This is a genomic window from Rhizobium sp. NRK18, from assembly GCF_024385575.1.
Classification (GTDB): Bacteria; Pseudomonadota; Alphaproteobacteria; order Rhizobiales; family Rhizobiaceae; genus JANFMV01.
Genome location: NZ_JANFMV010000004.1, coordinates 170,375 through 228,045, shown reverse-complemented (window position 1 = coordinate 228,045; position 57,671 = coordinate 170,375). Strand labels below are relative to the sequence as shown.

The 57,671-nt window shown below is 61.7% G+C and carries 52 protein-coding genes (2 of these 52 running past the window's edge); 28 read left to right on the top strand and 24 right to left on the bottom strand.

Annotated elements, in window-relative coordinates:
* The 5 genes from NN662_RS20305 to NN662_RS20285 form a co-directional block, all read left to right on the top strand.
* On the top strand, positions 1–816 hold the end of the coding sequence (locus NN662_RS20305; protein ID WP_261932237.1) for a SulP family inorganic anion transporter. 948 nt of this gene lie to the left of the window's left edge; the window shows 816 of its 1,764 coding nt (coding positions 949–1,764); the start codon falls outside the window, past its left edge; it ends in the stop codon at positions 814–816.
* An 80-nt stretch (positions 817–896) separates the two neighbouring features.
* Positions 897–2,009: a Gfo/Idh/MocA family protein gene (locus NN662_RS20300; RefSeq protein WP_261932236.1), complete on the top strand. Its 1,113-nt coding sequence runs from the start codon at positions 897–899 to the stop codon at positions 2,007–2,009.
* 129 nt (positions 2,010–2,138) lie between these two features.
* Positions 2,139–3,242, top strand: coding sequence for a glycosyltransferase family 8 protein (locus NN662_RS20295; protein ID WP_261932235.1), 1,104 nt, complete (start codon positions 2,139–2,141; stop codon positions 3,240–3,242).
* Positions 3,239–4,051, top strand: a complete 813-nt coding sequence (locus NN662_RS20290; RefSeq protein WP_261932234.1) for a hypothetical protein — start codon at positions 3,239–3,241, stop codon at positions 4,049–4,051. The genes NN662_RS20295 and NN662_RS20290 overlap by 4 nt, the downstream gene beginning before the upstream one ends.
* A 7-nt stretch (positions 4,052–4,058) precedes the next feature.
* The gene (locus NN662_RS20285; protein WP_261932233.1) at positions 4,059–4,916 is read left to right on the top strand and encodes a glycosyltransferase family A protein; all 858 of its coding nucleotides are present in this window, start codon (positions 4,059–4,061) and stop codon (positions 4,914–4,916) included.
* A 77-nt stretch (positions 4,917–4,993) separates the two neighbouring features.
* Here the strand turns inward: NN662_RS20285 and NN662_RS20280 are convergent, their stop codons facing one another.
* From NN662_RS20280 to NN662_RS20265, 4 genes are all read right to left on the bottom strand, one after another.
* Entirely contained in the window at positions 4,994–5,899 is a 906-nt protein-coding gene (locus tag NN662_RS20280) for an amidohydrolase family protein (protein ID WP_261932232.1), read from the bottom strand.
* Positions 5,896–6,891, bottom strand: a complete 996-nt coding sequence (locus NN662_RS20275) for an ABC transporter permease (RefSeq protein WP_261932231.1) — start codon at positions 6,889–6,891, stop codon at positions 5,896–5,898. Before NN662_RS20275 ends, NN662_RS20280 begins: the two co-directional genes overlap by 4 nt.
* Positions 6,878–8,437, bottom strand: a complete 1,560-nt coding sequence (locus NN662_RS20270; RefSeq protein ID WP_261932230.1) for a sugar ABC transporter ATP-binding protein — start codon at positions 8,435–8,437, stop codon at positions 6,878–6,880. The genes NN662_RS20275 and NN662_RS20270 overlap by 14 nt, the downstream gene beginning before the upstream one ends.
* 63 nt (positions 8,438–8,500) lie before the next feature.
* Positions 8,501–9,532: a substrate-binding domain-containing protein gene (locus NN662_RS20265; protein ID WP_261932229.1), complete on the bottom strand. Its 1,032-nt coding sequence runs from the start codon at positions 9,530–9,532 to the stop codon at positions 8,501–8,503.
* A gap of 253 nt (positions 9,533–9,785) precedes the next feature.
* Between NN662_RS20265 and NN662_RS20260 the strand changes: the two genes are divergently transcribed.
* The 9 genes from NN662_RS20260 (at position 9,786) to NN662_RS20220 (ending at position 17,993) form a co-directional block, all read left to right on the top strand.
* Entirely contained in the window at positions 9,786–10,709 is a 924-nt protein-coding gene (locus NN662_RS20260; RefSeq protein WP_261932228.1) for a LysR substrate-binding domain-containing protein, read from the top strand.
* Between the two features lie 126 nt (positions 10,710–10,835).
* A complete protein-coding gene (locus tag NN662_RS20255) occupies positions 10,836–11,738 on the top strand; it encodes a LysR substrate-binding domain-containing protein (RefSeq protein WP_261932227.1) in 903 nt (300 codons plus the stop codon).
* A 215-nt stretch (positions 11,739–11,953) separates the two neighbouring features.
* The gene (locus NN662_RS20250) at positions 11,954–13,312 is read left to right on the top strand and encodes an NAD(P)H-dependent oxidoreductase (RefSeq protein WP_261932226.1); all 1,359 of its coding nucleotides are present in this window, start codon (positions 11,954–11,956) and stop codon (positions 13,310–13,312) included.
* On the top strand, positions 13,309–13,602 hold the full coding sequence (locus tag NN662_RS20245; protein ID WP_261932225.1) for a putative quinol monooxygenase: 294 nt from the start codon (positions 13,309–13,311) through the stop codon (positions 13,600–13,602). The genes NN662_RS20250 and NN662_RS20245 overlap by 4 nt, the downstream gene beginning before the upstream one ends.
* Before the next feature lie 10 nt (positions 13,603–13,612).
* Complete coding sequence (locus NN662_RS20240) at positions 13,613–14,518, top strand: NAD(P)-dependent oxidoreductase (RefSeq protein ID WP_261932224.1); 906 nt, start codon at positions 13,613–13,615, stop codon at positions 14,516–14,518.
* Between the two features lie 35 nt (positions 14,519–14,553).
* Complete coding sequence (locus tag NN662_RS20235; RefSeq protein ID WP_261932223.1) at positions 14,554–15,582, top strand: DctP family TRAP transporter solute-binding subunit; 1,029 nt, start codon at positions 14,554–14,556, stop codon at positions 15,580–15,582.
* A gap of 55 nt (positions 15,583–15,637) precedes the next feature.
* Positions 15,638–16,150 carry a TRAP transporter small permease gene (locus tag NN662_RS20230; protein ID WP_261932222.1) on the top strand — a complete coding sequence of 171 codons (513 nt, stop codon included), beginning with the start codon at positions 15,638–15,640 and terminating at the stop codon, positions 16,148–16,150.
* Positions 16,147–17,418, top strand: coding sequence for a TRAP transporter large permease (locus tag NN662_RS20225; RefSeq protein ID WP_261932221.1), 1,272 nt, complete (start codon positions 16,147–16,149; stop codon positions 17,416–17,418). The genes NN662_RS20230 and NN662_RS20225 overlap by 4 nt, the downstream gene beginning before the upstream one ends.
* A complete protein-coding gene (locus tag NN662_RS20220) occupies positions 17,406–17,993 on the top strand; it encodes a gluconokinase (protein WP_261932220.1) in 588 nt (195 codons plus the stop codon). The genes NN662_RS20225 and NN662_RS20220 overlap by 13 nt, the downstream gene beginning before the upstream one ends.
* Here the strand turns inward: NN662_RS20220 and NN662_RS20215 are convergent.
* The 8 genes from NN662_RS20215 to NN662_RS20180 form a co-directional block, all read right to left on the bottom strand.
* Positions 17,990–18,778 (bottom strand): putative hydro-lyase, encoded by a 789-nt coding sequence (locus NN662_RS20215; protein ID WP_261932219.1) that lies wholly within the window; start codon positions 18,776–18,778, stop codon positions 17,990–17,992. The two genes, NN662_RS20220 and NN662_RS20215, sit on opposite strands and share 4 nt — an antisense overlap.
* 12 nt (positions 18,779–18,790) lie before the next feature.
* Positions 18,791–20,152: an amidase gene (locus NN662_RS20210; protein ID WP_315972618.1), complete on the bottom strand. Its 1,362-nt coding sequence runs from the start codon at positions 20,150–20,152 to the stop codon at positions 18,791–18,793.
* Positions 20,149–20,835, bottom strand: a complete 687-nt coding sequence (locus NN662_RS20205; RefSeq protein WP_261932218.1) for a DUF2848 domain-containing protein — start codon at positions 20,833–20,835, stop codon at positions 20,149–20,151. Before NN662_RS20205 ends, NN662_RS20210 begins: the two co-directional genes overlap by 4 nt.
* 34 nt (positions 20,836–20,869) lie before the next feature.
* Entirely contained in the window at positions 20,870–22,153 is a 1,284-nt protein-coding gene (locus tag NN662_RS20200) for a TRAP transporter large permease (protein WP_261932217.1), read from the bottom strand.
* Positions 22,150–22,767, bottom strand: coding sequence for a TRAP transporter small permease subunit (locus tag NN662_RS20195; RefSeq protein ID WP_261932216.1), 618 nt, complete (start codon positions 22,765–22,767; stop codon positions 22,150–22,152). The genes NN662_RS20200 and NN662_RS20195 overlap by 4 nt, the downstream gene beginning before the upstream one ends.
* Before the next feature lie 64 nt (positions 22,768–22,831).
* Positions 22,832–23,881, bottom strand: a complete 1,050-nt coding sequence (locus tag NN662_RS20190) for a TRAP transporter substrate-binding protein (protein ID WP_261932215.1) — start codon at positions 23,879–23,881, stop codon at positions 22,832–22,834.
* A 267-nt stretch (positions 23,882–24,148) separates the two neighbouring features.
* Entirely contained in the window at positions 24,149–25,051 is a 903-nt protein-coding gene (locus NN662_RS20185) for a LysR family transcriptional regulator (RefSeq protein WP_261932214.1), read from the bottom strand.
* Positions 25,052–25,652: 601 nt separating this feature from the next.
* Positions 25,653–29,312 (bottom strand): hydantoinase B/oxoprolinase family protein, encoded by a 3,660-nt coding sequence (locus tag NN662_RS20180; RefSeq protein ID WP_261932213.1) that lies wholly within the window; start codon positions 29,310–29,312, stop codon positions 25,653–25,655.
* Positions 29,313–29,451: 139 nt separating this feature from the next.
* Between NN662_RS20180 and NN662_RS20175 the strand changes: the two genes are divergently transcribed.
* The 4 genes from NN662_RS20175 (at position 29,452) to NN662_RS20160 (ending at position 32,877) form a co-directional block, all read left to right on the top strand.
* Complete coding sequence (locus tag NN662_RS20175; protein WP_261932212.1) at positions 29,452–30,417, top strand: TRAP transporter substrate-binding protein; 966 nt, start codon at positions 29,452–29,454, stop codon at positions 30,415–30,417.
* 73 nt (positions 30,418–30,490) lie between these two features.
* Complete coding sequence (locus tag NN662_RS20170) at positions 30,491–31,021, top strand: TRAP transporter small permease (RefSeq protein ID WP_261932211.1); 531 nt, start codon at positions 30,491–30,493, stop codon at positions 31,019–31,021.
* Positions 31,022–31,030: 9 nt separating this feature from the next.
* Positions 31,031–32,338 (top strand): TRAP transporter large permease, encoded by a 1,308-nt coding sequence (locus NN662_RS20165; protein ID WP_261932210.1) that lies wholly within the window; start codon positions 31,031–31,033, stop codon positions 32,336–32,338.
* Positions 32,338–32,877 carry a winged helix DNA-binding protein gene (locus tag NN662_RS20160; RefSeq protein WP_261932209.1) on the top strand — a complete coding sequence of 180 codons (540 nt, stop codon included), beginning with the start codon at positions 32,338–32,340 and terminating at the stop codon, positions 32,875–32,877. Before NN662_RS20165 ends, NN662_RS20160 begins: the two co-directional genes overlap by 1 nt.
* Before the next feature lie 199 nt (positions 32,878–33,076).
* Here the strand turns inward: NN662_RS20160 and NN662_RS20155 are convergent, their stop codons facing one another.
* Positions 33,077–34,453, bottom strand: a complete 1,377-nt coding sequence (locus tag NN662_RS20155; protein WP_261932208.1) for an MFS transporter — start codon at positions 34,451–34,453, stop codon at positions 33,077–33,079.
* Between the two features lie 90 nt (positions 34,454–34,543).
* On the opposite strand from NN662_RS20155, the gene NN662_RS20150 reads away from it, so the two are divergent.
* Together NN662_RS20150 and NN662_RS20145 are read left to right on the top strand one after the other, a co-directional pair.
* Entirely contained in the window at positions 34,544–35,440 is an 897-nt protein-coding gene (locus tag NN662_RS20150; protein WP_261932347.1) for a LysR family transcriptional regulator, read from the top strand.
* Positions 35,441–35,494: 54 nt separating this feature from the next.
* A complete protein-coding gene (locus tag NN662_RS20145) occupies positions 35,495–35,920 on the top strand; it encodes a hypothetical protein (protein WP_261932207.1) in 426 nt (141 codons plus the stop codon).
* Positions 35,921–36,058: 138 nt separating this feature from the next.
* Here NN662_RS20145 and NN662_RS20140 read toward each other — a convergent pair whose 3' ends face one another.
* From NN662_RS20140 to NN662_RS20130, 3 genes are all read right to left on the bottom strand, one after another.
* Positions 36,059–39,259 carry an efflux RND transporter permease subunit gene (locus NN662_RS20140; RefSeq protein WP_261932206.1) on the bottom strand — a complete coding sequence of 1,067 codons (3,201 nt, stop codon included), beginning with the start codon at positions 39,257–39,259 and terminating at the stop codon, positions 36,059–36,061.
* A 125-nt stretch (positions 39,260–39,384) separates the two neighbouring features.
* The gene (locus tag NN662_RS20135; RefSeq protein ID WP_261932205.1) at positions 39,385–40,575 is read right to left on the bottom strand and encodes an efflux RND transporter periplasmic adaptor subunit; all 1,191 of its coding nucleotides are present in this window, start codon (positions 40,573–40,575) and stop codon (positions 39,385–39,387) included.
* Positions 40,576–40,619: 44 nt separating this feature from the next.
* Positions 40,620–41,429 (bottom strand): alpha/beta hydrolase fold domain-containing protein, encoded by an 810-nt coding sequence (locus NN662_RS20130; protein ID WP_261932204.1) that lies wholly within the window; start codon positions 41,427–41,429, stop codon positions 40,620–40,622.
* Between the two features lie 167 nt (positions 41,430–41,596).
* Here NN662_RS20130 and NN662_RS20125 point away from each other — a divergent pair, with 167 nt between their 5' ends.
* Complete coding sequence (locus NN662_RS20125; protein ID WP_261932203.1) at positions 41,597–42,514, top strand: LysR family transcriptional regulator; 918 nt, start codon at positions 41,597–41,599, stop codon at positions 42,512–42,514.
* Between the two features lie 97 nt (positions 42,515–42,611).
* A complete protein-coding gene (locus tag NN662_RS20120; RefSeq protein WP_261932202.1) occupies positions 42,612–42,860 on the top strand; it encodes a DUF6074 family protein in 249 nt (82 codons plus the stop codon).
* Between the two features lie 103 nt (positions 42,861–42,963).
* Here NN662_RS20120 and NN662_RS20115 read toward each other — a convergent pair whose 3' ends face one another.
* The 3 genes from NN662_RS20115 to NN662_RS20105 form a co-directional block, all read right to left on the bottom strand.
* Positions 42,964–44,172 (bottom strand): MFS transporter, encoded by a 1,209-nt coding sequence (locus tag NN662_RS20115; RefSeq protein ID WP_261932201.1) that lies wholly within the window; start codon positions 44,170–44,172, stop codon positions 42,964–42,966.
* Positions 44,173–44,232: 60 nt separating this feature from the next.
* Positions 44,233–45,222, bottom strand: coding sequence for an AraC family transcriptional regulator (locus NN662_RS20110; RefSeq protein WP_261932200.1), 990 nt, complete (start codon positions 45,220–45,222; stop codon positions 44,233–44,235).
* Positions 45,223–45,290: 68 nt separating this feature from the next.
* Positions 45,291–46,307 carry a LacI family DNA-binding transcriptional regulator gene (locus NN662_RS20105; protein ID WP_261932199.1) on the bottom strand — a complete coding sequence of 339 codons (1,017 nt, stop codon included), beginning with the start codon at positions 46,305–46,307 and terminating at the stop codon, positions 45,291–45,293.
* Between the two features lie 135 nt (positions 46,308–46,442).
* Here NN662_RS20105 and NN662_RS20100 point away from each other — a divergent pair, with 135 nt between their 5' ends.
* From NN662_RS20100 to NN662_RS20075, 6 genes are all read left to right on the top strand, one after another.
* The gene (locus NN662_RS20100) at positions 46,443–47,492 is read left to right on the top strand and encodes a Gfo/Idh/MocA family protein (RefSeq protein ID WP_261932198.1); all 1,050 of its coding nucleotides are present in this window, start codon (positions 46,443–46,445) and stop codon (positions 47,490–47,492) included.
* Entirely contained in the window at positions 47,489–48,424 is a 936-nt protein-coding gene (locus tag NN662_RS20095) for a sugar phosphate isomerase/epimerase family protein (RefSeq protein WP_261932197.1), read from the top strand. The genes NN662_RS20100 and NN662_RS20095 overlap by 4 nt, the downstream gene beginning before the upstream one ends.
* Positions 48,425–48,563: 139 nt before the next feature.
* Entirely contained in the window at positions 48,564–49,793 is a 1,230-nt protein-coding gene (locus NN662_RS20090) for an ABC transporter substrate-binding protein (RefSeq protein WP_261932196.1), read from the top strand.
* 64 nt (positions 49,794–49,857) lie between these two features.
* Complete coding sequence (locus NN662_RS20085) at positions 49,858–50,757, top strand: carbohydrate ABC transporter permease (RefSeq protein ID WP_261932195.1); 900 nt, start codon at positions 49,858–49,860, stop codon at positions 50,755–50,757.
* Entirely contained in the window at positions 50,754–51,578 is an 825-nt protein-coding gene (locus NN662_RS20080) for a carbohydrate ABC transporter permease (RefSeq protein WP_261932194.1), read from the top strand. Before NN662_RS20085 ends, NN662_RS20080 begins: the two co-directional genes overlap by 4 nt.
* On the top strand, positions 51,575–52,642 hold the full coding sequence (locus NN662_RS20075) for an ABC transporter ATP-binding protein (protein WP_261932193.1): 1,068 nt from the start codon (positions 51,575–51,577) through the stop codon (positions 52,640–52,642). The genes NN662_RS20080 and NN662_RS20075 overlap by 4 nt, the downstream gene beginning before the upstream one ends.
* Before the next feature lie 39 nt (positions 52,643–52,681).
* Here the strand turns inward: NN662_RS20075 and NN662_RS20070 are convergent, their stop codons facing one another.
* The 5 genes from NN662_RS20070 to NN662_RS20050 all read right to left on the bottom strand — a co-directional run.
* Positions 52,682–53,749 carry an ABC transporter ATP-binding protein gene (locus NN662_RS20070; RefSeq protein WP_261932192.1) on the bottom strand — a complete coding sequence of 356 codons (1,068 nt, stop codon included), beginning with the start codon at positions 53,747–53,749 and terminating at the stop codon, positions 52,682–52,684.
* Between the two features lie 11 nt (positions 53,750–53,760).
* Positions 53,761–54,594, bottom strand: a complete 834-nt coding sequence (locus tag NN662_RS20065) for a carbohydrate ABC transporter permease (protein ID WP_261932191.1) — start codon at positions 54,592–54,594, stop codon at positions 53,761–53,763.
* A gap of 4 nt (positions 54,595–54,598) precedes the next feature.
* Positions 54,599–55,522, bottom strand: coding sequence for a carbohydrate ABC transporter permease (locus NN662_RS20060; RefSeq protein WP_261932190.1), 924 nt, complete (start codon positions 55,520–55,522; stop codon positions 54,599–54,601).
* A gap of 74 nt (positions 55,523–55,596) precedes the next feature.
* Positions 55,597–56,859, bottom strand: coding sequence for an ABC transporter substrate-binding protein (locus tag NN662_RS20055; RefSeq protein ID WP_261932189.1), 1,263 nt, complete (start codon positions 56,857–56,859; stop codon positions 55,597–55,599).
* A 41-nt stretch (positions 56,860–56,900) separates the two neighbouring features.
* On the bottom strand, positions 56,901–57,671 hold the 3' portion of the coding sequence (locus NN662_RS20050) for a PLP-dependent transferase (protein WP_261932188.1). Its footprint extends 399 nt past the window's final position; 771 of the gene's 1,170 nt are visible here — the last part of the coding sequence; its start codon lies beyond the right edge, outside the window; its stop codon occupies positions 56,901–56,903.

The following is a 57,671-nucleotide window of genomic DNA, read 5'->3' as shown; positions in this document are numbered from 1 at the left end:
GAGGCAGGTGCCCGTACGCCACTGGCCGCGGTCTTTGCCTCTTGCGCGTTGATCGCGATCCTGTTTCTCGTCGCGCCATTGTTCAGCGCATTACCGATTCCGGCGATGGCGGCGGTCATCATCCTGGTTGCCTGGCGCCAGATCGGCTTCGTCGACTTCTACCGGCTGGCGAAGCAATCCCGGCGTGATGCGTTCACGTTCCTCGTCACCTTCATCGCGGCGCTCACCGTCGGATTGGAATTCTCCGTCTTTGCCGGGGTCTTGCTGAGCCTCGCTCTGTTTCTCAACGAATCCATCAATGCCGAGCTCGAGCTGACCGTCCCGGACCAGAACCGCCCCAACCATTCCTTCCACAATGTGCGCCACGGCGGCCCGGAATGCCCGCAATTGCTGTTCGGCAGGCTCAATGGCCCGCTTTATTTCGGTGTCGTCGAGAAGCTGCGTCAGACGCTGAGGCGGATCGAACGCGAACGGCCCGGTCAAAAGGATCTTGTACTCAAGTTGACCGGGATCGGGCAGCTGGACCTTGCCGGAGCGGAATTGCTGATCGAGGAAGGCCGCCGTCGTCGAGCGCGGGGAGGGCGGTTATACTTGACCTCTCGCTATGTGCCCTTGCTGGAAAAGATGAGGCGGTATGGTGTGGTCGATGCCTTGAAGGACGAGAATATCTTCAGCCACCGACACGATGCGATTGCGGCGATCGTGCCCGACCAACTCGATCGCAACGTGTGCGCCAGCTGTACGGCGCGCATCTTTTTCGAATGCCCAACGTTTTCTGAAGCCATTGGCAGTCATACCGTGAAAAGGACGTCATGATGATCCAGGTACCCCAAGCGCACGGACAGCATGCACGTCCGCCGAAGCAGGCACAGGCAAGTGCTGCAAAGTCCTTCTCCATGCCGGACGCCCCGCTGGGCGTGGCGCTGATTGGCACGGGCTTCATGGGCAAGTGCCATGCGATGGCATGGCGGAATGTGGCGGCGGTGTTCGGCGGCGCCCATCACCGGCTCGAAATCCTGTGCGACACGCCGGTCGACAAGGCTGAAGCCTTCGCCGCGCAGTTCGGCTTTGCGCGCGCGAGTTCGGATTGGCAGGCGGCCGTCAGCGATCCATGTGTCGATGTCGTTTCCATCACCGCACCCAACGGCTTGCATCGTCCCATGGCTGAAGCGGCGCTTGCAGCCGGAAAGCATGTGTGGCTCGAAAAGCCGATGGCGCTGACGCTGGACGATGCGCGTGCGATGGCAGCACTGGCCGCCGAACATCCGAGGCAGGTCACGATCCTCGGTTACAATTATCTGCGATCGCCGGCATTTCAGTCGGCGCGCGGCCTGATTGCCGCGGGGGAGATCGGAATTCCGCACGCGTTTCGCGGCGTTTACGACGAAGACTATTGCGCGGACCCAGACCTTCCCTGGACATGGAGGATGACCCACGCGGCTGGCGGCCTGGGCGCCTTGGGCGATCTCGGCTGCCACCTGGTCAGCCACATGGTCGCGCTGATGGGGCCGGTCGCCGAACTGACGGCCATGACTCACATTGCCATTCCCGAACGCCCAAGCCCCGAAGGCCCCCGCAAGGTTGAAAACGAGGACAGCGCGATGGCGCTCCTGCGTTTTGCAAGCGGCGCGCACGGGTCCTTCGCCACCTCGCGTGTGGCGCGGGGGCGCAAATGCCGCCTGCAGTGGGAAGTTCACGGGGCGGAAGGGAGCATTGTCTTCGATCAAGAAAACATGAACGAACTATGGGTTCACCGCAGGGGCGAGGCCGGCTTCAAACGTCATCTGACCGGGCCCGATCAGCCGGATTTCGCGCCGTTTTGCCCCGCGCCAGGACACAATTTCGGTTTCAACGAGCAAAAGGTCATCGAAGCCCGCGACCTGCTGGTTGCCATTGCGGGCGGGATGAATGCCGGACCGGATTTTGCCGCCGGACTGGAGATCGAGCGGATCATTCATGCCATGGCCTCCTCTCAAGGAGCGGCTGTCACGCTGGGTGGCGACTTTTGAACAAGGAGCACGCCATCAACTTCCATATGACCGATGCGAAAGGGGGGGCAACAAAACCTATATGAATCAAAGGTATTTCAGGCGAAGCAACCCTGCGACGTCCAGCCCTCCGGTGGAAGCGTCCGGGACTTGGAAGATAGAACGGCAAAAGTTTTGAAATATGCGATATATCTGATCACCAACCTTCGGTTCGTGAAGGTCACGGGTGCGCTCGGCCGAAGGCTTTCAAGGCAATGGGGCTGTGACGTCCATGTGTTCGTCGAAGGCCAGGGAGCCGAAGCCATCGACGTTCCAGGCGCCTCCGACATCCATGTTCATCGCAACAGAATCAGGTTCGATTTACCGGACAATGTGCCCGTTTCGGAAAAGTGGCCCAGGGTGGTGTTTCTGCGCAATTACGCGCCATCCCTGCTGCGTGACTACGACCGGCTGCTTTACCTCGATGTCGACATATTGTGCGAACGGGTCGACCACTCAATCTGGGATATCGAGTTGCCCCACGGAATCGGCGCGGTCAGCGACACCGCGACGATTGACAAGGCCCCGCGCGGCACCGGCCTCTCTCGTGAGGAGTGGTTGGACCGTCTCGGCGTTACCGGCGGACGCTATTTCAACTCCGGCATGATGCTGATCGATCCCGCCCGCTGGGACAACGGGGCGCTTGGGCATCGTCTGTCGAGCTACTACCAGAACCGTGATGTTCGCGGGATCAAGTCCCAGGACTTCCTCAATCACGCGATGGATGGGCTGTGGACCGAACTCAGCCCGCGCTGGAACTATCAGCCGCCCTTCTTCGAGCTCGGCATCGACGAATGGGTCGACCCCGTGTTCCTGCATTTCTGCACGCCCATCAAACCCTGGTTCCTGCCAGGCCATCCTGGTGCATCAAATCGACGGATCGAGCACGAGGAGGCGTTTTTCCGTATCCTTGACGAGGCCGGCGTAGATCCGGGAGAGGTCGCCATTCCGGGGCACTACAAGCGGATCAGGGCGCTGCGTAGAGCTTTCCGACGTGTCCTGTCGGAAAAGGGCATCAGAACTCCCAAGGAGCACCGGGAACGCCACCTCTGGAGCGAACGACGGGAAAAGATGGTGCGCTACCTCCGGACTGCGCAACGGAACCATGATTTCGCCGACCCGCTGGCTATGGAGATCGAGCCCGAACTGTCGGGGAGCCTTCGCTTCGACGGGCGCAATCTCTGGCTCGAACCCCAGCCGCGAGACCAGACGTGAGCTCCCTGCTTATGGCATCGGGCGACCACGAAACGCCTGTTCTCATCCTGACGATGAAATGGGGCGATCTTTACGAGCCTCACTTCGTCAACCGGCTGAGGCGCGGGGTCAAACGCCATCTGGCCCGACCGCACCGGTTCATCTGCTTCACCGACGACGCGCACGGTCTCGACAAGGAAGTCGAGGCAATGCCCTTGCCCGCTGTGGATTTGGCAGACGGCCACTGCGACACACGCTGGCGGAAGATGGCGTTGTTCAACGACAACCTAGCCGGGCTTTCCGGCACGGCGCTCTACCTCGATCTCGATCAGGTTGTCGTGGGAGATCTCGATCCCTTCTTCACAATTCCGGGCACGTTCCGCATCCTCCGTGACGCCGAACTCTTCAGGGCAAAGCCCCTGCGCTGGCTCAACCCGGCGCGGCGGGCCTTCTTGAACTCGGTCGGCAACAGCTCCGTCTTCCGCTACCAAATCGGTGCCCATCGTCATGTTCTGGATGCTTACCTTGCCGATCCGGAGGGGGCCGTCCGGGATTACGGTCTTTCGCAACGCTTCCAATCGGCGCAACTCGCCCGCAACGGCGATCTCAACTATTGGCCCAAAGGGTGGTGCGTGAGCTTCAAGAACCATTGCGTCCCCCGGTTGTTCCTGAGCTATTTCAAAGAGCCGACCTTGCCGAAAGGCGCACGCATCGTCTGCTTTGCAGGGTACCCCAAGATGGAGGACGTTTTGAGCGGGAAGGGTGGACGTTGGTATCGAAGGATCGGTGACGTCGAGTGGTTGCGGCGCGCCTGGCAGATGCCGGAGTAGGATGCCCATGGCTGATCCAAAGTGGTTTATCGAGTTCAAGCGCCGTATCCGCAGCAGGCGAATGGTCCGTGAAGTGCTGCGGCGCGATCCGACCAGCCAACCGCACGGGCTTTCCGCGCCACTGATCGTTTCGCTGACCAGCTATCCGGCCCGCTTCAAAACGCTTCCTCTGGCCCTTCAGACCATAAGACAGCAGACGGTCAGAGCCGACCAAATCATACTCACGCTCACCGAAGGCGACGAGACGCAGCTCCCGGATGATGTGCTGCGCCTGCAAGCGGACGGCCTCGTCATCCGAACGTACAGCCGCAACATCAGGTCCTACACCAAACTGATTCCCGTTTTGCGCGACAATCCGGAGGCCTTCATCGTCACCTGCGATGATGATGTCTATTATCCGGAAGACTGGCTGCAGGGGTTGGTCGACTGCGCGACACGGCATCCGGGCCGGATCATCTCGCACAGGGCCCACCGTGTCCGTCATGGCGATGACGGTCGGCTGCTCTCATACGAGGCGTGGGAGAAGAACATTGGCGGTGCGGTGGAAGGGGCGGACATTTTCGCAACCGGTGTCGGCGGCGTTCTCTATCCGCCCGGCTCGCTTGATCCCATGGTTTTCGAGGAGGACCGCTTCATGCGTCTCTGTCCGACGGGTGATGATCTCTGGTTTTACTGGATGGCGCGCCGCCGCGGCACGTTGATCCGGCATGTCGGCCCGAAGACACGGATCATCGAATGGCCGGGCTGCGAGCACTCCGGGCTCGTTCTGACCAACCGCGGTATTCCGCATGACAACGGCAACGACCGCGCGATCAGGGCGCTCACTGCGGAGTTGGGGCCGCTCATTGTGACCGCTGACCCCTGAAGCCTCGACGATGTGGGGCTGGTGAGCGTCGCCATTCTGCGACACGGTCTCTTCGATGTCATCCGACATCCAGATCACTAGAATCTATATATCCGCTCGGCGTTGCCGTGCCTTACGAGGTTCCGCTGCTCGGCTGAGAGGAACAGGATGGAGGCTTCGAACGTGTCGAGCAGGCGTCCGGGCTTCGAGAAGAGGAGATCGACCGGCAGATTGGTGCCGAACATCACGCGCTCTGGCCCGAAGATCCGGATGACGGATTGAAGAAGCGAGATCGTGTCTGCCTTGGACCAATGCGGACACCCGAGTCCGAAGCCGGAAAGCTTGACGCTGACATTTTCGGCGAGCGAGAGCCGTTCCATGGCGGTCGACCAATGCCGGAGCGCCGAGGGCGAGCGGTCGATCGGCATGCCGAAATGGTTGAGGACGATCTGCGTCTGCGGGAAGTCCTGCGCCATTTCCAGCGCCATTTCCATTTGCGGCCAATAGAGTTGAAGGTCAAAGGAGAGGTTGCGCTCCGCCAGCGCCTGAAACCCGCGCCGCCAGTCCGGCTGCTCCATGAGGTCCGGACGGGAAGCGACCTGCAGTGCGGGGTTCTCATGCCAGTTCAGGATCTGCCTGATGCCCCGAAATTGCGGGAAGGTGCCGTGGGCATCAAGGATTGCAGCGATGTCCGGGCTGGAGAGATCTGCATAGCCGACAATGGCCATGATCAGATCGTGTCGGTCAATGAGTGCCGAGAGCCAGCGCGTCTCGCCAACCGGGTCATCGGCCCGCCAGCCGTTCTGCACGTGTACGGACTTGCGGACGAGCCAGCGCGAGACGATCTCCCGGTATTCACCCGGGAGGAAGTTGCGGCGAATAGCCGAGAGATCGCCTTCCAGCGCCGGCGGCCGAGACGGGCTCAGCCACGGATATTCGTAGGCTTCGATATCCTGAAAGTGATGATGAGCATCGACAATATAGGTGTCGTTCGCACCGTTCATCGACGAGGCCTTGTGATCTGGTCGGCCAGCACTGCGAGGATGACGACGAAGCCCGAGGCGACATATTGCCAGAAGGAGGGCACGTTCATCAGCGTCAGGCCGTTCTGAAGGGCACCCAGCGTGACGGCGCCGATCAGCGAGCCGAAGGGGTTGCCGACGCCGCCAAACAGGCTTGCCCCGCCGATGACGGCCGATCCGATGGCTTGCAGCTCGAAGCCCTGGCCGCCGATGGGTTCGGCGGCTCCGATGCGCGCAATCAGGATGAAGCCGGCAATGCTGGAGAGAAGCCCTGACAATGCATAGACGATGACCTTGACCGTATCGACATTGATGCCGGAGAGCCGTGCCGCCTCTTCGTTGCCACCGCTCGCGATGATGCGCTCGCCAAGGCCGGTGAAGGCGACCATGACATAGGCGATGCCGGCAATGGCGATGGCGAACACGACTGGCGTCGGAATGCCGAGCAACTGGCCGGCAAACAGGTCACGGAAGGTGTTCGGCAGGCCGTAGATCGGCTGGCCGTTGGTGTAGATCAGCGCGGCGCCGCGGAAAATGCTCAGCGTGCCGAGCGTCACGATGAAATCCGGCAGTTTCAGCTTCGCAATCAGGATGCCGTTCACGAAACCGCAGACGAGACCGACGGCCAGGCCTGCGAGAATGCCTGCTGCAACGCCATGATTTGCCATGTCGGCTGCGACCATGCTGGACAGGCCGACGATGGAGCCCACCGACAGGTCGATGCCCTTTGTCATGATGACCAGCGTCATGCCGACGGCGATGACCGCATTGATGGAGGATTGCAGCAGGATATCGAGAAGATTGGCAGGCTGGTAGAAGCTGCTGGTCAGCGCCGAGAAAACGATGAAGAGCGCAACGCAGCCCGACAGCACGCTGGCCTTGCGGGCAAATTCGCCCCGTTTCACAAGGCTTGCGGCCTCCCGTTGCTTTTCTTGTTTCATCTCGGGTGCACCCACGGTTTCACTCTTGGACATTCTGCTTCTCCCCGGCCATCTTTTCCAGAAGATGCTCTTCCGTCATGCCGTCGTTGTTCGGCTCGATGGCGAGCACGCGGCCCTTGCCCATCACGGCGATCCTGTCGCTCAGCAACAGCACTTCCGGAAGTTCGGAAGAGACCACGATGATCGCCGCACCCTTGGCGGCGAGTTCGCGCAGCAGCGCGTAGATTTCCGCCTTCGCGCCCACATCGATGCCTCGCGTCGGCTCGTCGAACAGCAGAACCCTGGCTTCGGTCTGCAGCCATCGGGCGATCACGACCTTCTGCTGGTTGCCGCCTGAGAGGTTGCCAAGCGGCGTGCGAATGTCGCCGGGCCTGATGCCCATATCCTTCACGTAGCGCCTGATCGACGCCTTGCGTGCGGCCGAGGCGATGAAGCCGAGACGAGAGAAGCGCTGCTGGTTGGCGAGGCCGAAATTGCCCTCGATGCTCATCATCGGGACGATGGCCTGTCCGCGACGATCCTCGGGAATATATGAAATGCCACAGTCGATCGCGGCCCTGGAGTTCGCGATGCTGGATCGCGTTCCATCGACGCAGATCTCGCCCGCGGTCATGGGGTCGATGCCGAATATTGCCCGCAGTGTTGCCGACCGGCCGGAACCGACGAGACCGGCGAGCCCCAGAATTTCGCCCGAGCGGACCGTCAGCGAAACGTCCGAGATGCGTCGCGTGGAGACATTCTTGAGTTCAAGCAGCGTGCGGCCCGGCTCGCTTCCTGCGTTGTGCCCCTGTTTCATGACTGTTCCGAGCTGCCGCCCGGTGATCATCTCGTTGATCGCCTGGTCGTCATACTTCGCGACCTCGTCGCAAATGATCACCTTGCCATCCCGCAGAATGGTGATCGCGTCGCAAATGGCGCGGATCTCGTCCATGCGATGCGAGATATAGATGATGGCCTTGCCGGCGGCCTTCAGGCTGCGGATGACCGAAAAGAGGTTGTCGCGTTCATTCGGCGTCAGGCTGGAGGTCGGTTCGTCGAAGGCGATGATCTCTCCACCCTTGGCGAGCGTGCGCGCAATCTCGACCAATTGCCGGTCCGCCATGCCGAGCTTGTCGACCTGCGCGGTGACATCGATATGTGGCGCGAGCTCCGACAGGATATGCGAGGCGCGGCGACGAAGTTCGCTGCGGGGAATGACCTCGAGCGCACCCGTTGCGCCGAGAAACATGTTCTGGGCGACGTCAAGCTGGGGAACGAGATTGAGTTCCTGGCTGACAAGACCGATGCCAAGCGAAAGCGCGTGGCGGGGATCGGCAATCCTCACCTCTCCGAGACGACCATGGGTGATCGTGCCGGAATCAGGCTGCACAAGGCCGAATACGACCTTCATCAGCGTCGATTTGCCTGCTCCGTTTTCGCCCAGAAGGCCGTGCACGACGCCACCCTCGAGCCGCAGACCGACGCCCTTGAGGACGTGGTTCAGTCCATAGCGCTTCTCGATGCCGGAAAGCTCCAGCAGTGGTGCTGCCGGGTTGGCAAGGCGCGCCTCACCGGCGGCCGTATGTTGCAGTGCGGACATCCAATCCTCCCGACACCCTTCAGGACCAGGCGCGGCTTGCACCGCGCCTGGTGGGATGATGCCTTATTTCGAGGCGACAGGATCGGGGAAATTTGCAACGTTGTCGCTGGTGATGACGGCCTGCGGAGAGACAACCCAGGTCGGGATTTCCTGACAACCTAGGAGACGGAGCGCCACCTGCACGCCGAGCTGCCCTTCCTCGAAGGGGAATTCGGCGACTGTCGCGGCCATTTCCTTTGCGCCGACCGATTTCTTCGCTTCGCGGATACCGTCGGTGCCAACGACCGCAACCTTATCAAGCGAGCTGCCGTTACGGACCGCTTCGACAACACCGAGTGCCATGCCGTCATTGTTGGCATAGACGCCGACGAGGTCGGGATTCTGGCGGAGGATGTTGCTCGTGGCGTTCAGCGCGACGAGGCGATCCCAGTTGCCCGGCTGTGAGGCGACGAGCTGAAGTTTCGGATACTTCTTCAGGCCTTCCTCAAAGCCCTTGATGCGGGCGCGGGCATTCGGCGAGCCGGCAGCGCCTTCGATCTGCGCGACCTTACCGCCGTCCTTGAAGCGCTCGCCGAAATAGTCGGCGGCCTTGCCGCCGATGGCGACCTGGTCCGTGCCGATATAGCTGCTGGCGCCATCGGTCCTGGCGTCATCAATGATGATGGTGGGAATATTGGCGTCGCGTGCGGCCTTGATGACCGGCACGAGGTTGGAGTCCGACTGCGGCGACAGCAGCAGCGCATCGGGCTTCTGGGACAGCATCGTTTGCGCCAGGTTCAGCTGCTCGATCATCGAGGACTCGTCCTTGGCGGCCTGTACATCGACCTTGATGTTGTACTTGCCGGCCTCGTCCTTCACGCCGGCGGCGACGTCCTGCCAGAACTCGTTGATCAGAGTCTTGGTGACATAGGCAAAGCGCAGCTCCTTGTCCGGTTTCGGCACGGCGCCGAAGGTTTTCTCGAGGTCGGCGGACTCGACTTTTTCGCTCTTGGCAGTCGGATAGGCGGAGCATTTGTCAGCAGCGAGCGTGGCGCCTGCCATCATCAGCGATGCGACCGATGCGGCGAGCACGATCGTGGTGTTCTTCAGTGTCATGGACTTCATCCTCCCTTGAGAAGCGGCTGGAGACCAGTCCTTTACCCCGCTTCAATTTCTCCCTTTCAACGCCGCGCCTCCTCCCAGAAGCGATGGCCGTTCGCCGTTTCAGACTTTGCTGAGCCTGAATGGTAATCAAAGCGTAAGAAAGCCATTGCTTAGAGGCAATTTAGAATTATTGTGATTTTATTTAGGTGTGCTAAATGGACGGAGCCTCGGGAAACGGCTCTTATCCGCTGCGGAGGACGACATCTTGCAGCTGCCGATCCGAAGTATCCTCGTTTTTCACGCCGCCGCCCGATCGTGCAGCATCTCCAAGGCTGCCGACGAACTGAGCGTGACACCTTCTGCCGTGACGCAACAGATCCAGTCGCTGGAGCTGCAGCTCGGCGTGACGCTGGTCAACAAGATGGGCCGCGGAATCGTGCTCACGGAGGCAGGCGAGCGCTATTTCGAGATGATTACAGACCAGATCGAGAGAATTTCGGACGCGACCAACACGATACGTGGGCACCGCACCGTAACCACTCTCAACATCCGGGCAACGCCGACGGTGTCGAACAAGTGGCTGCTGCCGCGACTGAAATCGTTTCTCGATCAACATCCCGAGATTGATTTGCGCCTTGACGGCACAAACGAGCCGACCGACTTCAACCGTGATCTGGTCGATGTCGAAATCCGGCACGGCGACGGACGCTGGCCCGGTCTGTTTGTCGAGGGACTGGTGGAGGAATCCTTCATTCCCGTCTGTTCGCCGCACCTCGCGGGTCTGGCCAGCCTGAAGCCGGAAGACGTAACGAAGTTCCGGTTGGTTCATTCGGTCAAATCACAGGTCCAGTGGCCGCGATGGCTGAAGGAAGCGGGCGTGACGCATGAATTTCGCTGGCAGCGCGTGTTGTTCGACAGGAGCCACATGGCGATTGACGCCGCGAGTGACGGATTGGGCATTGCGCTGGAAAGCGAGCTGATGATGTGGCGGGAGTTGTCGGATGGTAGGCTCATTTGTCCGGTCGCATCCCCTCATCACATAGCGCTGACGACACAATGGATTGTGTGCCCCCGCGATCACCTGCGGCACAGAAAGGTGAAAATCTTTCTCGACTGGATCCGGGCCGCGCGCGACGACTGGCGTGAGCAGTCTGGAAGCAGGCACTGGATCGCCGACAGACAGCAATAAGGATAGTGTCGCAGGCTTCGGAGCTCGAAGGCGTATCCAGTGAAGGCTCAATCTTTGCTGACAATTTTTCCGCCATATCGTTTAGTGAGCTACAGGAAGATTATCAAAACTTAAGCTGAGCTAACGATGACTCCGTTCCGATCCATTGCCGTTTTCTATCATGTCGCGACACTCAACTCCGTCACAGCAGCGGCGCAACAGCTGAATGTGACGCCATCGGCCGTGAGCCAGCAGATCAGGGTGCTTGAGGAGCAGATCGGCATGTCGCTCGTCACCAAGGTCGGGCGCAAGGTGAAGCTCACCGAGGATGGAGAGCGCTACTTCGATCTAATTTCCCAGCATGTCGAGGAGATCATACGGTCAACGGACATCGTCACTGGCAACAAGACCACCACGCTCCTGACGATCAGGGCCACGCCGACCGTGTCGACGAAATGGATCCTGCCGCGGCTGCCGCGGTTTTTCGAGGCAAATCCCAACATCGACATTCGGCTGGATGGCTCGAACGAGCCGACCGACTTCAATCGGGATCTGGTGGACGTGGAGATCCGGCATGGCGCCGGTCGTTGGCCCGGCCTGCATGTGGAGGGATTGATCGAAGAGCGCTTTCTGCCGGTCTGTTCGCCAAAGCTCGCGGCGGCGCATTCCTTGACCACGGGCGAACTCCTGCAGCACAGGCTCATTCACTCGGTCAAGGCGCAGATCCAGTGGAAAAGCTGGTTTGCCCACCAGGGGATCACCAACGACATTCCTTCGAAGCGGCTCTATTTCGACCGGTCGCATATGGTCGTCGACGCTGCCGTGCTCGGAATGGGCATGGCGCTGGAAAGCAACCTGATGATGGAGCAGGAACTGAAGGACGGCCGTCTTGTGGTTGCCCTGGAAAATCCACCCGAGATGCGGATCGCCACCCAATGGATCGTGTGCCCTTACACCCATCTGAGGCGACACCGCGTCAAGCGCTTCATCGAGTGGATTAAGCGCGAGGCGCAGGTCTGGTACAACGAGGACCGTTCGCTGATTGATTAGAAGCGCTACGTAATTCAGCAAAAAAAGTAAATTGTTCTGCAGTCTCCCCTGCAGGAAGATGCGCCTGCCCGACAAACGATGTCGGCGCGTCGGGAGGAATACCGAAATTTCCGTTGGCGACCTGCACCCTGACCGGTGCTGATCGCAATGGTGGGCATTCTCCTGCGCGGTCAGTGAATTCCCGACCAGGTGGTCGCAATACGGAGTTATCCCACATGAACCTCTCATCGATGCTTGCTGCCCGTCATGCCGAAGGCCGTCCCATTCGCGTCGGTCTTATCGGGGCAGGCAAGTTCGGCTCCATGGTCCTGGCGCAGGCACGCAAGATTGCCGGCTATCATATCGTCGGCGTGGCGGATCTCGACGCCGGCAAGGCCCGCGCGTCGCTGGCGCGGACCGGCTGGCAGCCGGAGGAGTACGGCGCGACGTCCTTTGCCGATGCGATGGACACCGGCAAGACCTTCGTCACCGAAGATGCGGCCGCTCTTTGCGCCTTTGACGGCATCGAATGCATCATCGAGGCGACCGGCCATCCGATCGCCGGTACCCGACACGCCCTGATGGCGATCGAAGGCATGAAGCATATCGTCATGGTCAACGTCGAGGCTGACGTGATGTGCGGACCGATCCTGGCCGCCAAGGCGCGTGCCAAGGGCCTCGTCTATTCGATGGCCTATGGCGACCAGCCGGCCTTCATCTGCGAACTGGTCGACTGGGTGCGCTCCTGCGGCTTCGAGCTTATCTCGGCCGGCAAGGGCATGAACTTCGAACCGCGGTACCGCTATTCGACGCCGGACACGGTCTGGGGCTTTTTCGGCTGGACCGAGGAAGAGGTTGCCAAGGGTGACTTCAATCCGAAAATGTACAACTCGTTCACCGATGGCACCAAGGCCGCGATCGAGATGGCTGCCGTTGCCAATGGCACCGGCCTGGATTGCCCGGATGACGGATTGGCGTTCTATCCCTCCGGTCTGCAGGATCTGGCGTCCGTCTTCAAGCCGGCCTCCGACGGTGGCCGCATGCCGAAGGCAGGGCTTGTCGACATTGCCGCGAGCCAGGAGCCGGACGGCCGTGAGGTGCTCAACAACATCCGCTACGGCATGTTCGTCACCTTCAAGGCGCCCGATGCCTACACGCGCGACTGCTTCAAGCAGTACGGACTGCTGACCGACAAGTCTGGCTGGTATGGCTCGATGTGGCGGCCGTTCCACCTGATCGGCCTGGAAACCTCCGTATCGGTTCTTTCCGCGGTCCTGCGCGGCGAGCCGACCGGCTCCTCCAAGGAATATCGCGGTGACGCCGTTGCCGCAGCCAAGGGTGACTTCAAGGCCGGCGACATGCTGGACGGCGAGGGCGGCTATGCCGTCTGGGCGAAGGCGATCCCCGCAAGCATTTCCAGCGAGGTCGACGCCCTGCCGATCGGACTTGCACACAACGTCAAGCTGAAGAACCCGATCAAGCGTGACCAGGTCGTGCGGATGTCGGATGTCGAACTGGTCGATGATCTCGACGTGGTCGAACTGCGGCGCGAACAGGTCAAGACCATGGGACCGAAGTCGGAGAAGGCGGCATGAGCTATGTCGTCCTGCCGCAATTCGACGTGACGGCTGAAAACCTGGAGGCCTTTCTGGAGGCCGCCAGGGACGACGCCACCAACTCCGTCGCCCTGGAGCCCGGGTGCCATCAGTTCGACGTGTTCGTCGATCGCAATGTCTCCCCCGTCAAGGTGATGTTCTACGAGGTTTATGAAAGCCGTGCGGCCTTTGAGGCTCATCTTGAGACGCCGCATCTTGCGCGCTTCCGCCAGGCCTTGACCCTGGTGAGCGAGGGGCCGGTCGGCTTTTTCGAACGGGTTGCCCCATGAGGATTGCATCATGAGCAGGGGCAAGGTCGCCGTGCTAGGAACGGGGCTCATGGGGGCCCCCATGGCCGCCAATCTTCTGGCAGCCGGCTTCGAGGTCACGGTCTGGAACCGAAGCAAGGAAAAGGCCGGATCCCTGGCTTCCAGGGGTGCGGGACTTGCCGGCACTCCGGCAAGGGCCGTTGCCGACGCGGATACCGTGATCGTCATGCTGTCGTCGGGGCCCGTCTGCGAAGAAGTGCTGTTCGGCGAGCATGATGCCGCTGCGGCGATGAGGAAGGGCGCGATGCTGATCGTCATGTCGTCTATCGGCATGGAAGAGGCGCAGTCCCTTGCCGCCAAGGCGGGTGCGATCGGCCTGCGATGGCTGGATGCCCCGGTTTCGGGCGGGACACCGGCGGCCGCTGCCGGCACCCTGTCGATCATGGTCGGCGGCGAGATCGATGATGTTCGCAAAGCCAATCCCGTGCTTTCGGCGATGGGGCGCGTGGTCCATATCGGACCGGCCGGCACAGGTGCACTGGCAAAGCTCGTTAATCAGCTTCTTGTCGCCAGTACGATCGTTGCCGTTTCGGAAGCATTGCTCATGGCGGAAAAAGGCGGCGCCGATCCTGCGAAAGTCAGGGAAGCCCTGCTCGGCGGATTTGCCTTCTCGCGGATACTCGAGCTGCACGGCCAGAGAATCATTTCGGCAAACTTCGAACCGGGTGGTCCGGCGAAGTATCAGGTCAAGGACACGAAGGCAGCGCTTGAGGTGGCCGAGAAGCTCGATCTCGACCTGCCGGTCCTGAGACTGGCGGATGAGCTTTTCTCGTCGCTTGTCGACCACGGCGGCGGCGACCTCGATCATTCCGCGCTCTTTCTTGAGCTGAAACGTCGCAATGGCGTTTTGCCGGCAGGCAGTGCCTTGCGGAACTGACTAGAGAATTTCATTAACAGAGGGAGGAGACCCAGATGAAGAAGACACTCGAACTGACACGCCGTGGCGTTGTGAAGGGCCTGACTGCGGCAGCATTGCTTGCCGCAAGCTGCAGCTTCGCCGTTCCGGCATTCGCCCAGACGTCGCTGCGTCTTGCGGTTCCGGATCCGGCCGAGAGTTCGGTTGGCCGTGCAGCAACGCGATTTGCCGAACTCGTCAACGAGAAGACCAAAGGCGAAGTCACGTTCCAGGTATTTCCGGATGGCGTGCTGTTCGGCAAGGATCAGAATGCCGCGATCAACCAGCTCGGCTCCGGCGCGCTTGATGGCCTGATCCTCGCATCGTCGGTCTATGCATCCTTCGAACCGAAGATGAACGCGATCTCGCTTCCGTATCTTTTTGCCAACTACGACCAGCTCAAGGCTTATCTTGCCGGCGCGCCGGGGCAGGAGCTGCTGCAGTCCATCGAGCGCATGAACATCAAGGGACTCGGCTTCTTCCTGCGCACCTTCCGTGATGTGACGGCCCGCGACCGGGTGATCACCAAGGCGGAGGATTTCAAGGGTCTGACCCTGCGCACGCCGAACAATCCACTGTTCGTAAAGCTCTTCCAGGCGCTCGGCGCCAATCCCACGCCGATGGCCTTCTCGGAGGTTTATTCCGCTCTGCAGCTGAAGGCGATCGACGGTCAGGAAAACCCTGTCGAGGTGCCGTACAACAACCGCTTCTACGAAGTGCAGGGACAGCTCAATCTGACGCAGCACGTGGCCGACAGCTTCCTGCTGGCCCTGTCGTCGGCGGCATGGAACAAGATCCCCGAGCAGTATCATGACGCCGTTCAGGACGCGGCGAAAGAGATGATCGTCGAGCACGACGCCAACGAGATCAAGCAGGAAGAAGAGATCATCGGCAAGCTGAAGGAAAAAGGCATGCAGGTGAACTCGTTCGCCGACGGCGAGCTGGCGAAGGTGCAGGAGATCGCCCGAGGCATCTATGGCGACTTCAAGGATCAGATCGGCGCAGATTTTATGCAGACGAGCATCGACTTCGTGAAGTCCAACTGACATTTGCGAAGGGCGCCCCCGGGCGCCCCTCGCTCCAACAATTCATGGTACAGAGATGCAGCTTCTCGATAAGATCATCTGGCGCGTCGTCGACCTGATAATCCTGATAGCGGTGATCAGCATGGTCCTGCTGATCACGCTTCAGGTCGGGTCCCGCCTTTTCGGACATTCGCTTGCCTGGACGGAAGAACTGTCCCGCTTCCTGTTCATCTGGACGGTGTGGCTGGGTCTCGCCGCAGGCTTTCGCAGCGGGCAGCACCCGGCTCTCAATTTTCTCGTCAACCTGATCCCGGCCCGGCTTCTAGTCGCCTACCGGCTGATCCCGGCGCTGAGCGCGATGATCCTCTTCAGCATCGTGACCTGGCAGGGCTGGCAGTTGCTGGTTCAGCAGATCCGCTTCGGCGAGCTCTCGCCGATCCTGCAGGTCGGCATGTGGATTACGACGCTGCCGCTGGTGATGGGATCCTTTCTGGCGATTGTCGGCACGGCGGTGAACGCCTTTACAGCCGACCCGCTGTCCGACCCGACCGTCGCGCAACTCACGTCCCATGAAGGATTGAGCCAATGAGCCTCACTCTCGTCGCGCTCTTTGCCGTGCTGGCTATTGTCGACGTTCCCTTGTCGGTCGCCCTCGGGCTCGCCTCCGCCGTAACGCTCTGGTGGTTCGACCTGCCATTGTCGATGATCACGCAGTCGATGGCGACGTCCATCAACTCGTTCCTCCTGATTGCGGTGCCGCTGTTCATTCTGGCGGGCCAGATCATGGAGCGGGGCGGCTTGTCCGAACGCATCTTCGATGCGGCCGAGGCGCTCGTCGGCAGGCTTCCCGGTGGCGTCGGCCATGTCAATATTGCCTCCAGTTTCGTGTTTGGCGGCATTTCCGGATCGTCCGTCGCCGATATCGCCAGTCTCGGACCGATCACGATCCGGTCCATGACGTCGCGCGGATATCCGAAGCCCTATGCGGCGGCGCTGACGCTCATTACCTCGACACTGGCGACGCTTGTTCCGCCATCGATCCTCGTCATCGTCGCGGCAGCTTCGGCCGGCCAGTCGGTCGGCGCTGCCCTGGCCGGGGGGCTCGGGCCCGGCGTTCTGCTCGCTGTCTCGCTGGCGATCTACAACACGATCATTTCGCGCCGGAAGGGGTATGGGACGATTACGGCCTTCGACATGCGCAAGTCGGCCCGGGCGCTCTTCAGGGCGCTGCCCTCCGTGGGCGCTCCGGTGATCATCCTGACCGGCATGTTTTCCGGCATCGTGACGCCGACTGAAGCTGCCGGCCTCGCCGTGTTCTACACGCTCCTCGTGGCCGGGATCCTGCATCGCGAGATCGGCTTGCGGGACGTGCTCGAACTGGCAGTCGCGTCCGGCAGGCTTGCCGGCTCGGTGCTGTTGATCCTGATGGTGGCAAATGCCGCGACCTTCGTCTTCACGGTCGATCTCTTGCCGCAGAAGGCCTCCGGCTTCCTGTCGATGTTCGGCGGCTCCACTTTCATGACGCTGATGCTGATGGGGTTGATCTTCATCATCGTCGGCATGCTGATGGATATCGTCGCGGCGGCGTTGATGCTGATCCCTGTGCTCATGCCGGCCGCAGTTGCGGCGGGTGTCGATCCCCTGCATTTCCTGGTCTACATGGTTGCCTGCCTGGCTGTCGGTCTGGCAACGCCGCCGGTCGGCACGTGCCTGTTCGCGACCGCCTATGTCTCGGGCGTTCCGACGCCGAAGCTCGTCGCTGCGTCGCTGCCGTTCTACGCGGTCAACGCCGTCGTGCTGGTGCTGGTGGCCGCCTTTCCGCAGATCGTCATGTGGCCCGTAGAATGGCTGACCTGACCGTGCCCTTGCACATCGTTGTCATGGGGGTCAGTGGCTGCGGCAAGTCATCGGTCGCAAGGCGCATTGCCGATCATCTGAACGTGCCCTTCATTGAAGGCGATGATCTGCATTCGCCGGCCAGCATCGAGCGAATGAGCCGTGGCCTGCCTCTCAACGATGACATGCGCTGGCCCTGGCTGGACAGGATCGCCAGCGCATTGGGTGAACGTCCCGGTGGGGCCGTGGCATCCTGCTCAGCCCTCAAGCGGTCCTATCGGGAGAGGCTGGCAAAGGATTGCCCTCTCTTTTTCCTCCATCTCGATGTCGGCAGGGATGTCTTGATCAGCCGGATGACGGCCAGGGAGCATTTCATGCCGGTTTCGCTTCTGGAGAACCAGCTGCAGACGCTTGAACCGCTGGCGCCGGAAGAGCTGGGGGTGACCGTACTCGGCTCCATGCCATTCGATCAACTCAGTTGCAAAGTGCTTTCCATTCTAGAAGCTTGGACGGATCAGCTGAAAACTTCAGTCGGCAACCCCAGTCATCCCGGGGCCTCGAACGTTTCAGACAATGCGACGACAGACGAATTTTAGACCGCAAGATCTGCATTGACCAAGTCGGTTACCAGCATGTGCCCTGGAGCGTGAGTGATCGAGAATTCGGGCTTGGCCCTGACGATCGCCGCCTGTGGGGTCACTCCGCAGGCCCAGAAGACCGGGATTTCGCCCTCGCGGACAGTTACCGCGTCGCCGTAGTCCGGTTTCGCGATGTCGGCAATGCCGATGTCGCCGGGATCACCTATGTGGACGGGCGCGCCATGCACCGATGGCAGACGTCCGGTGATCTGGACGGCGCGGATGGCATCGGCCGGCGTCATCGGCCGCATGGAGACGACAAGCGGGCCTGAAAATACACCGGCCGGATTGGTTTGCAGCGACGTGCGGTACATCGGCACGTTTGTGTTTTCCTCGATATGCCGCACAGGCACGCCGGCAGCCAGGAGGGCCTCTTCAAACGAGAACGAACAGCCGATCGCGAATGTGACGAGGTCGTCGCGCCAGACCGTCTCGATGTCTTCCGGCTCGTCGACGAGATGACCTTCTCGCCAGACGCGATAGCGCGGCACGTCTGAGCGAATATCGAGGTCGTGGCCGAGCGGGCCGATCATGTAGTCGCCTGGGTCCGAGACACCCAGCAGCGGGCACGGCTTCGGATTGCGCTGGCAGAAGAGCAGGAAATCATAGGCAAGGCTCTTCGGCAGGATCGCGAGATTTGCCTGCACATGACCGGGTGCCAGATTGGCCGTCGGGCCAGTCAACCGGCGTGTGCGCGCATCAAGGCGGACCGCATGCGCGGCCGTCGCAAAATCGTTGCTCATGCTTTTATTCCTTCAGTCTCTCGACAATGCGCTTTCGATGGCAAGTCCTGCCGCTAGAACATGCCGGTCGGCAAAGGCCGCCCCAGCAATCATCAAGCCGACAGGCGCAGTTCCAGGCTCATGGCAGGGAACCGACAAGGCACAGCCGTCCAGAAAATTGATGACACTCGGATTGCGCAGCATCAGCCCGTTCACCGCGAAAAATCTTGCCTCGTCGCGGACCAACGGTTCGATCTCGGGGGCGATTGTCGGCACTGTCGGCATGATCAGCGCGTCAAAGCCTGCGATCTGTCTTTCCACACGTCTCTTCCAGTTCGCCCGAGCTTCGATCAGGGAGAGATAGCCACTGGCCGACTGCGCTTTGCCTGTCATGATGCGCTGGCGCACACGCTGGTCATAACGATCGCCTGCCTTCTCGATCAGCTCCCGGTGCCAATGATAGGCTTCCGCGGCAACGATGGTGCCACCCGAGTAGATCGATGCGATCTCCGCGAACTCTTCAAGCGGCAGGTCGACGATGACGGCTCCGGCGGAGGAAAGACGACTGACGGCTGCCTCGAAGGCCTTTGCGACATGTGCATCCATGTCGGAGAGCACGACCGTCTGCGGAACGGCAAGGCGCAGTCCCCTGATCGGAAGCGCCTGCGGCAGGTCCTGCGGGTTTTCTCCCGCCATGATCGCGTCGAGAATGGCACAGCAGGCCACACTGCGCGCGATCGGGCCGATCGAGTCGAGCGTGGTCGACAATGGAATTGCACCTTCCCGGTCGATGCGGCTTGCTGTCGGCTTGAAGCCGGTCAGGCCGCACAGCGCCGGCGGAATGCGGATCGACCCCCCGGTATCTGTTCCTATGGCGGCGACCGCCATACCGTCGCTGACAGAGATCGCCGCGCCGGAGGACGAACCGCCAGGGATGCGCCCTGTTGCTCGATCGAAGGGATTGCGCGGTGTATCGTAATGTGGGTTGAGGCCCAGCCCCGAGAATGCGAACTCGCTCATATTCGTGGTGCCGGTAATGACGGCGCCGGCGGCGATCAGCCGTCGGATCACGGCTGCGTCCCTGGCGGCGGGGGCCGCGCCCTTCAGGGCGATGCTGCCTGCAAGCGTCGTTTCGCCTTTGAGATCGAAGAGGTCCTTTACCGATATCGGCAGGCCTTCGATTGGAGAGCGAGAGTGGCCGGCGGCGCGGATCGCGTCCGATGCTGACGCAAGTCCACGAGCACGGTCGTCGTTGCGCCGAATGAAGGTGCGCTTGCCTTCGCCTGACGGGTCGTCCATCCGGGCGATTGCAGTCTCCACCAGGCTTTTCGCGCTTGCCGCTCCTGACGATAATGCGGCCGCTGCATCCGCAATGGTGCTTTCTAGTGCCATCATGCGACCTCCGGCAGAACCTCGGTGACGTAGTCGTGCCGGATCGAACGGTTGAGCACCGGGTCGAACAGTTCCAGCGTCAGGTTGCGGGACGGTCGGATGCCACCGATGGCGCCAACCGTTCCGCAGATCATGCCCGTACCTTCCGGCAGAAGGCTGCTGCCGCCGGTATAGCCGGCAATCAATTCCGCGGGCTTGCGAAGCGATGAAAGCGCACCTTCCTGATACGTTACCTGCTGGCCGCCTTCGACGATGAAGGAGCGAACGATCAGGCTGTCCCAGTGATCGGCCACCTCGTCGAAGGGCCAGGCGGTGGTCGCGATGGGCTTGGCGCAGATCTGCTTCGACAGGGCCACGCCCGTTGCCTCGAGCTTGCGGTCCGTATGGTCGGAGGCGAGTGAGACATACATCTTGCCATCCTTCGTGAACACAAAGGTTTCCACCTCACCGGAGGTTTCCGCGCCGACAACCTGAATATGGTCACCCTGGAAGGCAAGACTTTCGGAGACCCTGTAGAACAGCGGCACGGCCGAAGGGCGCGGCACGCCGAGCGCGGCCAGTTCCTCGATATGATGCTCGATGGAGGCGCGGTCGCGGCCAGCCCAGCCGGCGACGACAAGATTGTCGATATCGACATCAATGTTGGAAGCGCCGTTTTTGCTTTCGATGGTGAAGTGCAGTTTCATGCTGTTCTCTCGGGTATTTCGCTGGTCCGGCCGATCAGTTTGAAAGGCTTGGGAGATAGAGGACGATGGAAGGGAAGACTGCCAGCAGCAGGATCAGCAGGGCCATGGCGCCAACGAAGGGCAGGCTGCCCTTGATGACGGGCGCCATGTTGCCACTCTTGCGCAGGCTGTGAACGACGAAGAGGTTGAGGCCCACGGGAGGCGTGATCAGTGCGGCTTCCACCAGGATGATGATGAGGACCCCGACCCAGATCGGGTCGTAGCCAAGTTGGAACATGATCGGGGTGACGATCGGAATTGTCGTGATCATCATGGAAAGCGATTCCATGAAGCAGCCGAGCACGAGATAGAAAATGATGATGACGAAGAGCATCTGCAGCGGCGACAGGCCGAGGCCGGTGATCGAGCCTGTGATGGCGTCGGTGATCCCGGCAGCCGACATGACAAAGTTGAGGAAGGCGGCGGCGAGAATGATCAGCATGATCATCGCCGTGGACTTCATCGTGCCTTCGATCGCCTCTCCGAGCATCGGGAAAGTCAGTTTTCTAAAGCAGGCGGCCAGGATCAGCGCTCCGAGCACACCCAGAGCGGCGGCTTCCGTCGGCGTTGCCACACCGGCGTAGATGGAGCCGACCACGAGCAGAAAGATGCCGAGTGGCGGGCCGAGATGCTTCAGGCTGATCAGGCGCTCGCGCCAGGCTCCGGTGATGCGTTTGCCGCCCCAGGCCGGCACGGCCAGGCAGCCGCAAATGATGATCAGCATGAACAGGAGCGTCAGCAGCAGTCCAGGCAGGATGCCTGCAAGGTAGAGCTTTGGCACGGACGTGTTGGTCAGTACGCCGTAGAGGACCATGTTGATCGACGGCGGGATCAATATGCCAAGCGTTCCTCCGGCGGCAAGCGAACCGAGAAACAGCGGCTCGTTATAGCCATGTCGCTTGATTTGGGGCACGGCGACCGTGCCGACCGTGGCTGCGGTTGCAACGCTTGAGCCCGATGTTGCGGCGAAGAGCGCCGACGCGCCGATATTGGCGTGCATCAGGCCACCCGGAAGCCAGGCGAGCCACAGGCTCATCGCCGAATACATTCTCTCGGCAAAGCCGGCGCGCAGCAAGATTTCGCCAAGCAGGATGAAGAGCGGGATGGCGACCGTGAGAAAGTCGTTGTTGGTGCTCCAGGCGATCTCGCCCAAGCCGCGCGTCAGCGGCAGCATGGAATAGAGCGGGTCGAGGATCAGGCCGAGCACGCCAAGGGCGGCACCAACGGGAATGGAAATGCCGATCAGTACCAGCAGGAGGACGAGGGTGGTCGCGATCATTTGCGTTCCCCCTGGATCAGGCGCTCGCCTGCGGCAGCTTCTTCATCAGCCTCTTCCTTGGCCGAGCGAATGCCGGCCATCGACTTGATCGCATCGATATCGCCCGTGACCAGCGCGATCGAAGCGCGTAGCAGCATCAGCGAAAGGACAATGCACATGAACAGGAGGCCAGCGAACCAGAGGCCTTGTGGAACAGCGAGTGGGGTTCCGAGCGGCGTGTTGGCATGGGAGTTCTGGCTTATGGAGCTGGCAAACACGTCGTAGCCGTAATAGGTCAGAAAGGCCATGAAGACGCCGAGCATGACGAGCGACAGCCAGTCGAGGAGGGCTGAAATCCTTACCGGAAGATATTGGTAAAGGAGATCGACGCGAACATGGGCGCGTTGCAATGTGGCGTAGGCCAGAGACCACGTGGTGCTGATTGCAAAGACATAACTCGAAATCTCGTCGGAGCCTCCAAGCGACCATCCAAACAGCTTGCGCGTAATCACGTCGTAGGAGATGAGCAGGACGCTCCCGATCGTGAGGGCGCCACTGGCATAAACTGCGTAGCGGGCCGCCGTCTCGGCGTGAGCGACAAGGCTCGACATGGTTTGAACCGATTTTGACGTCATCACGGCCATCTCCCGGGAAAATGCGGGGGACGAGGTCTGGTTGCCCCGTCCCCGGCGGTTTTGTTTACTTCGACGCAGTGAGGTTGAAGTCCTTGCCAATGGTATCATTGAAGCTTGCGACGCAGTCAGCCGAGCAGCGCGCAGCCCATTGCGGCAGGATCTTTTCCTTCAAGGTCTTGGCGAGGAGGGCCTTGTCCTCGTCACTCGGCACGACGAGGGTCATCTTGCCCTTGACGTCGCGAGTGCAGGCCGCAGCACCCGTATTGCAGTCATAGCCTTCCTGCGTCTGGGTGGCCGCAGCGCTCCAGATCTGGTCGACGAGCTCGTTGATGTTTTCCTGCAGGAATGTCTGAACCTTCGGGTCGATGCTGTCCCAAACCTTCTGGTTTACGGCGTGGACCTGCTGGTTCCAGTTGATCGGCAGTGCCAGAAGATGGGTCGAGACTTCGTACCACTTTGCCGAATATCCGGAGAGCGAGCCGGTGATGGCGCAATCGACGACCTTGTTCTGAAGGGCCGGCACGACTTCACCGAAGGCCATGGTGACGCTCGAACCGCCGAATGCCTCGACGAATTCCGCTTGGGTGCGGCTCGATGTGCGGACCTTCTTGCCCGCAAGATCGGCCAGACCCTTGATGTCGGCGTTGCAGAAGATCACCTGGGCCGGATAGGTGGAGATGCCGAGCACCTTCACCTTGGAGCCTTCGCCGTAGAACTTCTCGTAGACCGGCTTGAAGTCTTCCGTGACCTTGCGGGCGGTCGCCGCATCAGGCGCGAGACCCGGCAGGTCGATCGCCTCGTTGATGGGGTTGTCGCTGGCGAAGTAGGAGAGGGTCGCGGTGCCAAACGGCACGACGCCCTGGGACATCAGCCGCATGAGCTCCGGGCCCTTGAGACCCATGTCGTTGAAGCCCTTGATCGTCGCAGTGACGGCACCGTTCGACTTTTCCGGTATGGTCTTGGTCCAGAATGGAACTTCGAAATCCTGGTATGCGGTCAGGTTGCTGAGGCCGCCGACAATGGTCAGTTCGGTCTTCGGCAGATCTTCGGCAATGGCTACGCCGGACATTATTGTGCCGGCTGCGATCGACATCATGATGGTCTTGAGTTTCATGAGATTAGGCCCCTTCGATGATTGTTGAAATCGTACAGGGGAACTGCCGAAGCCAGGCTCACCGGTCAATCGATGGATATGCCTCCTCAACCGTGCGATGCACGATCGATTTTGCGGTCTCCATTGAGGACCTTCGGTTCTTCCCCTTCGTGCAGCTTATGTCGCTGCATCTTGAGTAGAGTAGAAGGCCAGCAAACGTCGTTGTCCAATCGTAAGTTTGGAAGAGTGACATAAGAATTATTTATGTCTCGTATCTCAGGACGCGTTCTACCGTCGATTCAATTCATCATCGGAGGCGACCTGTTCGGCAATTCTGGCAATGACTCTGGCAGCTTGCGCGTCCGGACCATCGACCCAGGAGGCGGTGAAGTTCAGATCCAGCAACGGGTCCGCATTCACCTTGACGACCTTGAGAGAGTGATTGTCGAGTTCATTGGAAAGAAAGCTGGGCGTGATGACCGCGGTGCCAATTCCATCCAGAACCATTCTGACGATCATGGAAAGCGAAGCGCTGCCGACCATGCGTGGCGAGGAAATGCCGGAGCGTCGGAGCATGTCCCTGACCTGCCGGTAGGGGGCGCTGCTCGAGCCATAAGTGACGATCGGTTGCGATGCGATTTGTTCCAGGGGGACGGGTTCAGGGCCAAAATCGGCGTCAGCGCGAGCCACCCAGGCGAGCGGATAGGAACACAGGGGCCGGTTTTCGACGCGCGCTTCCAGCACCGGCCCCATCAGGAAGGCAAGTCCGATGCGGCGGCTCATCAGCAGGTTCTGGAGATTGTCGCTGGTCTCGACCTCGATATCGATTGTCAGCGCCGGATAGGCTGCATAGACCTCCGCGATCAACCGCGGCAGCCAGGTTTGCACGATCGTTTCGGCGACGCCGAGATGGAAGCGGCCACTGATCCCCGACTTTTCCTTTGCCGCCTGGACAATGTCATTTCGTGCCTGGATCATTCGCTCGGCATGGACCAATAGCTCATGACCCTTGGCGGTCAGCTTGACCCCGCGGGCCGCGCGCTCAAACAGGCGCACTCCGAGCGATATTTCGAGCGATGCTATCCTTTGGGAAATGGCTGGTTGTGTGGTGCCGAGCTTTTCGGAGGCCGCACGGAGACTGCCGAGCGCGGCCGCCCAGTAGAAGGTTTCCACGTTACGCAGGTCAATCACGGGCTGTGTCCGCGCTTCAAGGGTTCCTCCCGTGTCGTCGCCATTGGGGCGATTTCGATGCCGTCTGCTTGTCTCTGACAGTGATAGAGGATGGGCACGTTTCTTGCCAATGTCCACTTTCGGCTTCTGTAAACGTCAATACTTTCCCGCCCTGAGGCCGCGATCCGCTTCGGTGAGATGACGCTCAGGACTGGTTAAGCCAGACCCTGACAATTGTTTGCAATGTATATGATCGTGAACAAAGGTATGGGCGCGGCAGCCGCAATGCGATGAGACCGGCCGTCGGGCCTCTAGCCTGTAGGGATGGCTTGCTGTTGGCTTCTTATCCCAAGAGCGGCTCTGGGATAGTGTGCGGCGATGCCACGCTCGAAATGCTCACCGACCCTTCTCAAGAATGCGCGGCGCCTGGGATTGCCTGCCTTTGGAAAGGGGCCCACGAAGTGAGATTGTCGTTCAACTGGCGCTTGTGCTTTTCGGCATTGGCGTTTGAGATTCACTGATGGCTCCGCAACTTTTGGAGCCGCAAGCTTTGCCGCGCAGCCATCGGCAGGCAATCTAAGCCGCCTGCCGAATTGCGATTTTGTTTTTGGAGCAGCGGCCTTTACTCCGTTTCAGCCTGCGGCGTTCCTGCGATGCCATAACCACCGCCGGTCGGCGTGATGATGGTGACGGCTTCGTCCGCTTCGATCTCCGTGTAGGTGCAACCGGGCTGCTCCTCGATCCGGCCGTCCTTGCGCCGGATCAGATTGCGGCCGCATTCGCCGGCTTCTCCGCCTTTCAGGCCGAAAGGCCTTATCTTGCGGTGGCCGGAGAGGATCGAGCAGTCCATCCTCTCCAGGAAGCGGATGGTGCGGCTTGTGCCGTCGCCCGCGCTCCACCGGCCCTTGCCGCCGGATCCGTCGCGAATATGGAAGTCCTCGAGTACCACCGGATAGCGCAATTCGAGGATTTCCGGGTCGGTCAGCCGCGAATTGGTCATGTGGGTATGAACCGCATCGGCGCCATTGAAGCCAGGCCCCGCCGGAGCACCGGAACATATGGTCTCGTAGTACTGGTAGGTTTCGTTGCCGAACGTCAGGTTGTTCATCGTTCCCTGGGCCGAAGACAATGCTTCCAGCGCCCCGAACAGGCAGTTGGTGACCGCCTGGCTGACCTCGACATTGCCGGCGACCACCGCCGCAGGATATTGCGGCGACAACATGCTTGCTTCCGGTACTACGATGCGGACAGGGCGCAGGCAGCCTGCATTCATCGGTATCTGGCCGTCGACGATCATCCGGAAGACGTAGAGAACGGCGGCCCGGGTCACCGGTTCCGGCGCATTGAAATTGTCGTCGCGCTGGCCGGAAGTCCCGGTGAAATCGACCGTCGCCTCGCGCGCCTGCCGGTCCACGGTGATCTTGACCCGGATTTCGGAGCCCTGATCCAGCGGATATGTGAATTCGCAGTCGTCGAGCTTTTCCAGAGCCCGGCGAACGCTTTCTTCGGCGTTATCCTGAACGTGGCCCATATAGGCGGTCACGACGTCGAGGCCGAATTCGGAGATCGCCTTGCGCATTTCCGAGACACCGCGATTGTTGGCGGCGATCTGCGCCTTCAGGTCGGCGATATTCTGGACGACATTGCGAACCGGATAGCGGGCGCCTGTCAGAAGGTCGCGCAGTTCGGCCTCGCGGAAGCGGCCCTTGTCGACCAGCTTGAAGTTGTCGATGTAGACGCCTTCTTCCTCGATGGTACGCGCCGTGGGCGACATCGAACCCGGCGCCGTGCCGCCGACATCGGCATGATGGCCGCGGGAGGCGACCCAGAAGAGCACCGATTTGCCCTGATCGTCGAAGACCGGCGTGCAGACGGTTATATCCGGCAAATGCGTGCCGCCGTTATAGGGGGCATTGATCGCGTAGACGTCGCCCGGATGGAATTCGGCATTGCCACGGATGATCGCCTGGACGGAGCGGTCCATCGACCCGAGATGCACGGGCATATGCGGGGCATTGGCGACGAGTGCTCCATCGGCGTCGAAAACCGCGCAGGAGAAGTCGAGGCGCTCCTTGATGTTGACCGAATAGGCGGTGTTCTGCAGCGTCAGGCCCATCTGTTCGGCAATCGACATGAAGAGATTGTTGAATATCTCCAGCATTACCGGGTCGGCCTCGGTTCCGGCTGCCTGTCTTGCCGGCAATGCGACAACGCGATCGAGCACCAAGTTGTCGGCGGAGGTCAGGTGAGCCTGCCAGCCGGGCTCGATAATGATCGTCTGGTTGGCCTCGATCAGCAGCGCCGGTCCGTCGATCGTATGCCCGGCCGAGAGGTTTTCCCGATGATAGACCGCCGCGTCCTGCCAGGCGCCTGCAGAATAGAAGCGGGTCCGACCGGATACGTCCGGAATGGTGGAGCTCGCCTTGCTGTCCGTGCCGACTTCCGGCGAAGAACCGCCACCGACAGCCTCGACGGAGACGGCCTCGACGACGATTTCCTTTGTTTCATCGTTGAAGCCGAAGCGGGCCGCATGGACCACTTCAAATGCCGTCTTCATCTTGCGGGGATCGGCCTTGGCGATCTCGCTTTCGGAGGCGGCAAGCGCAGGCATGCTGCAGACAGGTATCTCGAGGGTGGTATCCGTGCCGGCATATCGGACCAGAGCCGTCACGTTGACGCTGATCTTTTCCCCGGCAATGCCTTGCCCTTCAAGCTCCCGGATTGCGTCGGCGCAGAGGGGCGTCGCGGTCCTGGCGATAGTGGCGATAGCGGAGGCCAGCGGAACTTCGATTGACCCCTGGCGTAGCGCGCGCACGTCGGCGAGCCCCATGCCGTAGGCGGAAAGCAGGCCGGAGAAGGGGTGTGCAAGCACCTTCTTCATCCCGAGTGCATCGGCGACTAGGCAGGCATGCTGACCGCTGGCGCCACCGAAGGCATTCAGCACATAACGGGTCACGTCATAGCCGCGGGCGACGGAGATCTTCTTCACCGCCTCCGCCATGTTGGCGACCGCGATCTTCAGGAAACCTTCCGCAACGGCTTCCGGCGAACGGCCATCTCCGATATCCGCGGCAAGGTCGGCGAAGGCTTTCCGCACGGCGTCGAGATCGAGCGGCTGATCCTGGTGCGGCCCGAAGATCGGTGGGAAGAGGGCGGGGTTCAGCTTGCCGGTCATGACGTTGGCGTCGGTCACAGTCAACGGTCCGCCGCGGCGGTAGCATTTGGGGCCGGGATTGGCGCCGGCTGAATCCGGGCCGACCGTGAAGCGGGAGCCGTCATAGTGGAGGATCGAGCCGCCGCCGGCTGCCACCGTATGGATCTGCATCATCGGCGCCCTGATACGCACGCCGGCAACTTCGGTTTCGAAGGCGCGTTCATATTCACCGGCATAATGCGCGACGTCGGTGGAGGTGCCGCCCATATCGAAACCGATGACGTTCGGGAAACCCGCATTCACACCGGTCTGCGCAAGTGCGACGACACCGCCGGCCGGTCCGGAAAGAATGGCATCCTTGCCTTGGAAGAGGCTTGCTGACGTCAGTCCTCCGGACGACATCATGAACAGGAGGCGCGTGCCGGTGCGGTCGAGTTCGAGCTCTTCTGCGACCTGCGCGACGTAGCGGCGCAGGACCGGAGACAGGTAGGCGTCGACCACCGTCGTGTCGCCACGCCCGACAAATTTGACGAGTGGCGAAATCTCGTGGCTGACGGAAATCTGGCCGAACCCGACGTCGCGGGCGATTTCGGCGACGCGCCGTTCATGGTCCGGATGGCGATAGGCATGCATGAAGACGATGGAGAGCGCGTCGTAGCCGTCGCGTTTCAGCGCTGCCAGGGCGGTGCGAACCGCATCATCGTCCAGAGCTGTCTCGATGGTTCCGTCTGTCAGAACACGTTCATCGATTTCCAGGACGCGGTTATAGAGACGTTCCGGCTTGCGGATGTCGCGGGCGAAAATGTCTGCGCGCGCCTGGTAGCCGATCGCCAGAGCATCACGAAAGCCGCGGGTGGTGATCAGCGCGACCTGTGTCCCCTTGCGCTCCAGGAGCGCATTGGTGGCGACTGTCGTGCCCATGCGGACCTCGTTGATGAGGCCGGCAGGAATGGGCTCGCCTGCCACCAGACCCAGCAGGGTGCGGATGCCGGCGACAGCCGCGTCGCGATAGGCTTCCGGATTTTCGGATAGCATCTTGCGGGCGTGCAGCTTGCCGTCGGGATCGCGACCAATGATGTCCGTAAACGTGCCGCCCCGGTCGATCCAGAAGTCCCATTGATTGCTCATGTCAGTTCCCTTCTTCTGCCGTGATTTCGAGCATTTTGGCTTTTTGATTATTAATCATCGATAATTTATTGACAAAATGTCGTCAAGCTGAAAACAATTTGTAGTGAGCAGTTTGAACTGCCAATAAAGGGGAATAAAAATGAAAACTGTAATTTCGGCTGTCTTTGCAGCCACGATGATGTTTGCCACGACGGCTGGCGCTGAAAGCTGGGACATGCCGACGCCCTATCCGGACGGCAATTTCCACACTCAGAACATTCGCCAGTTCGTGGAGGACGTGAAGACGGCGACCAATGGCGCGCTCACGATCAACGTTCATTCCGGAGGCGCGCTGGTAAAGGCGACCGAAATCAAGCGTGCCGTCCAGAGCGGCCAGGTCCAGATCGGTGAAACGCTCCTGTCTTCGCTCGGCAATGAAGATGCGGTCTTTGCCTTCGATTCCATTCCCGGCCTGGTGTCCAACTACGCCAGCGCCGAAAAGCTCTGGCATGCGGCGGAAGGGGCCGTGAAAAAGCACCTGGAAGAGCAGGGCCTCGTGCTCCTCTATTCGGTTCCGTGGCCGCCGCAGGGCGTTTATGCCAAGAGCGAACTCAAGGCGCTTGCCGACCTGAAGGGCTCGAAATTCCGCACCTATAACCCGGCGACGGCCCGCTTTGCCGAGATTCTCGGCGCGAGCCCGGTCACCGTCCAGGCCGCCGAAGTGCCTCAGGCGTTCAAGACCGGTGTCGTCGACGCGATGATCACCTCGGGTGCGACCGGGGTCGACAGCCAGGCCTGGGATTATGTCGACTATTACTACGATCTCCAGGCCTTCCTGCCTCAGAACATGGTTTTCGTCAGCAAGGACGTCTTTGATGGCCTGAGCGAAGAAACGCGTTCTGCTCTCGTCAAGGCGGCCGCTGCCGCTGAAGAGCGGGGCTGGAAGACATCTGCCGAATTGAATGACGGCTACAAGAGGACGATGGCGGAACACGGCATCCATGTCGAGGCGCCCTCCGACGCCATGTCGAAGGAACTCGCCGGCATCGGTGAGACGATGACGTCGGAATGGGTCGAAAAGGCCGGACCGGACGGTGCGGCGATCATCGACGCCTACCGCAAGTAGGGATGCTGCCGGAGCCATCGAGCTCCGGCCTATTCCCCCGTTGATCATCCCTTTTTCCGGCTGGAGCGTTACCATGACGAGTCCATTCGCATACCTGTATCGTGCGGCAGAAATCCTCGCCGCAATGTCCATGATCCTGATCCTCGTCCTGGTTGGCGGCGGGATCGCGCTCAGATCGGTCGGCCTGCAGTTGGCAGGCAGCGACGATCTGGCCGCCTATTGCCTGGTGGCGATCTTCTTCCTCGCGCTCGGGCCGACCTATCGCCAGTCGGAACATATCCGTGTCGGTCTCCTGATTGAACGCATCCCCGTCGACTCCCGCCGCCCGCTGGAGCTTGTCCTGACTATCGTCGCGGCCATCGGCACCGGCTGGGCAACCTGGTGGCTCGGGAGGCTGGTCTATGACTCGTATCGCTTTGGCGACGTCGCTCAGGGTCTCATTGCGATCCCGCTCTGGATTCCGCAACTCACCATGGCGGTCGGCTGCCTTGTGCTGCTGGTCGCACTTGTCGAGGATGTCGTCCGCACGCTACGCGGACACAAGCCCAGCTACATCGAAGTCCAGCAGAGTGCGGGTGAAGATCACCTCCACTTCGAACATTGAGGTGATGTCATGGATCCTGTTTTTGCTGGTATCGTCATCACCGTCTTCCTTCTCTTCATTCTGGCAGGAGGCGTCTGGATCGGCATGGCGCTTGCCGCCGCCGGTTATGTTGCCATGGCCTTCTTCACCAGTCGGCCTCCGGGCCTGCTGTTCGGAACGACGCTCTGGGGCGCCAACAATTCCTGGGCGCTGACGGCCTTGCCGCTGTTCATCTGGATGGGCGAAATCCTCTTTCGCACCCGGCTTGCCGAAGACATGTTCAAGGGGCTCGCACCCTGGGTCCAGCGCATTCCAGGCCGCCTCCTGCACACCAATGTGGTGGGCTGCGCGATCTTCGCCGCCATCTCCGGATCCTCTGCCGCGACTGCTGCGACCATCGGGAAGATGACCATTCCGGAACTGCGCCGCCGCGGCTACAGCGATTTCATGATCGTCGGCTCGCTGGCGGGCTCTGGAACACTCGGACTGTTGATCCCACCGTCGATCATGATGATCGTCTATGGCGTCGCCGCACAGATCTCCATCGGTCGCCTCTTCATTGCGGGCGTTGTTCCGGGGCTCCTCTTGATGGCGATCTTCTCGCTCGTCGTCGCCATCTACGCCATTTTCAATCCCGACCAGATTCCCGAGCGTGAACCGCCGATGTCACTGTCGGCAAGACTTTGGGAATCCCGCCGGCTGATACCGATCATGCTTCTGATTATCGCCGTGCTCGGCTGCATCTACGGCGGCATCGCCACACCGACCGAGGCGGCGGCCATTGGCGTCACGGGTGCGCTGGTGCTGGCGCTCGTCAGCGGTGGGCTCGATCGCCAGACCTTCTGGAAAAGCGTCGTCAGTGCGACGCGGACCAGTTCCATGATCGGCCTCATCCTTTCCGGGGCGGCATTTCTGTCGACTGCGATGGGCTTCACAGGCCTGCCGGAACAGTTTGCTGACTGGATTGTCTCGATGAACCTGCCGCAGCCGGCGCTGATTGCCGCGCTGGTCGTCATCTTCCTCATCATGGGCTGCTTCATTGACGGCATCTCGATGATCCTCCTGACGACCTCTGTCCTGCTTCCTGCCGTTCAAGGGGCGGGGATGGACTTGCTCTGGTTCGGCATCTTCGTCGTGCTTCTGGTCGAAATCGCCCAGATCACGCCGCCGGTCGGCTTCAATCTTTATGTTCTGCAATCCTTGGCAAACCGCAGCATCGGCTATATTGCCCTAGCAGCACTGCCTTTCTTTGCCGGGTTGCTGGCTCTGATCGTGCTGATAACCGTCATGCCCGAGGTGGTGTTGTGGCTGCCCGGCCAGATGCTTGGACAGAATTGATGAGCGAAAAGACAGAAGCGGACATTCATGCGGCGGCGATCGGGCCGATCGTCTCCTCCGGCCATCTGGCGAGCGGCGCGCTGCCGGCGCTCTCTGAGGTGGAGTTCGGAATGATCATGCTGAGCCACGCCTTCAACCGCTGGATGGTCCGCTGCATAGCAGCGGCGGGAGTTCCCGATCTCTCGCCGCTCGATGTGCTTGTGCTGCACAACATCAATCACCGCAACAAGGGCAAGACGCTGGCCGACATCTGCCTGGTCCTCAATATCGAAGATACGCATACGGTCGCCTATGCGCTGAAGAAGCTCGAACGCCAGAAGCTCATCCAAAGCGGCAAGCGCGGCAAGGAAAAGCTGGTGCTGATCACACCGAAGGGCCGCGAGGTCTGCGAGCGCTATGCGAGTATTCGTGAGGAGCTGCTGGTCAAGTCTGTCCTGTCCACCGAGGTTTCGAGCGAGGCCCTTTCGAAGGTCGCAGCCCGCATCCGTGCGCTTTCGGGCCATTACGATCAGGCATCGAGAGCCGCCGCATCACTTTAGCTTTCATGTCCAGCCGACTATGCTCCGCTCCCTGCAAACTGTCTCGCATGGTGAGGTGCAGTTTGGGATCAGTGTCGTGGGAACCTCGGACCCTGGTCTGAGTTTCGAACGGCTGGTCGAGGATATCTTTTTTGTTTGCCGCCCTCAGGGATCAGCAATTTCGGAAAGGCCGGCAGCTGGATACGTCGCCGGCCATGGTTCATGCAACGACTTCCTTTCGCGCGCGAGTGGCGCTGACGACGGCGGCAAGTGCGGCAAAGCCTGCGGCGATCATGAGTGCGGTGGGAGGAGCTGCCTCGGGTGATGTTGCTCCGAAGGTGACCGCCATTGCGATTGCGCCGAGAGTCTGGCCGGTCAAACGCGCCGTGCCCTGCATGGCGCCTGCGCCGCCGCTGCGCGATTTCGGCACCGAGAGGAGCAGGATGCGGTTGTTGGGCGTCTGAAACAGACCGAACCCCATGCCGGCGACGACTGCACTGATCAGGAAGATCCAGCCATGCGGATCCGACGGCGTGAAGGCGATACACGCGAGCCCCATGGCCAGCAGCGACGCTCCGAGAGTGCAGAGCCATGCCGTCTTGACACGGTTCGCCAGCCAGCCGGAGATCGGTGCGATGACGGCGACTGCGCCCGGCCAGGGCATCATGTAGAACCCGGCTTCCGTGGCAGTGAGGCCGGAGCCGTGCTGCAGATAGAAGGGCAGGGCGATGAGACCCAGCGTCTGGCCGGTGAAGCAGCTGACGGAGGCGACAACCGAGGACCGGAAGACCGGAATTGCCAGAAGATCGCGCGGGACCAGGGGCGCGGCGTCATTCCTTTCTATCCGCAGCAGGCCGATGAGGCATGCGATCGACGCGGCGATCAGCAAGGCGCTCTGCACCGGCGCTTGCGTTATGCGGTCGGCGCCAAAGAAGAAGAACAGGAACATGAGCGTATTGGCAATCAGGGCCCTGACATTCAATCGCCGTGTGGCCCGCTTCGTCGGGGCCAGGGCACGACCTGCCGCGAGAATGACGAGACCCAGCGGAATGTTGATCGCAAACAGCCACGGCCAACCGGCAACCGCGAGCACCGCCCCCGCAAGGCCTGGTCCTGCCGCAGCGGCAACGGCGATGGTCATTGCGTTGATGCCGATGATCATGCCGATCTGGCGCTGCGGGACCGAGTAACGCAGGTTCATGATGCCGAGTGCCATGACGGCACTACCGCCGATGCCCTGCAGGAATCGGGCTGCCACCAATACCGGCAGATCCTGTGAGAACGTGCATCCGGCAGACCCGACGATGAAGACGGCGACCCCTGCCAGGAACACGCGGCGTGCGCCGTAGATCTCGCCGATCACGGCGAATGGCAGGAGGGCGACCAGCACGGCAAGCTGATAGGCCGACACCACCCAGACCACATCGGCCGGTGCGGCATGCAACGACGCGGCGATCGACGGCAGCGCGATATTGGCGATGGCACCGTCGAGTACCACCAGGACAAGTGTCAGAAGAAGAACGGCAACAGCAATGTGGCGACGTGGGGCGGGGAGGCCGTCGGCCTCGGGTTCGGGGATTGGCGCGGTAACGGACATGGTGCTTTCCTTTCGTTTCCCGTCGTGATACCGCGGTGACATGAGTTGCGCCATGCGCAACAATATCAATGTAGGTTTGCACTAAACGCCATGCATGATATTGACTTGAACCTGCTGACGGCCCTCGATGCCTTGCTGACGGAGCGAAGCGTCACCCGCGCAGGTCAGAAACTTGGCCTGAGCACATCCGCCATGAGCCGGACCCTCGCTCGGCTGCGCACAGCGCTCCGCGATCCCGTACTGGTACCCGCCGGGCGTGCCATGGTTCCCACGCCTCATGCGGAAGTGATCGCCGGCCAGGTGCGCGGTCTGACGGAGGCGGTCCGGACCGTCTTGAGCCCGCCGCTCCCACTCGATCCGCGCGACATGAAGCGGGAATTCACCATCCGAGCGAACGAGGCCTTCGTGCAGCTCTATGCTGCCAGGTTCAGCGGCACGGTGGCGGCCGTTGCACCTGACGTCACGCTGCGTTTCCTGCCCAAGCCGGACAAGGACATTGCGCCGTTGCGCGACGGTTCCGTGGATCTCGAGATCGGTGTGGTGTCCGGGGATGGTGCCGAGCTTCGGATGCAGGTGCTGTATCACGATCGCTATATCGGCATCGCGCGGCGCGGCCATCCGCTTCTGGACGGGCCTATCACGCCGGGCCGCCTGTGCGAGTGGGGCCATGTTCTTTTCGCCCGGCGACGCGGCAAGGCCGGCCCTGCGGACGAAGCGCTTGCCGAGCTCGGCCTTTCACGCAACGTCAAGGTGATCGTTCCCGGCTTCCCCGCCGTGATTGCGGTGGTGGCTGCTTCGGATCTTCTGGGGCTCGTTCCCTTCTCCGCCCGCCCTGAAATGTCAGGTTCGCAGATCGTCACCTTTGAACTCCCGTTTCCGATGCCGGAGATCGTGGTGTCCCAGATCTGGCATCCACGAATGGACGCGGATGCCGGGCACCGCTGGCTGCGCAACCTGGTTTTTGACGTCTTTCGAAAGGGTCCTTAGTCCTGCCGCCGGCCTTTTTGGGGATGCGCAGGCGCAGCGGGGCGAAGGGTCGTCTTGGCGATCTTCCAGTCTCCAAATTGCCAAGGGCAAGATGTTGCCTATTGTCCGCGACGAAACGCGCCTTATCTGAGTGTCGTTGATTTCAATTCTTTAGAAGCGATTGGATGCGGCGGCCGGTTTCGGCTGGGCGGCGCCGATCGTCCCAGGACATTTGAGGAGGAGCGAATGTCTGCACGTTCAGACTACAATTTGCATGGAATTTTTGACGGTGCGGATCTTGAGGCCATGTCCGTCGCGGCGGACCTCGTTCGCCAGCGCGATCCGCAAACCATCGACCCTGCTACAGAAGATGCGGCGCGGCGCCTGATCGTCAATCTCTACAGGGACGGGCTCAAAAGTCCGGAAAAGCTCGGTGAGGTGGCCGCTTTCCTGGCGACGTCCCGGTTGTTTCAGAAGCGTGAAAAGGCCGTTGCAGTCTGAAAGGTTCCATTGCCCCCGGAATAGATTGGGAAATGCTGGGAGGTTGCTTCGCGGGACCGGTTGTTTTCGGAGAACGAACGCACAGACGGCGCCCCTGATGGGGCGCCGTTTGTCGTTTGTGAGGTCGAATGCCGGACCCTATTCCGCTGCCGGTCGCATTACGGCCTCGTCCGGTTCCCGAGGAGCGTTGTCGTTGTGCTGGACCAGTGGGCGGTTGCCCGTCAGCTTTCTGACCAGCACATAGAAGACAGGCGTCATGAAGATGCCGAAGAAGGTCACGCCGATCATCCCCGAAAACACTGCAACGCCCATGGCGGCGCGCATTTCCGCGCCCGCGCCGGTCGATGCGACCAGCGGAACGACGCCCATGATGAAGGCCATGGATGTCATCAGGATCGGACGCAGGCGCAGGCGGCTTGCCTCTATCGCCGCCTGTACGGGGCTTCGGCCTTCGAACTCGAGTTCGCGGGCGAATTCCACGATCAGGATGGCGTTCTTGGCCGACAGGCCGACGAGCACCACAAGCCCGATCTGGGTGAAGATGTTGTTGTCTCCACCGGTGAACCAGACCCCCGTGAGGGCGGCAAGAACACCCATCGGCACGATCATGATGATCGCCAGCGGCAGCGTCAGGCTTTCATACTGAGCGGCGAGCACCAGGTAGACGAGCAGCAGGGCCAGCGGGAAGACGATGACGCCCGAATTGCCGGCAAGGATCTGCTGGTAAGTGAGGTCGGTCCATTCGAAGCCGATCCCCTTGGGCAAGGTCTCGGCGGCGATCTTCTCGACGGCGGCCTGGGCCTGTCCGGACGAGAAGCCTGGTGCCGGTCCACCGTTGATGTCGGCGGACAGGAAACCGTTGTAGCGGTTCGTCCGTTCCGGACCGGTGGTCGCATCCACCTTCAACAGCGCCGAAAGCGGGATCATCTGGCCAGAGTTCGACCTGACCTTCAGTCGGCCGATGTCCTCTGCCTTGGCCCTGTATTTGGCGTCTGCCTGCACACGGACGCTGTAGGTACGGCCGAAGGCATTGAAGTCGTTGACATAGAGCGATCCGAGATAGATCTGCAGCGTATCGAAGACGTCGGTGACGGCCACGCCCAGTTGCTCGGCCTTGGTGCGGTCGAGGTCGGCATAGAGCTGCGGCACATTGATCTGGTAGCTCGAAAACAGACCGGTCAGTTCCGGTGTCTGGTAGGCCTTGGCGAGGAATGCCTTGTTGGCCTGGTCGAGCGCCTGATATCCGAGCCCGGCCCGGTCTTCCAGCTGCAGCTTGAAGCCGCCGGTGGTGCCGAGACCCTGCACGGGCGGCGGCGGGAACATGGCGATGAAGGCGTCCTGGATCGCTCCGAACTTCTGGTTGAGCTGCATGGCGATGGCGCCGGCCGACAGGTCGGGCGTCTTTCGCTCTTCGAAGTCATCGAGCGATGCGAAGACGATGCCGGCGTTCGAGGAGTTTGTGAAACCGTTGATCGACAGGCCCGGGAAGGCGATGGCGTGTGCCACGCCGGGTTGCGCCAGGGCGATCTCGCTCATCCGCTTGATGACGTCTTCCGTCCGGTCGAGGCTGGCGGCATCCGGCAGCTGCGCGAAGCCGATCAGGTACTGCTTGTCCTGGGCCGGGACGAAGCCGCCCGGGACCGCATTGAACATGCCATAGGTCGCACCCGCCAGAACGAGATATATCGCCATGACGATGGTCTTCCTCGACAGAAGCCCTCCGACGCTGCGGCCATAGGCATTCGAGCCAGCGCCGAAGACGCGGTTGAAGCCGCGGAAGAACCAGCCGAACAGGAAGTCCATCGAGCGGGTCAGCCAATCCTTCGGGGTATGATGATCCTTGAGCAGAAGCGCTGCCAGGGCGGGCGACAAGGTCAGCGAGTTGATGGCCGAAATGACGGTCGAGATCGCGATCGTCAGCGCGAACTGGCGATAGAACTGCCCGGAAAGGCCGGAGATGAAGGCCAGCGGCACGAACACGGCGACAAGCACCAGGGCGATCGCGATGATCGGGCCGGACACTTCCTTCATCGCCCGATACGTCGCCTGTCGCGGGCTCAGCCCGTTCTCGATGTTGCGTTCCACGTTCTCGACGACGACGATCGCGTCGTCGACGACGATGCCGATCGCCAGCACCAGGCCGAACAGGCTGAGGGCGTTGATCGAGAAGCCGAAGGCATACATCACGCCGAAGGTGCCGATGATCGACACCGGCACGGCGATCAGCGGGATGATCGATGCCCGCCAGGTCTGCAGGAAGAGGATGACGACGATCACCACCAGCGCGATGGCTTCCAGCAGCGTGTCGACGACCTTTTCGATCGAGGCGCGGACGAACTTCGTGGTGTCGTAGACGATTTCGTACTTCACGCCTTCCGGCATGGCCGCCTGCAGGTCGTTCATGGTTTCGACCACGGCATCGGAAATGGCGATCGCATTGGAACCGGGGGCCTGGAAGACCGGGATTGCGACGGCCGGCTTGCCGTCGAGCAGCGAGCGCAGCGAATAGTCTGCCGCGCCCATTTCCACCCGTGCGACATCGCGCAGGCGGGTGATCTCGCCGCCTTCGCCGGTCCGGACGATGATGTTGCCGAATTCCTCGGGGCTCTTCAGGCGGCCCTGGGCATTGACGTTCAGCTGCATGTCGACGCCGGGAAGGCTCGGCGACGCGCCGATGATGCCGGCCGCGGCCTGGACGTTCTGCTGGCGGATTGCGTTGGTGATGTCGCTGGCGGCGAGCCCGTGGGCTGCTGCCTTCTGCGGATCGATCCATACGCGCATCGAGTAGTCGCCGGAGCCGAAGACCTGAATCTGGCCGACGCCGGGGAGGCGCGCGAGCCGGTCCTTGATGTTGAGGACGGCGTAATTGCGCAGATAGGTGATGTCGTAGCGGTCGTCCGGCGAGGTCAGGTTGACCACCATCATCAGGTCGGGCGAGCTCTTGACCGTCGTCACCCCGAGGCTTCGCACTTCGGCCGGCAGGCGCGGCTCGGCCTGCGACACGCGGTTCTGGACGAGCTGCTGCGCCTGGTCTGGGTCGGTGCCGAGCTTGAACGTCACCGTCAGCGTCATGACGCCGTCCGAAGTCGCCTGACTCGACATGTAGAGCATGCCGTCGACGCCATTGATCTGCTCCTCGAGCGGTGTGGCGACGGTTTCGGCGATCACCTTCGGGTTGGCGCCGGGATAGGTCGCGCGCACGACGATCGACGGCGGCACGACCTCGGGATATTCGGAAATCGGTAGCGATCGCAGGCCGATGAGGCCGGCAATGACAATCAGGATTGACAGCACTCCGGCAAAGACCGGGCGGTCTACGAAAAATCTGGAAATATTCATTTCAAAGCCCTCTCCGGGATGAAAATTTGTCACGGCGTCCCCGTCCGGCGATCTTGCGACCGCCGCCGGTGCTGCGCATGTCTTGAAAAGCCGGCGGAGCGGTTCGGTGCTCCGCCGAAAGCGTTCTATTGTTTTGCGGCGAGCTGTTCCTGCGTCTGCGGCACAACGAGCGTGCCGGGACGGACCCGCTGCAGGCCGTTGACGACGATCGTGTCGCCGACGGCGAGGCCGCTTTCGACGACACGCATGTCGTCGATCGTCTGGCCCAGCTCGATTGGCCGGTAGTCCACTTTGTTCTCACCATCCACCACGAAGACGAACTTCTTGTCCTGGTCCGTGCCGACTGCACGGTCGCTGATAAGGATCCTGTTTTCGGATTTCGGCTGCCCCATGCGGATCCTGACGAACTGCCCAGGGATCAGCCGGCCGTCCGGATTGTCGAAGATGGCGCGCACGCCGATCGTGCCGCTGGCGGTGTCAACCTGGTTGTCGACCAGCTGCAGCTTGCCCTTGATCGGCGTTCCCTCGTCGGCAAGCGTTCCGATTTCGACCGGGATCGTATCCAGCGGTCTTGCGGAGCCCTTGGAGACAGGCAGCTGTGCCAGAGCCTTTGCGACCACGTCTTCGCTGACGTTGAAGCCTGCATAGATCGGATCGACGGATACCAGCGTCGTCAGAGCCGGCGAGGTGGAGCCGCCTGCAATCAGGTTGCCGTCCGTGATCTCGACCTTGCCGACGCGGCCGGCGACCGGAGCCCGCACCTTCGTATAGTCGAGTTCAAGCTGGGCCGCCTGCAGCGCTGCCTTGGCTGTCTGCAGGCCTGCCTGGGCTTCGGCGAAAGCATTCTGACGCTGGTCCAGCTCGCTTTGCGAAATGGTCTTGTTGTCGGAAAGCTTGTGGCCGCGTTCCAGTTCGATGCGAGCAAGGTTCAGCCGCGCTTCCGCCGAGGCGACCTGGCCCTGGATCTGGGCAACGGCTGCCTGATAGGGAGCCGGATCGATGGTGAAGAGCAGGTCGCCCGCCTTCACGAGCGCGCCTTCGTGGAATTCCACCGACTGGATGGCCCCGGCGACGCGCGAGCGTATCTGCACATCGTCGACGGCTTCGAGACGGCCGGAAAATTCTTCCCAGGTCCTGATGTCCTTGCTGCCGACCACTGCCACGGTGACGGGCACGGCCGGAGGGGCCGCCGGCGTGCCGGTCTCGGTTGCTGTTGCGGTCATCGGTGAATCGAAATAGAGCGTTGCGGCCAAAACGGACGCAGCCAAGCCCATGCCGGCGCCCGCAAGGGCCCAGCGTTTCCCAAAGGATGTCATCTATCTAATCTCCTTGCGTCCGTGAACGGACGCGACTGATCAATTTATTTGCAAAGCAATTTCTGGCTGATGTCCCCAGCAAAGGTTCTGAAAAAACCGGCGAGGCTCTCCTGCCACGTCGGGGCATGCTCGGTTTTCCCGCCATAAATGGATGGCCAGCCGGTCCCGGCGGGGAGGACATGCTGGCGAACTTTGGTTCCGCCCTGCCGAAGACGGTCGGCATAGCCAAGCGTCTCGTCGCAAAGCGGATCGTCCTCTGCGGTCAGCACGAGAGCGGGTGCAACGCCCGACAAGCGCGAACAGAGGCATGGAGCGGCGTAAGGATGGCACATGCCGCCGCTCAGATACTGGCTCCAGCCCTCGCTCCAGCGCTCGCGCATGCCAATCTCGTCCGCCTTGCGGATGGAGGTCGAACCCATGAAAGGATCGACGAGAGGAGAGATCAGGATCTGGCCATCGAGCTCGTTGGCGTAGTGATCGCGGGCCTTGAGGGCGACGCCGGCCGCAACATTGCCTCCGGCTTCCGTGCCACAGAGAAACAGAAGCGATTTCCGATCGCCCAATCCGGCGCGCTTCTTGGCGAGATAGGAGAGGATCGAGAAGCCGACTTCGAGCGGCTTGGGAAAGGCGTTGCCGAGCGGCGCGTTGTAGTCGGGTGCGACAACGATGGCGCCCGTGCCTGCCAGGCAATACGCCACGGAATTGTCCTTCAGCCCGCGCTCGAGAAACGCACCGCCGTGAAAGAACAGGATGACAGGCGGTCCCTTGGCGATTTCGGCGCCCTGGTAGACGCGTGCAGACACGGGCCCGAGGGGCACCTTGTCCAGCAACATATCCTTTACCACCACCGTCATCGACTTGGGCCTTGGCTTGATCGGAAAACACAGCGCAGATCCACACGATCTGCTAATTCGATGGAAAATGTATCGTTGTTCAATTATACGTACAAGCTAACCAATTTTGATTTCAGTGTTCAAAATTCGGGATAATAGTGCAGCGCAAGATGGAGAGGTAATCGACGATGGATCAACTGTCGGCAATGCGCGCCTTCATTCGTGTGGTCGAAACGGGCAATTTCTCCCGCGCCGCGGAAGCCCTCAGGATGCCGAAGGCAACGGTCAGCACGCTTATCCAGGGGCTCGAATCCCATCTGCAGACGAAGTTGCTCAACCGCACCACCCGCCGCGTGATGGTGACGACCGACGGCGCGCTCTACTACGAGCGCGCGGTGCAGATCGTATCCGAACTCGAGGAGCTCGACAGCAGCCTTTCGACCTCGCACGGGCTGGCGAGCGGTCGTCTGCGCGTCGAGATGGCCGGCGCATTTGCAGACTGGATCGTCATCCCGGCGCTCTGCGATTTCTACCAGAAATATCCCGACATCCGCATCGACCTCGGCGTCGGCGACCGCACTGTCGACTATCTGGCCGAAAACGTCGACTGCGCCCTGCGCGGGGGAACGCCTGCCGACCAGTCGCTGATTGCGCGGCGGGTGGCCGAAGTTGCCCTGATCACCTGCGCGTCCCCTCTGTATCTGGAAAGGTTCGGCGTTCCGCAGCATCCGAGAGACATCGAGAAGGACCATTACTGCGTCAATTACCTGCGTGCCGAAACGAACCGCATATTGCCGCTGGAGTTTCGCAAGGACGGGGAAAGCGAGCTAGAGATAGACGGCCGCTACATTGTCTCCGTCAACGACGCGCGCAGCTACATGACGGCGGTGCGTGCCGGCCTCGGCATCGCGCAGCTTCCCCTGTTCATGATCGGCGATGCGCTCGAGACCGGGGAACTGGTGCAGCTATGCCCGGACTGGAACCGGGAGCCTCTGCCGCTCTATGTCGTCTATCCGCCGACCCGCCATTTGAGCAACAAGGTGCGCGTCTTCGTCGACTGGCTTGCCAAGCTCCTCGGCGACGCGAAGCTTGATCGGCTGCCCTAGCCGTCGCGTGGCCGGCTCACGGCGAAGTTCACCAATTGTGAACCCTTGGCGTCAATAGTCTCGGGACAGACTGATTCCCTTTGGTACCGGAGACGCCATGACACTCGTTCAATTCCCAGCCCATCGGCGCATTGCGGAGGTAAGACGCTGCGCAGAAACTCTTCTCGGGCTCCATGGCGAGGCTGCGAACGCATTCTGGCGGACCGAGATGAGTGCACTTGCGTCAGCGCTGAGAGAGCAGAATGTCAGTGAAGCGGAAATCTCGCGGCAGGCCGGCCTCTTCATGCAGGCCGTGCAGCTGGAGTTGCAGTCCGCCTATGCCGTGGAAAGCGGCACCGGCCAGTAACGAGCCGGTTGCGGCTAACGAATACAAGATCGGAGGGCGCGACCAGTGGAGGTCGCGCCCGCCGATATCATTTGGGCCTTCCGGAGCACCTGATGTCGGACGATCAGGTACGGGACTGTGTCAGCGGCAGGAGTAGGGTGACGGCAGCCAGGGCGGCGGTCAGCGTCAGGGGGCCGACGGCGCCGTAGTGGTCGACGATGAAGCCGCCCAGGACCGCGCCGATGGTGATCGCCACCTGGAAGGAGACGACCATCAGGCTGCCGGCCGCTTCCAGCGCGTCGGGTGCGGCTCTGGAAAGGTTGGTCGGCAACACCACCGGCGCCATACCGAAGGCGAACCCCCAAAGGGCGACGAGGGTGAATGCGACGCCGATATTGGCGCCCCAGAGCACCAGCGCAATTGCCGAGACCCCCATCAAGGTCGCGGTGGCGATCAGCGCCATGCGAATGCTGGCGTCCGCCATGCGCCCGCCGGCCACGTTGCCGATGACGGATGCGATGCCGAAGCCCAGCAGGGCCATGGCGATCGGACCCGTATCCAGCAGTGTCACCTTTTCAAGGAAGGGGCGGACATAGACCGAACCGGCAAAATGCCCCGTCATCAGCAGAAGGATGGCGAGCATTCCAAGCTGGACGCCACGCCGCCGCGTCAGCCGGAAGACGTCGCCAAGGCTGTTGCTTTGGCTTGCCGGCAGTGACGGCAGGCTGATGACCTGCAGCAGCAAGGCTATTGCCGCCAGCCCCGCCGTCATGGTCATGGCGCTGCGCCAGCCGATCCAGTCACTGATGAGGGCGCCGAGCGACGGGGCTGCAATGGTGGCAAGCGAGACGCCGAGGGTGACGATCGCCATGCCGCGACCGGTGGCATTGGCGCCCACCAGCCTTGCCACAACGGCAACCGAGAGCGCCCAGAAGCCGCTGAGCGCGATGCCGAGACCGGCCCGCCCGAGAAGCAGGAGCCAAAGGTCGGCCGCGAAGGCCGCAAGAATATTCGAGCCGATCGCCAGAGCGGTGAGGGCGACGAGGACGGCCTTGCGGTTCAGCCTGCCGATCAGGACATTGCTGAGCAGCGCCGTGACGGCACCGACGGAGGCGGTGGCCGTCACCACCTGACCGGCGGTTCCCTCGCTGATCCCGAGATCGTTGGCCATGGGTGTGAGAAGGCCTGCCGGAAGGAATTCCGCGGAAACGAGCGCGAAGCTGGTGGCCGCCATGGACAGAACGGCGAGCCATGTGGCGGGGCTCCATGCGGTTGGCTCTGCAATATCAAGGTCCAGAGCCGCGTCATTAAATTGTGATGAAGTATCCGTCATTGAAGTGTCTCCTGAATACGGATGCACTTCATAGCGGAAGGCTATAGGACGGTATGCATCTTAAAATCCGAAATTTATGTCCGTTCGTCCTGACTTGCTGCGACGCACAACGCCGGGCGAGACTTTGGTGGTCCGTTTGAAGGCGCGCGAAAAGGACGCCTCGGATTCATAGCCGAGGCGCTCTGCGACCTCGGCGACCGATATGTGGCCTTGTCCCAGCAGTTCGCGGGCGAGCTGCATGCGCAGTCGGGTGATGTAGCGCGCAGCGCCTTCGCCGAGAACGGCGCTGAACCGCTGGGCGAAGATCGAGCGGGACTGGCCGGCCACCCCGGCGAGGCTTTCGAGGGTCCAGTTATGCCCGGGATCGCGGTGAATGGCAGCGAGGACGCGGCCGAGATGGGGGTCGCGGATGGCGGCAAGCCAGCCGGTGGTTGCGGCACCGCTGCAATTGACCCAGCAGCGGATCAGCCTGGCGACCAGAAGGTCGGCCATGCGCGACAGCACCGTGGCGCTGCCCATTTGCGGCTGCGAGGCCTCGGCCGTCATGGCGGTCAGAAGAGGGCCGATGATCGGGTCGTTGCCGGCCACGTCACAGCCCCAGATGATCGGCGGCATCAGGGCGATCAGGGGATCGAGCGCCTGCGCGTTCAATGCCATCGAGCCGCAGAAAAGCGTGCTCGTCGCACCGTCTCCTTCCCGCACCACCTCGCAGACATTGCTACCCACCTTGGTGATCTGGCAGCTTTTCAGGCAATCGCCTTCGACATCCGGCGCGCTGGCCAGCCGATGGGCGATGCCTTGCGGCAATAGCACCAGATCCCCTTCGTTCAGGGCCTGCCAGCCTTCGGCTTCCGTATGAAGCCAGCACGGCCCCTGGCTGACGAAGTGAAAACGAAGCAATTGCTGCTCGGGGAAGGCGATGCTCCACGGGTGACGGAGTTCGCACCGTCCATAGATGACGCCACTCAGGCGGAAGTCCTGGAGGACCTCGCTGAGCGCATCCATGGGGATATTCGGTGGCGATGGCTGTCGAGACGAATGATCAAGCATGGGGATAATTTATGGCTCGATCGTCTTGCGCGCAAGAGCAGATATACGGTGCTATTGTGACAGCGCCGTCAGCCGCTCTCGCCTTCGACCAGCGTCATCGGCCAGATTCGGCGCTTGATGATATCGGGATAGCTCTGGCGGTAGGCCGGCATGGAGCCCAGCAGCGTCTCCGCCAGCGCGGCGCCGAGATCGCGCAGCGAGAGGTCGAAGGATGTCAGGCTGGGCGAGAGGAATTTCGCCTGTGGGCTGTAGCGGCCGATGATGGCGACGTCCTTGCCCGGCTTCATTCCCACCTCCGTCAGCCCCCGGTAGAGCCCCATGACGATCGCCTCGTTGACGAGAATGATTGCCGTTGGAGGTTCCGCGCAGGCCTTGATGTCGCGTGCAATGCGGTAGCCGCCGTCCTCGTTGGGCGGCCCCTTGAAGATATAGTGGTCCGGAAGCGTCAACTGGTGGCGCGCGAGCGTCTCGCGGACCTGGTCGATGAAGATGTAGGCGAGGTTGTGGTCGCCATGCGGCCAGATGACGCCGATGCGGCGATGGCCATTTGCCACGAAGCGGTTGACGGCGATCTCGGCCATCCCCTCGAAATCGAGATCGATCCACGGCTGGCCGACATCGGTGAGGCTTCGCCCGAGCGGAATGAAGGGGATCTTGCGCTTTGCCAGCAGTGTGAAACGTGGATCGTGCCGGCGCGTGCCCGACAGGATGATCGCGTCCGCAAATCCGCGGGCAACCATGCGGTCCAGATAGACGTCGGGGTCTTCGCTCGACGGACAGAGGAGTGTCACGAGATCGAGCTGATGGCGCGTTAGCACGCTCTGCACGCCGTCGAAGACGCTGGTGAAGAAGAGGTCGCCGTAGCGGCTGACTTCCGGATCCGTCTCCATCATGAAGCCGACGATACCGGTCTTGCCCTTGCGTAGCGCGCGACCGGCCTGATTGGCGACATAGCCCAGCTTCTCGGCTGCCTCCATCACCCGCCGGCGGGTCTCCGGATTGACGTCAGGCTTGCCGTTCAGCGCCCGCGAGACGGTGCCGATGGAAATGTTCAGATGATCCGCTAGCTGGCGAATGCCTGTCATCGGTTCCTCTCTGCCAGTCACTTTTCGTAAACGATTACGCAAACCCATTGACATATTCGCAGAGAGGTTCATAGTTTCCGTAAACGTTTACGGATGTGCGGGAAGAGGAAATCGCCGTCCGAAGGGAGGAAATAAGTGAAAATGAGAGCCGTCCTGTGCGGGTGCGGAGCTATGGCCAAAGGCTGGCTCCGGGCATTGCAGTCGACCGATGAGTTGCGTGATGCCGTCGAGCTGGTCGGTCTCGTCGATCTCAATCGCGAGACAGCCGCAGCACTTGCCATCGAATTTGACCTTGGCGACATCGTCATCGGCACGGATCTCGATGACGTGCTCGAGCGCTGCAATCCCGATCTGCTGTTTGATGTCGTGGTGCCGGGGGCACGTTCGCAGGTAGCGCGAGCCGGCCTGCGCCACGGGTGCCATGTGCTGAGCGAAAAGCCGCTGGCGGCCTCCATGCAGGAGGCATCCGAACTGGTCCGGCTGGCCGCCGAGGCCGGAAAAATCCATGCCGTCGTCCAGAACCGCCGCTTCATTCCCGGCATCCGCAGGCTCAGGCGGGCGGTCGAGGACGGGCTGATCGGCGATCTCACCGGCGTCCATTGCGATTTCTTTCTGGGACCGCATTTCGGCGGCTTCCGGGAGGCGATGGACAATGTCCTGCTTCTCGACATGGCCATCCATACCCTGGACGCGGCCCGCTTCGTGTCCGGCCGTACGCCGCTCTCCGTCTATTGCGTCGAAACCAATCCGCCCGGCTCCTGGTACGCTCATGGCGCGGCGGCGAATGCCATCTACCGGCTCTCCGGCGATGCGGTGCTCACCTATCGCGGCTCCTGGTGTGCGGAAGGTCGGCCGACGAGCTGGGAAAGCAGCTGGCGGCTCGTCGGCTCCCGCGGGATGATCACCTGGGATGGCGACGCCACATTCGACGTCACCACGCCCGGTCACGAGGAGGGGCTGCTTGCCGGCTTCGAGGTCCTCGACATGCCGGAAGCACCCGATGACGACCTGCTGCACGGCCATCAGAGTGTCATCACCGATTTCATCCGGTCGATCAGGACCGGAACCCGGCCGGAAACCGCAAGCGACGACAACATCAACAGTCTCGCCATGGTTTTCGGGGCGATCGAAAGCGCCCGGACCGGTCTTCCCGTCGATCTGCAAGCAAAGGAAATGATTTCGTGAGCAATCCATTGAACGCAATCCGCATCGGCACGATGATCCAAGCCAGTGAAGGCAAGGCGCCGGAAAACATTGCCGCCATCGCCGATCTCGGCTTTGAAAGCTTCGAGCCCTTCTTCTGGCAGACCACCAACGGCCAGGACCTCGCCGAACTCGGCAAGCGCTGCCTGGAAGCGATCGGCGACCGCGACATCACCATCTCGACGCTCGGCATGTTCGGCAATCCGCTGGAAACGAACGATCTCGACATCGAGACGCTGAATGGCTGGAAGGCCTGCATCGACAACGCCCATCATTTCGGCGCCACCTGCGTCGCCGGCTTTACCGGCCGCATCCGCAACAAGCCACTGCCGGAAAGCCTGCCGCGCTACCGCGAGGTCTGGAGCGAGCTCGCCAGGCGGGCGGCCGACAAGGGCGTGAAGATCGCCTTCGAAAACTGCGCGATGGACGGCAACTGGCAGACCGGCGACTGGAACATCGCCCACAATCCCGACGCCTGGGAGATGATGTTCAACGAGACGCCGGACGACAATCTCGGCCTCGAATGGGAACCCTGCCACCAGATGGTCTATCTCATCGACCCGCTGCCGCAGATCCGCAAATGGGCCCACAAGATTTTTCACGTGCACGGCAAGGACGCGACGATCCGCTGGGACGTGATCCGCGAGCACGGCATTTTCGGCAAGGAACCCTTCGTGTTCATGCGCACGCCCGGTTTCGGCGACAGCAACTGGACCGACGTCATCTCCGAGCTGCGGCTCGCCGGTTACACCGGCGCCATCGACATCGAGGGCTGGCACGATCCCGTCTATCGCGGCGATCTCGAGATGACCGGCCAGATCCATGCGCTCAACCATCTGAAGGCGGCGCGCGGAGGCGTGCGCTTCATCGATGCCAGCTCACGCTACGCGGGAGGCGATCCATCGCTGAACTGATCCATAGAGAGCGCCTTCGCAGGCGGACGCGAGGGGGCTGGACTGCAGATTTCGGGCGGAAGTGAGGAGCTGCCCGACCGCCGCCGCGGCAAGGAGGCCGCGGCTCATTCACCGGCAATTTGCCACAAGGGAGGAAAGCATGAAGTTCTCGAAAATCGGACTACTCGCCTGCGCCGCACTCGGCGCCATCGGCGTAGCGCATACTGCCTCGGCTGAAGACGTCACGCTCAAGGTCTGGTCGATCGACGGCCGCGACCGGCCGGGCCTCGCCGATACCTTTTCCAAGGAATTCAGCGACATGGATAACGGTATCAAGATCGAATACCGCATGATCGCCTTCGACGACATCGTCAACGAGACGCTGAGGGCGTTTGCCACCGGCAACGCGCCGGATATCGTTTCGGTCGACAACCCGGATTTCGCGCTGTTCTCGTCGCGCGGCGCCATGCTCGACATCACCGACCGGGTGGCAAAATCCGATATCATCAAGACCGACAACTTCTTCCCCGGCCCGCTGAACTCGGTCACCTGGGACGGCAAGCTTTACGGCATTCCGAAGTACACCGACACGATCGCCGTGTTCTACAACAAGGACCTGTTCAAGAAGGCCGGCATCGATCATCCGCCGGTCACATGGGAAGAATTCGCGGCTGATGCGGAAAAGCTGACCGACCCCGCAAACCACGTCTACGGCGCCACCTTCTCGGCGCGCGCCGGCGAGGAAGGCACGTTCCAGTTCCTGCCGATCATCCAGATGTCCGGCGGCAGCTTCAAGAAGGTCAACACCGAGGGTGCGGTGCAGACCCTCGAACTCTGGAAGAAGATGATCGACAACGGCTGGGCGTCGAAGGACGTTCTCACACTTGGCCAGTGGGATTCGACCGGCACGTTCAATTCGGGCAATGCCGCGATGGCCGTTTCCGGCAACTGGGAAATCGATCGCATGCTGGACGATGCCAAGTTCGACTGGGGCGTGGCGCTGTTGCCGACGCTGACCGAGGGCGGTGACCGGTCTTCCGCGCTCGGCGGCTTCGACTGGGGCATCATGTCGGGCACCAAGCATCCGGATGAAGCCTTCAAGGCGCTGGAATATTTCGATTCCCAGGCCAAGCGCCTCTACAGCGAGTTCGGCTACATTCCGCCGCGCAGCGACATCAAGCTCGCCTCGAGCGGCAATGAGCGCAAGGACGCGGCCATCGCGAAGTTCCTCGAGCAGCTGAAATATGCCCAGCCGCGCGGTCCGCATCCCGAATGGCAGAAGATCTCCAAGGCGATCTACGACGCCGAGCAGGCGGCCCTGACCGGCCAGATGTCGGCCAAGGATGCGCTCGATCAGGCACAGGCCACGATCGAGACGATCGTCAACTGACGTACCCGCACCCGGTCCGCGACCTGCTGACCGGGTGCGAACGCAAGTTCGGGAGACCATCGCAATGAAACCCCTGTCCAGTCTGCGCGACGGAATAGGCTTCGACCTGGCGCTTGTCGGCGCCGCCCTGCTGTTCCTTCTGGCGCTTGCCGGCCTGCCGCTCGTCTACAATGTGCTGATGAGTTTCCAGAAGGTCGACATGTTCACGCTGAACGCGTTGATCCGTCCGTTTGCCGGCTTCCAGAACTATATCGACGTCTACCGGCAGCCCGAATTCTGGATGGTCGCCCGCAACACGCTGATCTTCGTGTTCTTCTCGATCCTCGGCCAGTTTACGATCGGTTTTGCGCTCGCCGTGTTCTTCGGTCAGGATTTTCCGGGCGCCAAGGTCATCCGCGGCCTGTTTCTCGTCTCCTGGGTCATGCCCGGCCTCGTGGTCGGCGCGATCTGGAGCTGGATCCTTGCCGGCGATTTCGGTGTCCTCAATTCGATCCTGAGAGGGATCGGCCTTATCGACGCTCCGCTGTTCTGGAAATCGGATCCGTCTCTTTCGATCTGGGCGGTGGTGATTGCCAATATCTGGCTCGGCGTCGCCTTCAACATGCTGCTGCTTTCCGTCGGCCTTGCCGCCATCCCGCGCGACCTCTACGAGGCTGCAGAGCTCGACGGGGCCAATGCCTGGCAGCGCTTCTGCACGATCACGCTGCCGATGATGCGCTCGACCGTCGGCGCCGTGCTGGCGCTCGGCATGATCGCGACCCTCCAGCAGTTCGATCTCTTCCCGGCGCTGACGGAGGGCGGGCCTGCCAATTCCTCCAATGTGGCGCAATACTGGTCGTGGCAGATGTCCTTCAAGCTCTATGATTTCGCCAAGGGCGCGACGATCTCCGTGATGCTCTTCGTGCTCGTGCTGATCGCCTCGATCGTCTACGTGCGCTCGACCCGGCATGAGGTGCGCGGATGACCCGGAGAGCCGCAAACTGGAGCCTTCTTCTCGCGCTCATCCTCGCCGCCTTCTACCTGTTCCCGCTCTACTGGATGTATGTCACCAGCCTGAAGTCGAACTCGGAGATCTATGCCAATCCGCCGACCTTCTGGCCGCTTCACCCGGATTTCACGATCTATCCCGACGTCTGGATCCGCAAGTCCATGCCGGTGTTCATGAAGAACTCGCTGATCATCGCCAGCGGGGTGACCGCGGTCACGGTGCTGCTCGGAACGGGATGCGCCTATGTGCTGGCGCGCTATCGCAGCGTCTGGATCGACATCGGCCTGTTCTTCGTCCTGATGCTGCAGGTGTTGCCGGCGTCCGTGATGATCACGCCGCTCTTTGTCGGCTTCAACCAGATCGGGCTCCTGAATTTCCCGCGGCTTGCCGTGGTGCTGGCGACAGCGGCGAAATCGATGCCGTTCTTCGTGGTTCTCGTCAGGGCGACCTTCATGAGCGTGCCGCGCGAACTGGAGGAATCGGCTCTGGTCGACGGCAATTCGCGGGTCGGGGCCTTCTTCTTCATCGTCCTGCCCCTTGCCCGCAATGGCATCCTCGTCTGCGCAATTCTTACCTTCATGCAGGCGTTCGGCGAATACATCTACTCCAAATCCATTATCCAGGATCCGTTGTTCCAGCCCGCAAGCGTCGGCCTCAGCGCGTTCCTCGGCCCGAACTCCTCCGACTGGAGTTCGATCATGGCCTATTCGGCGATCTACGTGACACCGATCCTCGCCATCTTCGTCATCCTGCAACGGCGCATCGTCTCCGGCCTGACCTCGGGAGCCCTGAAATGACATCACAGATCGAGATCCGAAAACTCGAGAAATTCTACGGCGCTTATCATGCGCTGAAGACCATCGACCTCGACATCAAGAAGGGGAGCTTCGTCGCGCTTGTCGGTCCGTCCGGCTGCGGGAAGTCGACGCTCCTGCGCACTCTGGCCGGGCTGGAGAGCATTTCTTCCGGTGACATCAGCATCGAGCACGCCGATGTCACGAATGTCCCGCCGCGCAAGCGCGACGTGGCCATGGTGTTCCAATCCTATGCGCTCTATCCGCATATGACCGTCGAGGACAATCTCACCTACTCCCTGCGCTGGAAGAAGGTGTCCAAGGCGGACCGGCGCCGGCGCGCCGCAGAGGTTGCCGCCTCTACCGGTCTCTCCGACCTCCTCAAGCGATATCCGCGCGAGCTTTCTGGTGGCCAGCGTCAGCGCGTCGCCATGGGCCGCGCCATCATCCGCAATCCGAAGGCCTTCCTGTTCGACGAGCCGCTGTCCAATCTCGACGCGGCTCTCCGGGTGCAGATGCGCAAGGAGATCCGAGCCCTGCACAACCGGCTGGGTGCCACGTCCGTCTACGTCACGCACGACCAGATCGAAGCCATGACCATGGCCGACCATGTGGTGGTCATGCGTGCCGGTGTCATCGAGCAGCAGGGTTCGCCGCTCGAACTCTACGACCGACCGGTCAACCGGTTCGTGGCCGGCTTCATCGGCTCGCCGGCGATGAACTTCGTCGATGCCAGGGTCGGGACGGACGGCAAGTCGCTTGTTCTTGACCTCGGGGGTGCGCAGACGATCGCGGTTGCCACTGAGCTGCCGGCCGGGCGCGACGTCACCGTCGGGCTCAGGCCCGAGCATATGCGTCTCGCATCGGGCGATGAAGCCATGCTGGCATTCCCGGTGGGATCGGTCGAAAACACCGGCTCCAGCACTTATCTCGCCGCCGACGGCACAGAGGATTTCAATCTCGTAGTCAACGGCCGCACCGATGTGTGCCCCGGAGATAAGGTCGGCGTCGCATTCGATGCGGCGCAGATGCACCTCTTCGATGCGCAGACAGGGCTGAGACTGTAGATGGCCCTGCCACTGCTGCCGCCGCTACCGGTTGCGTGATCAGTCCGTCCGCCGACCTTCGGCGTCGAAGACGTGGAGGTGCTCGGTGGGGAAGTCGACATGGATTGTCGGCGGCAGGCTGAGTGCGGCGCGATCGAGCGTGAAGACCTTGAAGCGCTGGCCGTGCAGCACGAGGTGCACGATGATGCCGAAGCCCGTCGGCTCGACGAGTTCCACCTCGGCGCTCCAGCGTCCGTTATCTGAAATCACCACGTGTTCGGGACGGATGCCGAGCGTCGCCTCCGACCCGTTCGCGATGCCCTGGCGGGCCCGGACGGGAACCATCGTGCCGTCGGCGAGCCGGAATTCCGCCTCGCTGCCGCTCACATGGTAATGTCCCTGAAGGAAGTTCATCCCCGGCGAACCGATGAAACCGGCGACGAAGAGATTGGCCGGCCGGTCGTAGAGTTCGAGCGGCGAGCCGACCTGCTGCACGATGCCGCCATGCATGGCGACGATGCGGTCGGCGAGCGTCATCGCCTCGATCTGGTCGTGCGTCACGTAGATCGAGGTGGCGCCGAGATCGCCGTGAAGCTTCTTGATTTCGGCGCGCATCTGCTCGCGCAGGCGGGCATCGAGGTTGGACAGCGGTTCGTCGAACAGGAAGGCTTTCGGCTGGCGTACGATGGCGCGGCCCATGGCGACGCGCTGACGCTGGCCGCCGGAAAGCGCCTTCGGGCGACGTTCGAGCAGCGGGTCGAGGCCAAGCTTGGAGGCGGCGCCGTGCACCGCATCGGCGATCTTCTCCTTGGCCGTCTTCCGCAGTCGCAGGCTGTAGCTCATGTTGTCGGCGACCGTCATGTGCGGATAGAGCGCATAAGACTGGAAGACCATGGCGATGTCGCGGTCCTTCGGCGGCAGGTCGTTGACGCGCCGGTCGGCGATGCGGATGTCGCCGCTGGAAATATCCTCCAGCCCGGCGATCATGCGCAACAGCGTGGACTTGCCGCAGCCGGACGGACCGACCAGCACGATGAACTCGCCGTCCCTGATGTCGAGATCGACGCCGTGCAGGACCGGAAAGTCGCCGTAGCTCTTGCGAACGCCTTGAATATCGATGGAAGCCATGGGGTGTCCTTTCAGCCTTTGACGGCGCCGGCCGTCAGGCCCTGTACGAGGTATCGCTGGATCATCAGGAAGAAGAGGCAGGCCGGGATGAGCGCAAGCACGCCCGCCGCCATCATCTGTCCGAAATCCACGGAGAATTTGGAAACGAAGGTCAGAAGTCCTACCGGGAAGGTCGCGGCATCGTTGCCGGAGATCAGCATCAGCGCGAAGAGCAGCTCGCTCCAGGCGGCGGTGAAGACAAAACCGAGCGTGGCGGCAATGCCGGGCAGCGTCAGCGGCAGGATGATCTGCCGGAAGGCCATGAACTGCGTGGCGCCGTCGATCATCGCCGCCTCCTCGAGATCCTTCGGAATGCCGTCGAAGAAGGACTGCATGAGGAAGGTCGCGAACGGCACGTTGAATGCGGTATAGACGATCACCAGGCCGGTGAGGCTGTTGGTCAGGCCGAGCGGCGAGAGCATCTTGAAGATCGGCGCGACCAGCATGACCAGCGGAAACATCTGCGTGATCAGCATGAGCGCCACGATCCAGTACTTGGCCCGGAACGTGAAGCGCGACAGCGCGTATCCCGACAGCGAGGCGAGGATGGTGACGGCGAAGGCGGTGGAGCCGGCGACGATGACGCTGTTGCGGAAAAAGGTCGGGAAGGCGCTGTGGGCAATCACGAAGGCGAAGTGGTCGAGCGTCGCATGCGAGGGCCACATCCGGACGCCTTCGGTATAAAGCAGGTCGTTCGGCGTGACGGCCACCTTCAGGAGCCAGAACAGCGGGAAGAGCGCGAAGACGATGTAGCAGAGGATCGCCAGGCGGTGCGCGATGATGAGTGGGATACGGCGGGCGCGCATGGGATCAATCCTTGTTCAAGAGCGTCTGGCGCAGAAGCACGATCAGCATCGAATAGGCGAGCAGCAGCGCCAGGAGAACGAGTGCGATTGCCGAGGCGTAGCCGAAGTCGAGACGCTTGAAGGCCTGGGTGAAGATGTAGCTCGCAACAATCTGGGTGCGGTCGGCGGGGCCGCCATTGGTCATGACCACGATGAGATCGGCAAAGTTGGCGATCCAGACGGTGCGCAACAGGACGGTGATGGCAATCGTCGGGGCGAGGAAGGGCAGCGTGATGGAGAGAAAGCGCTGCGTCGGGCTCGCGCCATCGATTGCGGCAGCCTCGTAGAGGTCGCGCGGGATCGCCTGAAGGGCGGCGAGCAGGGTGATGGCGAAGAAGGGAATGCCCCACCAGACATTGGCGATGATCGGACCCCACATGGCGAGATTGGGGTCGGAGAGAATGTTGTTCGGCTGATCGAGCAGGCCCAGCGCATAGAGCCAGTGCGGGATCGGGCCGATGACCGGATTGAACATCCACGCCCAGTTGAGGCCGGCCAGGAACGTCGGCACGGCCCAGGGCAGGAAGACGAGGGCCTGGACGATGCCGCGACCGACGAAGGGCTTGTCGAGCAGGAGCGCGAGGATCAGGCCGAACAGGAACTGGAAGAAGACCGAGGCGCCGGTCCACCAGAGCGTGTTCTTCAGCGCGCGGTAGAAGGACTGGTCGTGGGCGAGTTCGCGGAAATGATCGAGCCCGATGAAGCCGCCGGAAAACGGATTGAGGAGCTGGACGTCGCGGAACGCGTAGGAAATGCCGAGCACCAGCGGCACCAGCATGACGGCGACGATCAGGATCAGCGCCGGCGCGCTGTAGAGATAGGGCTCCGTCGCGATGGCCATCCGGCGCCGGAGAGGCAACCGGTTTTGCGGTGATGCGTAGCTGGTCATGAACTATCTGGTCTCTGGTGTGTCTGTCATAGGAAAACGGGCGGGGAACATCGTCCCCGCCCGGATGCAGAGGCTTACTTCTTGCTTGCCAGGAACTTCTGCTGAGCCTTGGTCAGGTAGTCTGCCCACTGGTTTGCAAGGTCTTCCGGCGTGATGTCGCCGAGAAGCGCTTCCTGGGACGTCTTGATGACGAGCGAATCCTTGAAGTAGGCGAACTCTTCAAGATAGGTCGGCATGGTCGTCGGAATAGCGTCCTTGTCGCCCAGCTCCTCGAACCAGCCCTTGAACTGATCGTTCGCGTAGAACGGATCCTTCTCGGCCGACTTCAGAGCGGGCAGGGCGCCGGTACGCTTGTTCCAGGCGATGTTGCCTTCCGGTCCTTCGAGCGTGGCGATCAGCTTCCAGGCGAGATCCTTGTGCTCGCTCGAGGCCATCATCGACCAGCCGGCGTAACCGATGGTCGGGAAGGTCTTGCCGTCCGGACCCTTCGGCATGGTGGTGACGCCGAAGTCTTCCGGCTTCATGCGCTCGGCAATGGCGATCAGGGCATCCGGATCCTGGTCGAGGAAGGCGCAGGTGCCGGAATAGAAGCCGGCAACGATCTCGTTGAAGCCCCAGTTGACCGAATCCTTCGGCGCGTAGCCGTTCTTGTAGAGATCGATCAGCCAGGTCAGGCCCTTGGTCCAGCCCTCGGAGTTGAAGGTCGAGGTGCCGTCTTCATTGAAGAACTTGTTGGAGCCGGCCATCGATGCGCCGAACATCACCCAGCCATTGAGACCGCCCGGCCCGCCGCGCAGGCAGTAGCCGTACTTGCCGGGAAGGGCGGAGACCTTCTTGGAGTCTTCCAGGAACTCGTCCATCGTCTTCGGCGGTTCGGTGATGCCGGCTTCGGCGAGCAGCTTCTTGTTGTAGAACATGGCGCGCAGATAGAAGCCGTAGGGCAGCATGTAGGCCGTGTCCTTGACGTCGCGGCCGAGTTCCAGGGCGCGGTCGGAGAGGTCGGGCGTCGTTTCCCACTTCTCGAGATAGGGCTCTAGGCTTTCAAGCATGCCGTTATTGGCATAGAGCGAAAGCCAGGTGTCCGGCATTTCCATCACGTCCGGCACGTCGCCGGCAGAAACCATGGTGGCGAACTTCTGGAAGGCTTCGCCCCAGGGCAGCGAGACGATCTCGACCTTGGTGCCCGGATTGGCTTCCTCGAACTTGGCGACAATGGACTTCAGCGTCTCGGTGCGTTCCGGGCTGGTGATCACTTCGACCAGCTTCAGCGTCGTATCGGCGAGCGCGGTGCCGGCCATCATCGTGGCCATCATTGCTGCGGTAATCAGTCTTTTCATCTTCGTTCCCCCTTTTGTGGTTCGGGCTGCGGTTGCTTCTGTCAGTCCTGGGAAGCGGCGATCGCCGCCTCCAGATCGCTCCACAGCGCCTCGGTTCCTTCGAGGCCGACATGGAGACGGATGGAGCGCGCATCGATCCCGAAGGTCTGCGCGGAATTGGGCTGGGCTTTCTGCTGGAGCACGACTTCGCCGGGCACGATCAGGCTTTCGTGGCCACCCCAGCTGACGCCGAGCTTGAAGAGCTTCAGCCGGTCGCAGAAGGCGCGGATGTCTATGCCTTCCCTGAACGTGAACGAGAACAGGCCGGAGGTTCCCTTGAGGCCGGGCGGCAGACGGTTGGCGAGCGCCGGGTGGAAGACCTTGTCGACGATGTCCAGCGCCTGCAGGCGACGGGCGATCTCCAGTGCGGAGGCTTCATGCGCCTTCATTCGGATCGGCAGGGTGCGCATGCCGCGGACCAGCAGCCAGGCGTCGAACGGCGACAGCTTGCCGCCGAGATAGGGCAGGCTTTCGCCGCGAATGCGGTCGACCAGGACCTTCGATCCGGCGACGACGCCGGCGACAACATCGCTGTGGCCGCCGAGATATTTCGATGCCGAATGCAGGACGAGATCGACGCCGAGCGTCAGCGGCTGCTGGAAGACCGGGCTCGCCCAGCTGTTGTCGATCACCGAGACGACGCCGTGCCTTTTGGCAAGTGCCGCCAGCGCGCCGACGTCATGGGCTTCCATGATCCAGCTCGTCGGGCTTTCGAGATAGAGCAGCTTGGCACCGGGCAGGGCCCTGGCGACCGCCTCCTCGTCGCGGCCGTC

Excerpts from the sequence above, each read along its gene's own strand:
- NN662_RS20300 (WP_261932236.1), top strand. The coding sequence starts at position 897 with ATGCCGGACGCCCCGCTGGGCGTGGCGCTGATTGGCACGGGCTTCATG.
- NN662_RS20285 (WP_261932233.1), top strand. The coding sequence starts at position 4,059 with ATGGCTGATCCAAAGTGGTTTATCGAGTTCAAGCGCCGTATCCGCAGC.
- NN662_RS20280 (WP_261932232.1), bottom strand. The coding sequence starts at position 5,899 with ATGAACGGTGCGAACGACACCTATATTGTCGATGCTCATCATCACTTT.
- NN662_RS20275 (WP_261932231.1), bottom strand. The coding sequence starts at position 6,891 with ATGTCCAAGAGTGAAACCGTGGGTGCACCCGAGATGAAACAAGAAAAG.
- NN662_RS20270 (WP_261932230.1), bottom strand. The coding sequence starts at position 8,437 with ATGTCCGCACTGCAACATACGGCCGCCGGTGAGGCGCGCCTTGCCAAC.
- NN662_RS20265 (WP_261932229.1), bottom strand. The coding sequence starts at position 9,532 with ATGACACTGAAGAACACCACGATCGTGCTCGCCGCATCGGTCGCATCG.
- NN662_RS20255 (WP_261932227.1), top strand. The coding sequence starts at position 10,836 with ATGACTCCGTTCCGATCCATTGCCGTTTTCTATCATGTCGCGACACTC.
- NN662_RS20250 (WP_261932226.1), top strand. The coding sequence starts at position 11,954 with ATGAACCTCTCATCGATGCTTGCTGCCCGTCATGCCGAAGGCCGTCCC.
- NN662_RS20245 (WP_261932225.1), top strand. The coding sequence starts at position 13,309 with ATGAGCTATGTCGTCCTGCCGCAATTCGACGTGACGGCTGAAAACCTG.
- NN662_RS20240 (WP_261932224.1), top strand. The coding sequence starts at position 13,613 with ATGAGCAGGGGCAAGGTCGCCGTGCTAGGAACGGGGCTCATGGGGGCC.
- NN662_RS20235 (WP_261932223.1), top strand. The coding sequence starts at position 14,554 with ATGAAGAAGACACTCGAACTGACACGCCGTGGCGTTGTGAAGGGCCTG.
- NN662_RS20230 (WP_261932222.1), top strand. The coding sequence starts at position 15,638 with ATGCAGCTTCTCGATAAGATCATCTGGCGCGTCGTCGACCTGATAATC.
- NN662_RS20225 (WP_261932221.1), top strand. The coding sequence starts at position 16,147 with ATGAGCCTCACTCTCGTCGCGCTCTTTGCCGTGCTGGCTATTGTCGAC.
- NN662_RS20220 (WP_261932220.1), top strand. The coding sequence starts at position 17,406 with ATGGCTGACCTGACCGTGCCCTTGCACATCGTTGTCATGGGGGTCAGT.
- NN662_RS20215 (WP_261932219.1), bottom strand. The coding sequence starts at position 18,778 with ATGAGCAACGATTTTGCGACGGCCGCGCATGCGGTCCGCCTTGATGCG.
- NN662_RS20210 (WP_315972618.1), bottom strand. The coding sequence starts at position 20,152 with ATGATGGCACTAGAAAGCACCATTGCGGATGCAGCGGCCGCATTATCG.
- NN662_RS20205 (WP_261932218.1), bottom strand. The coding sequence starts at position 20,835 with ATGAAACTGCACTTCACCATCGAAAGCAAAAACGGCGCTTCCAACATT.
- NN662_RS20200 (WP_261932217.1), bottom strand. The coding sequence starts at position 22,153 with ATGATCGCGACCACCCTCGTCCTCCTGCTGGTACTGATCGGCATTTCC.
- NN662_RS20195 (WP_261932216.1), bottom strand. The coding sequence starts at position 22,767 with ATGACGTCAAAATCGGTTCAAACCATGTCGAGCCTTGTCGCTCACGCC.
- NN662_RS20190 (WP_261932215.1), bottom strand. The coding sequence starts at position 23,881 with ATGAAACTCAAGACCATCATGATGTCGATCGCAGCCGGCACAATAATG.
- NN662_RS20180 (WP_261932213.1), bottom strand. The coding sequence starts at position 29,312 with ATGAGCAATCAATGGGACTTCTGGATCGACCGGGGCGGCACGTTTACG.
- NN662_RS20175 (WP_261932212.1), top strand. The coding sequence starts at position 29,452 with ATGAAAACTGTAATTTCGGCTGTCTTTGCAGCCACGATGATGTTTGCC.
- NN662_RS20170 (WP_261932211.1), top strand. The coding sequence starts at position 30,491 with ATGACGAGTCCATTCGCATACCTGTATCGTGCGGCAGAAATCCTCGCC.
- NN662_RS20165 (WP_261932210.1), top strand. The coding sequence starts at position 31,031 with ATGGATCCTGTTTTTGCTGGTATCGTCATCACCGTCTTCCTTCTCTTC.
- NN662_RS20160 (WP_261932209.1), top strand. The coding sequence starts at position 32,338 with ATGAGCGAAAAGACAGAAGCGGACATTCATGCGGCGGCGATCGGGCCG.
- NN662_RS20155 (WP_261932208.1), bottom strand. The coding sequence starts at position 34,453 with ATGTCCGTTACCGCGCCAATCCCCGAACCCGAGGCCGACGGCCTCCCC.
- NN662_RS20150 (WP_261932347.1), top strand. The coding sequence starts at position 34,544 with ATGCATGATATTGACTTGAACCTGCTGACGGCCCTCGATGCCTTGCTG.
- NN662_RS20140 (WP_261932206.1), bottom strand. The coding sequence starts at position 39,259 with ATGAATATTTCCAGATTTTTCGTAGACCGCCCGGTCTTTGCCGGAGTG.
- NN662_RS20135 (WP_261932205.1), bottom strand. The coding sequence starts at position 40,575 with ATGACATCCTTTGGGAAACGCTGGGCCCTTGCGGGCGCCGGCATGGGC.
- NN662_RS20130 (WP_261932204.1), bottom strand. The coding sequence starts at position 41,429 with ATGACGGTGGTGGTAAAGGATATGTTGCTGGACAAGGTGCCCCTCGGG.
- NN662_RS20125 (WP_261932203.1), top strand. The coding sequence starts at position 41,597 with ATGGATCAACTGTCGGCAATGCGCGCCTTCATTCGTGTGGTCGAAACG.
- NN662_RS20120 (WP_261932202.1), top strand. The coding sequence starts at position 42,612 with ATGACACTCGTTCAATTCCCAGCCCATCGGCGCATTGCGGAGGTAAGA.
- NN662_RS20115 (WP_261932201.1), bottom strand. The coding sequence starts at position 44,172 with ATGACGGATACTTCATCACAATTTAATGACGCGGCTCTGGACCTTGAT.
- NN662_RS20110 (WP_261932200.1), bottom strand. The coding sequence starts at position 45,222 with ATGCTTGATCATTCGTCTCGACAGCCATCGCCACCGAATATCCCCATG.
- NN662_RS20105 (WP_261932199.1), bottom strand. The coding sequence starts at position 46,307 with ATGACAGGCATTCGCCAGCTAGCGGATCATCTGAACATTTCCATCGGC.
- NN662_RS20090 (WP_261932196.1), top strand. The coding sequence starts at position 48,564 with ATGAAGTTCTCGAAAATCGGACTACTCGCCTGCGCCGCACTCGGCGCC.
- NN662_RS20085 (WP_261932195.1), top strand. The coding sequence starts at position 49,858 with ATGAAACCCCTGTCCAGTCTGCGCGACGGAATAGGCTTCGACCTGGCG.
- NN662_RS20080 (WP_261932194.1), top strand. The coding sequence starts at position 50,754 with ATGACCCGGAGAGCCGCAAACTGGAGCCTTCTTCTCGCGCTCATCCTC.
- NN662_RS20075 (WP_261932193.1), top strand. The coding sequence starts at position 51,575 with ATGACATCACAGATCGAGATCCGAAAACTCGAGAAATTCTACGGCGCT.
- NN662_RS20070 (WP_261932192.1), bottom strand. The coding sequence starts at position 53,749 with ATGGCTTCCATCGATATTCAAGGCGTTCGCAAGAGCTACGGCGACTTT.
- NN662_RS20065 (WP_261932191.1), bottom strand. The coding sequence starts at position 54,594 with ATGCGCGCCCGCCGTATCCCACTCATCATCGCGCACCGCCTGGCGATC.
- NN662_RS20060 (WP_261932190.1), bottom strand. The coding sequence starts at position 55,522 with ATGACCAGCTACGCATCACCGCAAAACCGGTTGCCTCTCCGGCGCCGG.
- NN662_RS20055 (WP_261932189.1), bottom strand. The coding sequence starts at position 56,859 with ATGAAAAGACTGATTACCGCAGCAATGATGGCCACGATGATGGCCGGC.